Below are 57,671 nucleotides of genomic sequence, written 5' to 3'. Positions count from 1 at the left end.
GCCATTGAACACAATTCTACCTACCTTCTCTTCCAGAATACTTACCAGTTCCGCATACTCTCGTAAATCTTCTTCCGTACCATGTATAGTGGCCGTCAGGTGGCCTTCCAGACCTCTGGCAAACTGAAGTATTTCTTCTTTGGCCGATGCATTGACCAACAAAGTAGCCGGCCCGAATACTTCTTCTTGCAGGGCTTTGTTTTGTAGCACCGTGGTTATGTGCGCTTCAAATATTTGGTTAACAGCTTTATTGCCTTCAGCCACGCCTGTTGAATGACTAAGTTCTGTTACACCCGGGCTACTTTTAAGTTGTTCTACGCCCAGATTAAAGGCACTTTTAATTCCTTGCGAGAGCATGATGCCTTCGGCCGAAGTTTCATTGCAGGCCGCCAATGTTTTCTTAAACTGGTCTGTATGCTCGCTTGAAGGGAGTACCACCAGACCGGGGTTGGTACAGAACTGACCCACTCCGAGAGTAAACGAGCCTGCTAGTCCCTTGGCAAGGGCTTCCGCTTTACTTGCCAAGGCTCCCGGAAGCATAAATACCGGGTTGGTGCTGCCCATTTCTGCATAAACAGGAATAGGCTCGGGACGTTGATTGGCCGCATCGAAAAGTGCTTTTCCGCCCCTATAAGAGCCTGTAAAACCAACCGCTTTAATGTTTGGGTCATTTACCAGGGCCATACCTACTGCTATGGTTTTACCCTGAACAAGAGAGAATACTCCTTCCGGTAGGTTACACGCCTTGGCTGCTTTGAGAATAGCTTGAGCCACCAATTCGGAGGTACCCGGATGCAAAGGGTGGCCTTTTACAATAACCGGGCAACCGGCTGCAAAGGCCGAAGCCGTATCGCCACCGGCTACTGAAAAAGCAAGTGGGAAATTACTGGCTCCAAAAATAGCCACAGGGCCAAGTGGCCGTTGCATTTGCCGCACGTCAGGCTTTGGAAGTGGCACCCGGTCGGGGTCAGCGCGGTCAATTCGGGCATCAACCCACGAACCTTCACGTACTACTGAGGCAAACAGCTTGAGCTGGTTCATAGTACGGCCTCGCTCGCCTTCCAGTCTGGGGCGTGGTAGAGCCGTTTCTTCCATGCATCGTTCAATTAGGGCGTCACCCAGAGCCAAAAGTTCATTGGCAATAGTCTCCAGAAAAAGGGCTTTTTGCTCATTATCTATTTGCTTAAAAGATGAATAGGCTTTTTTGGCAAGGGCGGTTGCCTGTTGAATTTCTTCTTCCGTAGCCTCAAAAAAGTCTGTGGGCAGATTTTCAGAGTTGGCAGGATTAATTGCCTTGAAAGTGTCTTTTCCCTTAGCAGAGGTAGAAAATCCGATGAATTGATGTCCGGTAAGCGAAGCCATAGGTTTGTTTTGGGTTTGAAATCAATGTCAGGCCAAAATTATGGGCTTTCTTTTCAGGCGCAACCTTCATCACCAATATCTGCTGATTAAATAATTAAGGTTAGCAATATGAAAGGCTTCTGCTATTTTCAACCAAACCTTAAAATACATGATGAAGAATATACAACTGCTGATTTGTGCTTTGTTGATGGCCCTGCCGGGTATCATGGAGGCACAAATACCACACCCCAGAGAGACATTTGGCCATGAAGTTGGAGCCGATTATAAGTTGGCCGATTATGACCAGATGCTTGAATACTACGACAAGCTTGCCGCTTCTACCGAGCGTGTACAGATGGTAGAAATTGGTAAATCGGTTATGGGACGTCCCATAAAGCTCTTTTTTATTTCCAGCGAGAAAAATATGGCTCAGTTGGAGCGATGGAGAGAGATTAGTGAAAAACTATCTAGGGCAGAGATTTCTGAGGCCGAGGCCCGGCAGCTGGCCAAAGAAGGTAAGGCCATTGTGTGGTTCGATGGCGGAATGCATGCCACGGAGCGGGCTCACGCACAAATGACTTCTGAGCTGGCCTGGAGAGTTGCCGCAGAGGAATCGGAGGAAATGCAAAAGATCAGGGAAAACGTAATTACTCTTATTGTTCCCGTAATGAATCCCGATGGACTTGATATTGTAGTTGATTGGTATCGTAAAAACCTAGGAACACCTTTCGAAAATACCTCTCCACCAATTCTGTATCAGAAATACGTGGGGCACGATAACAACAGGGATTGGTTTATGAACAATATGCCCGAGACAAAGGCAGTTACCCAGGTGCTATACCACGAGTGGTATCCTCAAATTGTACACAACCATCACCAGACCGCACCGCGTTGGGCCATGATATTTATTCCGCCTTTCAGAAGCCCGGTAAACCAAAAAATCCATCCCGGTGTTACCACCGGAGTTAATCTAGTGGGAACGGCCATGGCCAATCGCTTTGCCATGAAGAAAATGCCAGGGGCCATAGCCACCACGGGCTATTCTATGTTCTGGAATGGAGGTATGAGAACGGCTCCTTACTATCATAACCAGATAGGAATACTCACAGAAACGGCTCAACCCAGCCCAACACCTACTGAGTATGACCCTGAGCGATTCCCCGAAACAGTGGGGGGTAAGGCCTCAAACGGAACAGAGATTTTCTATCCATTTCCATGGAAAGGCGGAATGCTTCATTTTAGAAGTGCTGTGGATTACATGCTGGAGGCATCGATGGCTGTTCTTGATTTGGCAGCCGACAAGAAAGACGAGTTTCTTTACAACATCTATAGCATGGGACGCGATGCTATAGAAGATCGGTCTGGCGCCTTTGCCTATGTTATTCCCAAAGACCAGTGGAATCCAAGTGAAGCCATAAACTTAACCAATATACTAATGCAGGGTGGCATAGAGGCTCATAGAGCAACGGCTCCTTTTACAGTAAATGGGAAGACCTATGAGGCCGGATCTATCATATTCTACGGAAGTCAGGCTTTTAGACCCTTCCTTGCCGATTTAATGGAGAAGCAGGTGTATCCTGATCAGTTTCGTTATCCGGGAGGGCCTCCAATGCCGCCATACGATCTGGCAGGATGGACGCTGCCATTGCAAATGGGAGTAACTGTAGACCGCATAACCGATACCTTCAACGCTTCGGCAGAAGAGATCACTGAAAAACTTGTGCCTGAAGCAGGGCAAGTTGCTGGCTCGGGTCGCTATGGATACGTATTTTCCAACAAAGACAACCTGAGTGCCAAGGCCATTAACCGATTGCAAAAAGCCGGTTATACGGTGAGTTTATTGAAAGCGGACGATGACAATGCCAAAGCCGGTTCTGTAGTAGTAAGAAGCAAGAGAGGGCTGGATGATGAAGTGCAGAAGCTAAGTGCAGAGCTTGGCCTGGACTTTACGCGTCTGGCTAAGGCTCCGGCAGCACCCATGGAAGAACTAAACCGCGTGAAGGTTGGAATTTATAAATCGTGGCAGGCCAATATGGACGAAGGGTGGACACGCTGGATGCTGGAGCAGTTTGAGTTTGATTTGGATACCCTGCACAATGAGCAAATTCAGTCGGGCAATCTCTCTCAATACAGTGCACTTATTTTCCCCTCTCAGAGTGGGAGAGGCATCATGCAGGGGCATAGCCAGGGAAGAATGCCTGAAAAATTTGTGGGAGGAATTGGTGAAGAAGGTGTAAAAGCTCTCGATACTTACGCCAAAAGCGGAGGAACCATCATTTTCTTCGATGCTTCCAGCGACTTTGCTATCGAACAGTTCAAACTACCGGTCAAAAATGTACTCAGTGGTTTGAAGGATACAGAGTTCTTTATACCCGGGTCACTCATCAGGACAGATATTGATACTTCCAATCCGTTGGCGTTTGGTATGATGAACCAAGTTGCCGCTTCATTCGATAATAGCGGAGCCTTTGCTGTAGAAAGTGGAGCTCAAGGTATCGAAGAAGTAGCAAGATATGCTTCAGACGATCTACTAATGAGTGGTTGGGCCATGGGAGAAGAAAAGTACCTGGCCAATACTTCGGCCATGCTCAATGTGAACTATGGAGGAGGTAACCTTGTGTTATTTGGCTTCAAACCACAGTTTAGAGGTCAGCCCAGAGGTACTTACAAGCTTATCTTTAACTCCATTTATCAGGGAGCAAAAAAGAATAAGATAAACACGAAGAGATAAAACCGGCCTCAGAGTCTCCTAAAAGGGCCTCGGAGATTAATGGTTCTTCAGAGTTCTCTGTGAGAGCCTCTTATGGATAGAAATAGTTGTCATTCCCGCGAAGGCGGGAATCTCCAAATCAGTACAACCAATAATTAGCCCACGGTTTAAACCGCGGGCTAATTTATTTATGTTCCTGCCAAATTTGATTCTCTAAAATCTGACTTCAGGAATCTAAAAACTATCTTTGCAGCCATGACGAAAACGGATTTCAAAAGACATACTGTTACAGCTGCTTTGCCCTATGCCAATGGTCCTGTTCATATTGGCCACCTGGCAGGGGTATATATTCCGGCAGATATTTATGTGCGCTATTTGCGTTCCAAGGGAGAAGATGTGGCCTTTATTTGTGGTTCCGATGAACACGGAATGGCCATTACCATGCGTGCCCGAAAAGAAGGTATAGACCCTCAGCAAATCGTAGATAAATACCACGGCATGATCAAAAAAAGCTTTGATCAACTAGGTGTTTCTTTTGATATCTATTCACGCACTTCCAACTCGGTGCATCATGAGACAGCGCAAGAATTCTTCAAAAAGCTTTACAAGGAAGGGAAGTTTGAGGAGCGCGTAAGTGAGCAATACTTTGATGAGGAGGCCAAGCAATTTTTGGCAGACCGCTATATTACAGGTACCTGCCCTAAGTGCAACCATCCATCAGCCTATGGCGATCAGTGTGAGAATTGTGGTACTTCACTCAACCCAACCGATCTGATCAACCCTAAATCTACACTCACAGGAAATCCACCCGTACTTAAAGAAACTAAACATTGGTATCTGCCCCTGCAGAACTATGAAAAGTGGCTCAATCAATGGATAGTAGAAGGACATAAGAATGATTGGAAGCCCAACGTGTGGGGCCAATGTAAGTCCTGGATTGACGGAGGTTTGCAGCCTCGAGCCATGACACGGGATTTAGATTGGGGGATTCAAGTGCCAGTTCAGGGAGCCGATGGTAAAGTACTCTACGTTTGGTTTGATGCCCCAATCGGTTATATCTCGGCTACCCGCGAGTGGGCTGCAGAGAAGGGAATAGATTGGGAGCCTTACTGGAAAGACAAAGACACCAAGCTGGTGCACTTTATTGGTAAAGACAACATTGTGTTTCATTGCATTATTTTTCCTGCCATTCTCAAGGCGCATGGCGATTATATTTTACCGGAAAATGTTCCGGCCAATGAATTTTTAAACCTGGAAAACGATAAGATATCGACCTCAAGAAACTGGGCCGTTTGGTTGCACGAATACCTTCAGGAGCTTCCCGGTAAGCAAGATGTGCTACGATATGCCCTTTGTGCCAATGCTCCCGAAACCAAAGACAACGATTTTACCTGGAAAGACTTTCAGGCTAGAAACAATAGCGAACTTGTAGCCATATTGGGCAACTTTGTTAACCGGGCAGTGGTTCTTACCCACAAGTATTTTGAAGGAAAAGTGCCTGAGCGGGGAGAGCTATTCGATATCGATAGAGAAGTACTTCATGCCCTGGGTCAGGTACCCAAGAAAGTAGGCGATTCCATAGAACGTTATAGGTTTAGAGAGGCTCTTGCGGAGATGATGGACCTGGCAAGAATAGGCAATAAATACCTTGCTGACACCGAGCCATGGAAACTGATAAAAACCGATGAAGAACGAGTAAAGTCCATTCTAAACATTGCTTTGCAATTGGTAGCTAATCTGGCTATCGTAGCTGAGCCGTTTATACCCTTCAGTACGGCAAAACTAAGCGATTTCCTTAACCTCGGACAATTAGATTGGTCAGTTGCCGGCTCTGACGATCTGCTCAAGGCAGGCCATGAATTGAAGCAACCGCAATTGCTTTTCGAGAAAATAGAAGATAAAACCATAGAAGAACAAATTCAGAAACTGGAGAATACTAAGAAACAAAACCAAATGGAGAACAAAGAAGTAGAAGTAGCCCCACTCAAAGAAACCATTGTATTTGACGATTTTATGAAATTGGACCTTAGGGTAGGAACCATTTTGGAAGCCAAACGAGTAGAGAAGTCCAATAAGCTACTTCAGTTTTTGGTAGATACTGGTGTGGATAAACGCACCATTTTGAGTGGAATTGCCAAGCATTATTCTCCTGAAGAAATGGTTGGTAAACAAGTAACCATTGTGGCCAATTTAGCTCCAAGGCCAATGATGGGCACGGTTTCAGAAGGCATGATTCTGATGGCTGAAGACGCAGAAGGTAACCTAAGGCTTATTCAACCCAATGAAAACGTAAGCCCGGGTTCTACCGTAAGTTAGTTTAAGGTTAATGGTTTAAAGGGGGTAAACCGGTGCTAAAACCTGCCTGCTGAGAGCTATGGTAAAGGTAGGGCGTTTATGGTGAAGCTATTCCCTCCCAGAGGATTTAAGGCTGTCCATAACCATGTACTCCAAACTATAAACTCTGAACAATGAACCAGAAACCCTGAACCTTGAACATAAAACAGTTTCATGAAAATAAATGCGCAACGCTTGTTGGAAAACCTCGATCGCTATGCTCAAATAGGGAAGAAGGGCAGAATTGGTGTGGAGCGCATAGCCCTGTCTAAAGAAGACAAAGAGGCGAGAGATTTACTCAAAACCCAAATGACTGATGCCGGACTGGAAGTTCATATCGATCAGTTGGGTAATATGATTGGGCTTAGAAAAGGCAAGTCTGAAGGTAAGCCGGTGGCTTTTGGGTCACACCTCGATACTGTCTATTCGGGAGGCCGATACGATGGCGCACTGGGAGTACTTGCGGGTTTAGAATTGATTCATACGCTCAATGACAATCATATCGAAACAGACAAACCTTTGGCGCTCGTCAACTTTACCAATGAAGAAGGCGTGAGGTTTGCACCTGATATGATGGGCAGCCACGTCTATGCGGGAATGGCCGATCTTTCTGAAATTCTCAACTCACCAGCCTATGATAATCCCAATGAAACGGTTGGAAGCTGTCTTAAGTCCATTGGCTATGCCGGCAAAATGAAACCAGGCACTATTGAGTTCGATTCATTTTATGAGCTACACATTGAGCAAGGCCCGGTATTGGAACTGGAGCAAATAAATATTGGGGTTGTGGAATTGGTGCAGGGTATTTATTGGACGCGTTATGTGATAAAAGGCGAAGCAAACCATGCAGGAACCACTCCATTGTATTACCGCAAAGATGCCGGTTTTGCCTCTGCCAAAGTTCAACAGTTTGTGGGAGAATATGCTCGAAAGCGAGATAGTCGGGTATTGACTACCGTGGGGTCGGTAAAGTTTAGTCCGGGGGCAATCAATATAGTCCCTGAAAGTGCAGCCTTTACCCTGGATGTTCGTAGCACTGACGAAACGCTTCTCAAAGAGGCACAGAAAGATATCGATGCTTATATAAATGAAGTGGTAGCGAGCGATAAGCTGTTATTGGAAAGAGAGGAAATGGTACGATTTGGCCCGGTTCGTTTCCCATTAGCCATGACTGACAGTGTGCAGCATGCCACTAAATCTTTGGGATTGACCTATAAAAGAATGCCTAGTGGAGCCGGACATGATGCTCAAATGATGGCCTCTTTTTGTCCTTCGACCATGATTTTTATTCCTAGCGTAAAAGGCATCAGCCACAATGTAGAAGAGTATTCTCACGATCATGATGTGGAGAATGGAGCGAATGTGCTGCTGGCAGCGGTGCTTGGAAAATCGGGAATTGGGTAATTAGTGAATTGGTCATTTGCCGGATTCAGATAGTTCCTTGAGTTTATTCAATGCCCTAGGCCAGGTCTCATCAAAATAATTAAGGTATTCTTCAGCGAGTTCGATTTCTGCAGTTACGGTGGTTATACCATTGTGCTCATGGAATGAATAGTTCTCCAGACTACCTGCCCAACTTTCAACATCAGGGCCTTCGGTAATTTCGTTTTCTCCGTCTAAAATTCCGTAATGACGAATAGAGACAAACTCAAATGGAATGTTCTCTGCAATTTCAGATACCATGCCGCCCTTCTTACCATTTTCATCCGTTCCGACAAAATATATCTTGGTGCCTTTCTCCCAGCTTCCTTCATAAGTTGAGGTTGGATTGAATTCGGCTGTCCATTGATTGTAGGTCTCAATATTGTCAAGCCCCAACATGGTATTGTAAACCTTCTCAGCAGATGCCTTAATGTCCTTTGTGTATTGTATCTTTTTCATGCTTGAATCCATTTCCTTACTCAAGATTATGAGCTTTTTTGTCTTTTCAGAATTTTGATAATTCTATTATTTATGATTTCCGATAAGTTCCAGTTATAAAGTTTGGGATCAGTTGTGCTGTAAAAGGCTATGACAACAGCATCAAGGTCCTTATCATAATTTGCAAAACTTTGGTACCCCGGAACCCAACCTCCGTGCTCAAACTCATAAATGGAAGCGTAGATTTCCTTTTCTCCCGGCTCGAATAACGACCCATCATTCAATGCCCTTAAGAAGATGCCCACATCCTCTGCGGTGGCATGCATGCCGTGATCGTTTTCTTTTAAGTCAAACTCGTAACCCTCATGGTAGCCACTCATTACGTTGTCTATGTTCACTTCATTGAGCGAAGCGTAAGTGTTGTTAAGACCTAATGGGCTTAATATTTCTTCTTGAATAAATTGAAAGTTGGGATAACCTAATTCATCATCCATTATCTTATTGATCAACAGGTAATTCGTATTGCAATATTCATAGTCTTCACCTGGCTCAAAGTTGGCTGGTTGATCCAGAATCAATGCCAAACTTTCTTCGAAGGTTTCTGTTGGAGCCGCCCAAAAACCTGGCGCATCTGTAAAATTGGGAATACCACTTCTATGCTGAATCATCAATCTCAAAGTGATTTTATCAGCGTTTTCAATGCTACCTACTAACTCGGGTAAATAATCGGCTAATGTTTTATCGAGAGACAGTCTCCCATCATTAACCAATTTGGCAACAGCTACAGCATCATATAGCTTGCTGATGCTGGCAATCTTAAATAATGCCTGTGGGTAAGCCGGAATTTTTGTGTCTCTGTTATGCCAGCCGGATGCAAAATACCGGGGTGGTTGGCCAGCTTGATCTACATAAACAATCATTCCATCAAACCCATGGCCAATGGCTTCATCCAATTGCTCCTGAACTGTATCAGGCAGTGGAAGTATCCATGCTTTAACCAATAGCCAAGGCACAAAGTAGAGTGAGCCAATAGATGCGGCAATAAAAATGACTTTAAGTATGCGTTTGGTTTTTTTCTTGGTCATGATTCAGGGCTGTGTATTAGTGGGCTTTTGAGTGCCCAATCGATTGTTATCAAATGTTAGCGATATATCTTAAATAGCATTGTGGACAGTAATCGTGTGTTATATGATGCTCAATTTCGAAAACTCATAAAGAGAATGGAGGTCTATCTAACGTATTTCAAATACCGCTCGTTGGTCCAGTGAAATACTTCCAGTATACAGTCTTTCGTAAAAAGCGTACTAAGTGATAATATGGTCAGGCAAGCAGTTAGTAATGAAGTTGAACTGAAGTCCATCCCAATAAACTCATGGGCATAGTAGATAGTGTAATAAATCATATAACTACCAAGGCCGATTTTGCCCAGCTGGTGGCTAATGACCATCGATTTCTTTCTCCATTTCCTGAATACTCTCCTAAAGTAGAAGTAGAGTGATAACCATGAAATGGAACTAAGTGCGAGAAGTAAGACGAGGTTAAATGACGCAGGCAGATTTTTCAATATCGTACTCAAGGCGAAAGATGCCATAATGACCAGCAGTGTAACCCAAGCCCTTTCTGACCATAGATATTTCTTCAAAAGACCTTTACGGATGGATTGATAATGCTTTCCGAAACCCTTCCTAAACTCATCTTCCATCACGCTAAAACCCAGTGGCCCAAAACCTGCATGCACTTCATGAATGGCTTTCGTGATTGATTTGTTAGGGTCTGATTCCAGTTTAACTTCAACGGCAGAAGCCACATGATCCAGAATCTCCATTTCTACTTCAATATGAGTGAAACCTCTGGAGTGGATGAATTTCTTGATTTCAGCTAATTGATCTTGTGTGAGTTTCAATTGAAAGAGGTTTTGATGATGAATTCTTCCTTATAAAGCTTGCTCAGCGTAAAGAATGAGATAAGCATAATGATGCTTAATGGAATGCATATTTCAGGGTGAATAAACAGGCTGCCATAAATGTCTTTGTCAGCGAACATGTTCCAACTTTGAATGGTCATGTTGGGTACTTGCAGAGCCAGAGCCATAAAAGGGGTGAAGATCTGGTAGACCTCTGAGGTTCGGTAAACCTTGCCGGCCTTTTTACATTTCCTCCAAAACTGGATCCATTTGCCAAAGAAGAAAGTCAATGGAATGAAAATAAAGCAGATGGAGCTTATCGTAATGAGGGTTTTAATACCAAAAAGCTGCGATAGCGTCCAACTTCCAAGAATTACACCAAAAGTGATTAATACATTGGGCCAACCCAGGAAGTAGCTTATAAAAATCTGACCAAATCGTTTTCTTACTAGTCTAATTCTGGCCTTAGTTCTCTGATCTCTTATCTTGATGATGCCATTTACTCCTCCAAAACTTGGCTGCACTACATCTCTGATGTGGGTTTTGATGTCCTGAGTCTTGTCTGTTCTGTTCTCATAGGAAGTGCAAATATGATCATACATTTCCTCAAAGAACTCCATAGTATTGATGCCTATGGTTTTGAGATACTGTTCAATTGTGTGTTGTTCATCTTTCGTAATCATCCCAATCCAAGTTTAGGGTTTAACACTTTTTGGAGGTTTGCTAAAAATTCTTCCAGCTCAGAGACTTTGGCTTTGGCTTCGGCATTGCCTTCCTTGGTTAGGGAGTAGTATTTGCGGACTCTGCCGTCTACCAATTGAGTTTCTGTGGTCAGGTAACCTTCGGCTTCCAGTTTATGTAGGGTAGGATAGAGAGCTCCTTCGGTGATCTTAAATTCACCTTCGGTGAGTTGCTTTACTTTCTGGGTAATCTCATAACCATACATCTTTTCTTGCTCTTCCAAGAGCCGAAGAACAATAGTGGCCAGGCTTCCCTTGAGTAGTTTACTTGAAGACATATCCAAGTATACATAATTTTCTTATGTATAAGAAACTTGGGTATTGATTTAATTTAGTGTTTATAGTTCATTGAAGGGCACACTATGAACTATAAACCATGAACCATAAACCAACTAGTCATTGTACTCTGTCATGGTTCGGCTAATGCCGATGGTGCAAAAGCCATAAATCATATCAATGGCCTTGTCCATTATAAATGGTAGTTCATCAAACTCTTGTGGGGTAAATTTGCTAAGTACATAATCTACCTGTCTACCTTTCGGAAAATCATCACCAATCCCAAACTTCAGCCTGGGGTAGTTCTGCCCTCCCGTAAGGTCTTCGATGTTTTTGAGTCCGTTGTGTCCGGCACTGGAGCCTTTGGCGCGCATTCTAAGTTTGCCAAAGGGAATGGCAAGGTCATCTACAATCACCAGGCAGTTTTCTTTAGGAATGTTCAGTTCATTCATCCAATGGCGCATGGCCTTGCCGCTCAGGTTCATGTAGGTAGTGGGCTTAATGAGGTGGATAGTACGGCCTTTGTGTTTTACTTCGGCATGATAGGCCAGACGAGACATTTCGAAAGTGGCTCCTTTCTGATCTGCCAGCCTATCTAATGTCAAAAAGCCAATATTATGACGGGTAAGTTCATATTCCGGGCCAATGTTGCCAAGTCCGATGATCAAAAACTTCATGAAGTCCGAGTTTCAAGTTTGGTGTTCAAAGTAAGTAGTCAAACTCAAGATTTTAAACTTAAAGCATTAAACTTTGAGCACATAAAATAAAAAATCCTGCACATTGCTGAGCAGGATTTCCATAAGCTTATAATTCTATTATTCTGCTGATGCTTCTTCCTCAGCCTCGTTTTCAGCGGCCTCAAGTTCTTCGGCAGACTTACCTCTAAGGGCTCTTGGAATAGCAATGTTCACTACTGTTACCAATGAGCTGGTAAGGAATTCGAAATTGTCGGTAGGCAGTTGACCTACTTTTATAGACTTACCAATTCTTAGGTTAGTTACATCAATTTCAATTACCTCTGGCATGTTTTTCGGCAAGGCTTTCACTTTCAATCTTGGGTTTTTCAAGATAAGTGTACCACCATTTTTTACACCAATGGCATTACCCGTAGCTCTTACCGGAATATCCATCTTAATTGGCTTGCCGGCAAATAGCTGAAGAAGGTCTACGTGCAACAAGGCTTCGCTTACAGGATGCCACTGAGACTCTTGTACAATTGCTCTATACTCAGTGCCTTCAATGTTTAGCTTAATAAAGCATGCTTCAGGCGTGTACAATACAGGACGAAACTGAATGGCCGGTGCATAGAAGTGCACTTGCTCATCGCCACCATACAAAACACCTGGTACGTTGCCTTCAGCTCTAAGTCTGTTTGCTTCGGCTCTTCCGAGATTTGCTCTTTTAAACCCTATAATCTCTACTTCTCTCATTTTAATATAATTGTTAAATAAATAATTGACTGATTGAACCGTCTGTGGTAATGTTTTTAATGGCCTTGGCAAAAAGCTCGGCAACAGTTAACACACGGATTTTAGATGACTGCTGGGCGAGTGGAATGGTATCGGTTACCACGAGTTCGTCCAACACAGAATTTTCAATATTTTCGTAGGCTTTGCCGGAAAGTACCGGGTGAGTACACACGGCTCTCACCGACTTGGCTCCTTCTTCCATAATTATTTTGGCAGCTTTGCACAAGGTTCCTCCGGTGTCTACCAAGTCATCAACCAGCACCACATTTTTGCCTTCTACGCTACCAATAATTCGCATTTCGGCTACTTCGTTGGGGCGCTTTCGGTGCTTATCAATAACCACCATTTCAGCATTGAAATGTTGTGCATATTCTCGGGTTCTTTTCACACCTCCTACATCGGGAGAAGCGAAGAGAAGCTCGTCCATATTCAGACTTCTGAGGTACGGCACAAAAATAGCCGACCCATCCAGGTGATCTACTGGGATATCGAAAAAGCCCTGAATCTGCCCGGCATGCAAGTCGCAGGTCATTATCCTGTCGGCTCCTGCGGCTGTCAGAATATTGGCAACCATTTTAGCTCCAATGGCAATTCTGGGCTTGTCTTTTCGATCCTGACGAGCATAGCCAAAATAGGGAAGAACAGCAATTACTTTGTATGCACTAGCTCTTTTGGCCGCATCAATCATCAGGCAAAGTTCCACCAGGTTTTCGGCTGGTGCCATGGTCGATTGCACTAAAAAAACATTGGCTCCGCGAATGGACTCGGTAAAATAGGGAGCCATTTCGCCATCAGAGAATTTTTGCAATTGTATACCTCCCAGTCCCTGACCGAAGAATTCTCCGATTTTTTTTCCAAGGTCTGCCGATCCGTTTCCTGCAAAAATTTTATGTTCTCTGGTTGAATTACTCACGGTGCCAAATTTTGAGCTGCAAAGGTAGGAATTTAATAAATAAAATTAAGAGTGAAGTTTGAATATTTGTTGGGGTGGCCATTTGTGCCTCTCCGGCTCTTATTGGGCAGTAAATCAGTCTTTTATAAAATAGTCTATAGTGGTTACTACGCGCACATTTTTTACAAATGGCGTGTTCTGATCGCGATCGGTTATGCTAAAAACACCCTGCTTGGCCGATTTTATTTTACCCACCCGTGAGTCTGAGTCTTTGGCGAACTTTTCGGCTACCTCTCTGGCATTCTTTGTCGCCTCTTCAATCATATCCGGTTTAATCGTGTTCAGGCTGGTAAAAATATATTCTATGGGTTGCCAGGTGTTCTTTGAGCCTATGAGAATACCCTGTGCTACCAACTCAAGAGAGGCGGTAAGGCTGTTTTGCAGTTTCTGCAAATTGTTGGTGCGTACGGTAAATTCCATTTGGGCTATGTATCGATAGGGTAGGTTAGCATTGTTTCCATACGGGTTGGCCTGAGTGTCTTGTATATTCACAGGGCCGGTAGAGAACTCCTCTGGCGAAAACCCTTGCTGCCTGAAAAACTCAATGACTGTTGCTTTTTGCTGTTCCAAATCGGCTTTGAGCTTGTTGAGGTTGTTGGAGGTGAGTGTAACCTGTACCGGCCACACACCAAGATCGGCCGCTACTTCCCGTTCGGCCAATCCTTTTACCTCAACCGACCGATCGAATGCTCTTGATTTGACTTGTATGTTGCTAATGAATAGGCCGGATACCACAATGGCCACACCTAGTATGGCCATGCCTATGTTTGTGCTGCTTTTCATGTGTTTTGAGTTTATTGCTGAACAGGAGTTGAGGCGTTCCTATTGTGAGCAAAGAGGAAATTATTTTAGAGCATAGTTTGCCTGGAGTGACAGGGGCTGGCCTTTACGCTGTTCAAAGCTGTTTAAGAGGGGCTGCTTATATTTATAAGTGCAGTTGTGGTGCTAAAACTAAGGTTCAAATACCGAGATAAACCGTGTTTTTGTAGTAAGTGTGTAACATAGTGCAATAAAAAAAGCCCTTTCAATTAAATGAGAGGGCTTTTTGTTGGTCCACTAGGGCTCGAACCTAGACTCTTCTGAACCAAAATCAGACGTGTTGCCAGTTACACCATGGACCACCGTTGAAATCGGAGTACAAAAGTAGTCGTTGAGTTTAGATTTGAAAATGTTTTGAGCAAAAAATGTTAACTTTTTTTTCAGTCTTCAACCTTCCAAAAAGCAATGCCTCCGGCTTGTTTTCCAAGATATGCGGTGTCTACAACTTTAAGCGTTTGTAAATCAATTACATCCACCATTCCGGGATCATCGGCAATACCTTCCACGCTTACAAAGGCATATCGCGAGTCGGGAGAAACGGCTACACCATGAGTGACCTTCTGGCTGTTGTTTAGCCTGGCCAGTTCTTCTCCGGTCTCCAAATTCCAGATCCCGGTTTTCGCGGCCGATTTATAAGATACTACCATGTACTTGCCATCGGGCGACAGATCGATGTTATATGGCCCTTTATCGGTTTTGAATTTGCGAGTGGCTTTCCAGGTTTTGGTATCAATCTCCAGTACCTCATCGGCTCCATTGCCGGCTACATACACCAGATCTTTAGATGGGTGAGGGCTCACCCAGGTGGGTTTAAATGCTGAGTGCTTCATGGCTCCATGGCCCATTGCCGAATGATCCATTTTGGAGTGATCCATAGCCTTTTCTTTTTGACCCTTGTCTGTCATGTTGTGTCCCATGGCTGAGTGGTCCATCTTCGAATGATCCATGTCCAGCATTTTACTGGCTTCGTCCAGATCGAATTTTTTGGTAACAACCAGATCCAGTGCATCAATTTCGAATAGTTCGCCCGACATCATGGCCACCGAATAATGCTTCATTCCATCGCGGCTTAGTCGGCTGCCATGGGGCATGGCACCGGTAGTGATCTGGTCGAGCTCGGTCATAGACTCCACATCGACCACCGATACCGTGCTGGGTACCATATCGCCATGGAGATTGAAATTAACACAGTAGAGCAGGCCTGTTACAGGCGAAACCTGCATAGAGGCAGGAAAGAGGCCCAGCTGAACGGTGCCTACCAGCTCATCGGTTCCGGTTTTAAACTTGTAGAGCATACCGTATGGGTTGCCATGAGCCAGGCTCAAGTACCAATATTCACCATTGGGACCAACGGTAATACCATGCGGCCCTTCAATCTCGGCAGGCCAAACCCCTACAGGAATTGTTTTGATGGTTTCGGCTTTTTTACCGTCAAACTTCACAACCGACACTTCGTCTTCAGACTCGGCAGTCACATACACGTAATAGCTCTGAGCTTGTACCGACAGGGCTATGGCGAGGCCAAAAAGGGTAAATAGCTTCTTCATTTCTTTTGGTGGTTATCAGTGATCTATTGATCAGCACATCAGTAAATTTCTACCTATTTACTGACATACTGATCACAGAATGCTCTAAATTACTTCGACTGAATTTTTGTTTCTTTTGGTTTTTCTGGCTCCAATTTGGCCGACCACAGTCCACTATTCCAGTCAGAGAAGAAGATGTGTCCTTTGTGCAACTGAGCTCCCCAGGTAAACGGTGCGTTGGGGGTATAGCCATTGCCATCGTTTGGAATAAACCAGGCAATTTCGCGGCCTTGTTTTCTCAGGTCACCCATTAGCTCTCCACTCAAATCGAAAACTCTTACCCCGGCATTGTAGAAAGCTACATAGAGTATATCATCTTCAATCCAGTAGTTGTGAGAGCCGGCATAAGGAATTTCAACTCTGGCTATTTCTTCGGGGTTTTCCAGATCGGTAAAGTCAATAATGTGCAGATAACCTCCGGCCATATTTACTCCACCCTTGGCTGTGTTGAGTCCGTAGGGGAAGATTTCATCACCACCAATTACATAGAATTTTCCGGTTTTGCTTCGGTACGGGAAGGCGGCATGGTTGGCTCCGTTCGGATAGGCATAGCTTGCAAATTGCACCGGGTTTTTGGGCGATCCTCCGGCTATGCCATTGCCTACGTCTACTAGCTGTATACCGTCTGACCAGTTAGAAGAATAGGCGATTCCGTCTTCTACCCATACATCGTGTATGGCGTGGCCTGGCGTGTCTAGTTCAAATTTAGAAACCGCATAGGGCTTTTTGGGATCTTCTATGTTAATGATGTAGTACTTTTGACCGGCACTAAGGGCGTATATGTGTTTTTTGTAGATGAAAACATTGTGAACACCACCGGTTAGGTTTTCATCGAAAGTGGAGATGATTTCTACGTTTCGAGGGTCTTTTACATCGATAATGACCAGTCCGTTTTTACGGTTAGAGGCTCCTTCCCGGCTAATAACACAAATGGTACCGTCTTCTGAAATTTTTACATCGTTAACCGTTCGGGCGTCTACCTGCACAGAGTCTATTTTAAAAATGTTGGCAGGATTGGTAACGTCCCAGAAGTAGGCCTTACCATCGGCTCCCCAGGTGCCGGTAACCGCATAGTCTCGGCCATCTACACCTTCCCAAATCCACAGGTCTGACGTATGCTTATCGTTAACAGAACCCTGACCTACCATTTCAATTTTTCGTGTAACATCCCGAGGTACAATGCGGAGGGTTTTTGAAGCAGAAGCTACTCCAGCGGCAGCGGTTATGGTGTATGTTCCCGCTTCATCGGCTACGAACCGGCCATCTTGCTTAATCAGGCCCGATGCGCTTTGGCTTACATCGTCAGAAACGCCATAAAAGGAATACTGAATGGGTGCATCGGCAATTACATTGCCTTTGGCATCGAGTGCTTTGGCATTGAAATGGAACACATCACCGGTTCTTCCCTGGTCTCCATCAGCGCTAAGCTCAATACGAGTAATGGGATTTTTAACCACATTTAGGCTTATGGTATTTTCAATGTTTTCTGCTTTGGCAGTGATATTTACTTTTCCTTCTTTGAATGTATTGATAACCCCAAAACCGGAAACACTGGCCACCGAAGAGTTGGCTGAGCTAAAAGTAACCTGAACATCTGCTCTTTCCAGACCGGCCTTATCAATTACTTTGTATTTGAGGGATACCGGAGTACCGGCATAAATAGTATTGGGTATGCCTTCTATTTTAATTTCTGAAATGGGAGGGTAGTTGACCCTTACCTTGATGCTTTTGCGATTTCCTTCAGGATAATCGGCCACTGAACCACCACCAATTACAAGCACTTCAAACTCACCGGGTTTAAATGCCTCAATAGTTTGGGTAGAATCTACATATACACTGCGTCTGGCGCGTGAGAAAGCCCTTACATCTTCTTTAGACTTTTTGCCGTTTTCCTGAACGTAGATGTCTAATTTTTTCTTTTCTCCCACATTGAGAACAATTTCATCCGGAGCTACAATTTTCTTTTGAGCCATAAGACCTGCCGGCAGCAGGAGCAGGGCTAAAAAGGTGAGTTTTAACAAGTGCTTCATTATTAGTGGTTTAAGTTTAAAAATGAAAAGTACCTAATCTGCTCAAATCATACAACCTATGATTGACAGGTGGTATACCAAATTTTTCGGCACACAGAGGCATATTCGATGCCCATAGATTCAGTGCTTAAAAAGTGGGTTTTTCTTTTTATGGCCTTCCATTGGAGCTATTAGAGCATTTCAGTTTCCAACTGCTCTAGTGTTTTGCCTTTGGTTTCGGGCATAACCTTCCAAACAAAAATTAGCTGAAGGGCCATGAGTATGGCAAAAGCAGCAAATACCCAACCGGCACCAATGGTGGTGAACAATACGGGAACCATGGCTGGTATAATGGCTGCTAACCACCAGTGTACTGATGAGCCAAAGGACTGACCTTTTGAGCGCATGTGGTTGGGAAAAATTTCAGAGATAAATACCCATATAACAGCGCCCTGGCCTATGGCATGAGCTCCAATGAATAGAAATAAAGCAGGTGGTACAATAGAAGCCCAGCCAAAGAAGAAGGCTAGTGAGGTGGTGGTGAGAGTAATAATATAGCCAAAGGAACCTATATACATTAGGCGTTTACGGCCTACTTTGTCGATAATAATTACGCCAATAATGGTGAAAATAAAATTGGCAATACCTACACCTACTGTACTTAAAAATACGGCATCCTCACCCAGGCCGGCTTCTGAGAATATTCTTTTGGCGTAGTATAGCAGGGCATTGATACCACTGAACTGATTGAAGAACGCAATGGCAAAGGCGAGCAGGAGGGGACGTTTATACTTAGCCGAAAAAAGCTTTTCGCTAGAGCCACGTGTTTGTGGCGAGGAGGTTCGAACTTGTTCTAACTGGGCTTGAACCTGGGTGGAATGGTAAATTTTTTCGAAAATTTTACGCGCTTTTTCCACATTACCCTGCTTTAGTAAAAGCCAACGAGGGCTTTCCGGTACGGTCAGCACTATGAGTGTATAGAGCAAGGCAGGCAGGGCTTCAATGCCTATCATCCATCGCCAGGATTCTATTTCTATACTTTTAGCAATCAGGTAGTTGGATATGAAGGCGACAAGGATACCGAATACAATATTTAGCTGATAGAGGGCCACAAGGCGCCCTCTTTGGTTGGCTGGGGCAATTTCTGAAACAAAGGTTGGTGCGGCTATGGTCGATGCTCCAACACCCAAGCCACCAATAAAACGGAAGGCTGCAAAAAGCCATGGATCGCTTACAAGTGCAGAGCCCAAGGCAGAAACAGTATATAGAACTCCTATGAGAAACAAAGTCTTTTTACGACCGATCTTATCGTTGGGAAAACCACCAAACATGGCTCCAATAACAGTTCCCCACAAGGCTGAACCGACTACCACTATACCATGGAAAAGATCGTTTCGACCATTGAGCGTATACCCGGACCAGAGTTTCTGTAGCTCTTGTTCGGCACCATTGATTACTATGGTATCGAATCCAAATAGAAATCCGGCCAATGCTCCGGCAATCGACCAGTAAAAGACTTTGTTATTGTTCATTATCCGTGTTTAAGTCAGCAGAGTGAAAAATATTCAATCCGGTTAAGCTTCCGTGCCGACTGCCCGGTTTTGTTTCAGTGGTTGGCTTGCGAGCAGCCTTTCGGTAAGTGTACCAGATGGAGCCAAGGCTGCTTGGTAGTGCCCGGGTTAGTTCTAAAAGAGAAGCAACTGTTGCGTTGCTTACTGGCCTTAAGAAAACCCATGACTTTTGAAGCAGCCTTGCTCTTAGGGATTGATTAGAATACGAGTTTCTTTAAGTGTTTAATACTTGTTTCCAGGCTGCTTACTGAATCTTCGGCAAAATTACCATCCTGTTCTACAAAGAAATATTCCATTCCGGCATCATTCTTATGACCAAAAATCTGTCTCCAGTCTATAATTCCATTGCCAACTTCGGTCATAGGTTGCCCATCGTCTAAGGAGAGGTCTTTTACATGCCATAGTGGTACGCGACCCATGTTTTGTCTGAAGAAGGTTAGCGGGTTTTTTTCGGCTTTGCGAGCCCAGTATATGTCGAGCTCAATTTTCACGTACTGAGGGTCAGTTTCTTTTAAGATAACCTCCATAGGAACTTCGCCATCCAGCTCCATAAACTCAAAGTCATGGTTGTGGTAGCACAACTGGATATTGGATTTTTTAGCGGCTTCACCCACTTTGTTTAGTTGCTCACAAAGTGCTTTATACAGGTCTATAGACTCCCGTTCAAAAGGCATTAGCCAAGGGCAAACTATAAATTCGGCACCAAGGGTGGCGGCATCGTCTATTGCGCGCTGTGGCTCATGCCAAAGGGTGCCCGGAATTTTGCGTTCTCCGGCACCTGTTGGTGTGTGAATGCTTTTTACCTGAAGCTTGGATTTTTCGAAAATGGCTTTGGCTTCTGCTATGGGCTTTCCCAGTATTTTTCCATCAGAAAAGTCGAATAGCTCCATATAGTCGTATCCGGCCTTTCTTAGTCTCTTCAGAGTACCGGGCATGTCTTTATAGATCACATCGCGAACGGTAAAGGCCTGAAAGCCGAATGATTTAATGGTCTCGCTTCTCCGTGTTGCCCCCAAAAGCTGAGGGGCCACCAGTGCGGAAGCTGCCGCAAGACCGGCTGTTTGAATAAAGTTTCTGCGTTTCATTTGATCGATATTTCCTTTGAAACTAAGAAAAAGGAAGAAAATTTTCTAGCAGAAACTCACGAGGGGTATAAACGAAAAGACACCCAAACCTACTTTCGGTGTTGGGTGTCTTTTGATGAAGTCCAGACAGTACTGGACTTACATTTTCTCGTACATTGCTCTCAATTTCTTTCGGGTAATGGTGTCGCGCCAGTTTTTACCCAAGGCATTTTCCCAAAGGGGTTCTAAAAACAGGGCCACATCAATCATTTTTTCAAATTGCTCATCGGTGAGGTTGGCACAGATGCCTTTCGGTATATCGATATCATGCTTTTTCACCATGGCTTTGAATTTGGCCACTCCTTCAGGATAAAACTCTTCGAGCTGATCGAACACTATGCAGTTACCAATACCATGTTTGGTGCCCAACAAAAAGCTCAGGCCATAGGAGAGGGCATGGGCTACACCAACCTGAGAGTAGGCAATGGACATGCCTCCGTGGAAAGAAGCCATCATTAGTTTGTCGTCAGAATCATCGTCCCAAACGTCCTTTTCCAAAAACACCTCTTCGCAAAGCTCCAGTGCCTTTTCTCCATACGATTGGGAGAAGGTGTTGAGGTAGGTGCCTGTAAGCGATTCAATACAGTGTATGTAACAGTCCATTCCTGTATAAAACCGCTGGTTTTTTGGAGCATTCTTGATCAATTCGGGGTCGAGAATAATCTGATCGAAAGGTGTATAGTCTGAGTTCATGCCCAGTTTGCGCTGTGGCCCTGTAAGTACCGTAGTTCTAGATACTTCGGCACCTGTGCCCGATAGGGTGGGAATACCTACATGATAGGCTCCGGGAACTTTTACCAGATCCCAACCCTGATAGTCGGCCGAAGAACCAGGGTTGGTCATCATTAGGGCAACAGCCTTGGCAAGGTCTAACATACTACCACCACCAATGCCAATAATACCGGAAACTTCTCCATAAGCCTCTTTTAGCGAGTTGGCTATGGCGTCTACTTGCTTGGTTTTGGGCTCATCGGCTGCACTGGCATAAACTATTTTGTCTGTGCCGCTAAGCGGTATTCTGTTGATCAGGGCATTGTTCCCCTTAAAAATATCGTCTACAATAAAGATAAATGGAAAATCTGCTTTTCTGTGAGGGGTGAGTATGTCTTGGGTTTGGTCGAAACAGCCTCTGCCGTATACGACCATTTTAACCATTGGGAAGTTTTTGAATTTCATCTTAATCTTCAATAAATGTTTTTGCGTTTTCGAGATCTTGGGGCGTATCGATTTCTATGCCCATGTATTCGGTCTCTACCATTTTAATTTTTTTGCCGGTTTCCAGGTATCTCAGGCACTCAATTTTTTCAGTGTCTTCCAGCAGGGTCATTGGGGTGTTGTAAAAATCGAGCAAGGCCTGTTTTCTAAAAGCATATACTCCTATGTGCTCGTAGTATTTAGTGTTGGCTTCTTTATTTCTCGGGTAGGGTATGGGCGACCTTGAAAAGAACAAGGCAAAGTTGTTTTGGTCAACGACCACTTTCACGTAGTTGGGGTCTTCAATTTGGTTTACTTTGGTGAGCACTTGCATGAGAGAGGCCAGATCAATATCGGCTGCATCGGGGCCTTCGAAAACGTTGAGCAATTTCACCAAAGGTTCTTTTTTGGTAAAGGGTTCATCGCCCTGAACGTTGACAATAATGTCGGCCTCTATTTGTTCAGCTGCTTCAGCTATTCGGTCGCTACCACATTCGTGATTTTTTATACTCTTTATGGCTTTTCCACCATTGCCAACTATTTCGTTGTAAATAACTTCTGAGTCTGTCACCACAAATACATCGGAGAAAAGACCAGTGTTTAGTGTGGCTTCATAGGTTCTCAGAATCACCGACTTGGAGCCCAATTTGGCCATTAGTTTACCGGGAAACCGGGTGGCATCGTATCGGGCTGGTATAAGGGCAACAACTTTCATTATAAAACTGAGGCTATGGTTTGGGCCATCTTCTCTGCTCGTTCATGAGCTTGCTCTTCTGTCCAGTTTAGGTTGATAAGAGAAGAAATGGTTCGGCCAATAATCTTATCTGATTGTTGGAAGGCATTAAAATCGGTGTTCTTAATGGCGTCTACCAATGCAGGGTTCAACGGGAACAACGAGGTGGCGTTTTTAAGGTGGTCCCACTTTTTAATATAGTGCCAGTTGTTATCGTACCAATAGAAGTTTCCTCCCAGCCCATTACTAAGCAATGCTTTGTGTGCTGCTCGGGCTAAATCTTCGGTAGGGAGGAAGAAAGAAAGGAACGAGGCATTGTCACCTTGTGGATCTGGTATGCGCCTAAAACTAATGCCCTCTACTTTTTGTAAAGCGGCTTTTATAATAGCATTGTGCTTTCTTTGCGTAGCCAATATGCTATCGAGTTTTCTTATTTGGGCAAGCCCAACAGCAGCATGAAGCTCAGATATTCTGAAGTTATAGCCCAGAAAGGGGTGGCTTTCAGCACCCCGGTCAGTACCAATGTGGTCATGCCCATGGTCTGTATAATGATCGGCATGTGTATAAAACTCTTTGTTATTGGTAAGGAATGCTCCTCCTTCACCGCAGGTTATAGTTTTCACAAAGTCGAAAGAGAAAGTTCCTCCATGGCCTATGGTACCCAGTTTTTGTCCGTTGAACGAACCGCCAATGGCCTGGCAGGCATCTTCTAACAGCAGAAGGTCATGCTTTTCGCAAATGGCCATTAACTCATCCATTTGTGCCATAGAACCACACATATGAACAGGCATTACCATTTTGGTTTTGGGTGTAATTGCTGCTTCTACAGCTTTGGGGTCCAGGCAGAGGGTTTCATCGACATCGACCAACACAGGTATTGCTCCGGCCGCAATAATGGCCTCAAAGCTGGCCACAAAGGTAAAAGTGGGCATTATAACCTCATCTCCATAACCTACTCCCATTACAGCCATGGCTGTACTCAAAGCGGTGGTTCCGCTTGAGGTAAGCTGCGCATGTTGTACCTGAAAAGTGTCTTGAATGGCTTTTTCCAGTTCTTTGGCTTTCCACTGGTTGTTGCGCATGGCATCGAAGCCATAACGCATCAGAATGCCTGTTTCTAACACATCGTTTACTTCCTTTCGCTCTTCTGCTCCGAAGAATTCAAATCCTGGCATGTATCTAAATTTTGGGTCAAAAATAGATAGAAATAATCAGGTCTCACAAATAGGCCCGATGGATTTAAAGCAATCAGGCTGTCGATAGCTGTTAACCAATCCCAGAATGGGAAATTTTTCTTTCTGTGGTCTGATTTATCATGCCAATGTCGACCTATTTATATTATAAAATACTGATAATCAATAGTTTAATTGTTTTGTAAGCCTTTGGCAGAATGCTTGTCTTAAGTATGATGAAGTTGCTAAGCAGCTTCTTGTTGGTATGTGAAGTTGATGGTTAATAATCTATTTGGTTGAGGTGAACCCTGAAGAATACGTCTTCGGGGTTCTTTTTTTGCCCTTTTCTCAAGGCATAAAAAAACTGTCTTAAAAGATTGCTCTCCATTCTCATTGGTTGTGAATAGGAGAAAGCAAGGACTTTTAAGACAGTCTTTACGTTTCTTTTAGCTATGACCTATAAATCGGTGGCCACAATACCTCTCAGGGCTATCACATTTACATGAGGTATGTTAGCGCCTCGGGTCGTGTTTAGTGCATCGATAATTAGGTTGGCAATTATGGCATTACCTCTTGGGTTCGGGTGTACACCATCAGTAGAGAATACTCCATTGGGTGCAAAGTCAGGTCTTAGGTTATGACCATCCACCTCTAGTCCCAGCTGGCCATCGGCTTGGGCTGCTGCTGCCTCACCCATAGCCTCTAAAGCCTGATTGGTTCCCTGGCTTGGGTCTATTAGGAAGCGAGCTGCGGCCGGGCTAAGACCGAATAAATCGGCAAAAGCCGGCTGCACATCTACAAGCGTAATTGAGCCGTTAGACTGAGCGTTGATACCGGCAACCACGCCTGCTATAATGGCATTGAATTGCGCTCTGGTACCCACTACTGTTTGTACTTCTGAGGCCGAAAGAATCAGATTGTCTGCCGCAGGAACAGTAATACCTACAAGTGCTTGCGCATTGCCTCCCACTGCAGTTCCCAACACACTGGCTGAAGCCAATGTCGGAAGATCGTTAGCCGTGGCCGGGCGAGATTGTCCATAAGGAGCCAGTGCCTGTCTTTCGGCAGGGGTAATAAGTTGTAAGGCCAAAAGGATATCGAATTCACCGCCCGGACGATCGAAGTCTACCAGGGCATCATCTTTAATCAGTATAGGGTTTGCTCCCAGTGCGTAGCTTACCTTTCTTCGGTCGGCTTCCTGCTGTGAAACATTCACAAGAGGAGATTGCTGCGACACTTGTACAAGGCCATCCAAGGCTCTGTTAAGTCCAGAAAAAGCCGCATTGAGCTGAGCCACTACATTCGCATCAGTCATTGGAATGGCGTTGTAAGGAACGGCTCTAAAGTAGGGGAGAAGCACGTATGGAGGTAGGGTAAGCACTACACCTTCGGCACCAGACTGAACCAAAGCACCCAATGACTGTGAGAGTGCATCTTGAAAATCCTGTGCGCTGGTAATGAGCGATTCGTTGCTACCACCACCAATGGCATACTGTAGTATATCGTTGCTACCGAGCCAGTAAGTAAAGAAAGTTGGTGAAGTAGCCAGAGCATCGCCCAATACTGTGCTGGTACCCGGGGCAGAGGCAAACCGGGCATAGTAAGGGTTATTGGCCAGGCTTGGGCTCAATACCTCGGTAATTCTCATGCCCGGCACTCCAAAGTTGTTCAATTCTGCTTTGTTGCCACCGTATGCAGTAGGCAGTTCTCCGGGAGTGGGAACCGGTTTTGCCAGTGCCAGACTCAGCAGGAATCTTCCTTGATCATCACTAGTTCCCGGCTGACCGTCAGGTCCCGGGCCGCTATATCCATTTACAGAGTTAATATCCGGTTGGTTAAAGCTTCCTCCACCAACTCCGGAAATTTGAAACTGTGCGGCCAGGAGGGCAGGGATCGAATGGTTTTGCCCATCGGTATAGAGGGCACCATCCATTACTCCTGCAGCCAGCGAATTACCAATGGCCACATATTGAGAGAAGTCTAAAACTCCGGGATCACCGCTAGGGGCTTCAGGTAGCGGGTTGTCTTTAAGTTGTTGCTCGAGTATGGCATCTTCTTCATCACATGAGAAGGTGACAAAGGCCAGTGGCAACATGGCTAATAAATATATTTTTAGTCGTTTCATTTTCATCATGATTATTTGAAGAATTCGTCAAAAGTAAACTGGATGTAGTAGATACTACCAATTGTGGGGTTACCAAACGAAGTGGTGTATCGTTCGTTCAGAATGTTGCTGGCCCCCAGCTTAAAGGTAGATTTCCATTCCGGAATTTTGTAAGACACCTGGGCATCTAGAGTGCCAAAATCAGGAATTATACCCACACCAAACGAAGACTCCCATAAGAAGGCTTGCTGCCATCTGTAGTTTATTTGGAAACCAAGCTTGTCGGTCACTTTTCGATTACCCACTTTCAGGTTGTATCTGTATTTGGGTGTATTATAGGCTGCTCTAAAGCCCTGAGCCAACAGGTCGGCTTGCGAAATAAGTTCGTTGAAAGCCACGTTACCACCAATGAAGTAACCACCGTTGAGGGTATAGTCTACCTGCAATGCCCAGCCCTGAGACTCTACATTACCATCGGCATTTATGTCGAAACCGAAACGTTGAGTACGTACACTTCCGTCTATAATCTGCTGTCTCACGGCATCGCTATCGTTTACTTTGGCTCCGGTTAAGCCATTTGGAATAGCTTGTGTAAAGTCGATTTCAGCTATGAAATCAGAATAACGACTGTAATAGTAATAAGCATCTATGAGCAGGCGCCCGTCCATGAAAAGGCCTTTATAGCCTACTTCGAACGTGTTTACTTTTTCTGTTTTAAATTCATCGTCTACTCTCGACTCGAGTTCGAAGTCGGCTGTATTGCCGGTTGCTCTGGCTCTTTGTACACTTTCTGTAGTGTAGGTATTCTGAGGAGAGAAGTTATAGCGGTTTACAAGCAGGCTGTTGCTACCTACAAGTCTTCTGGTTACCACATCCAGATCAATGAATTGATCTTGAGTGGTAGGAATTCGGAAACCTCTTTGGAAAGAACCTCTAAAGTTGTGGTTACCAGACACTGTACCTACAGCGGAAATTCTTGGAGAAAGCTGGCCTTCAAAGTTTTCGTTCTTATCGTATCTCAAAGAACCCTGAAGTTTCAGGTTGTCATCCATAAAGCTTTTAGATACCTGGGTATATGCTCCCCATTCGTTATAGCTTATTTCTTCTCCGTTGTTGTCCAAAGCAAAGAGAGTACCTTCTGAGTTAAGGCTGTATCTTCTCCAGTTGGCTCCAACCACTACATCGGCCCAGTCGATACGCTCACCTAAATCCCAGCTTCCTTCCACATGCCATAAGCCTGACTTATCGAGGAACTTGGCACCGCCATCGGCTATTGAGCGAGCTCTTAGGGCCGTGGCCAGATTGTCGAACTGAGCCGAACCGGGTTGCGGCTGGGCAGCATCGGCTGCCTGACGACCAGCGGCATGAGCGGTTTCTATATCGGCTCCCTGCAAACGAGCTCCACCAAAAGCAGTAAGGTATGGCTCAAGGTAAGTCGCCTGGTTGATTAGAGAAGCAAGCGTGTTGGCTGCGTAGCTGTCTCCTGAGTTTTCTTGTGTGGTATAAGCCCTGGCGTAGAATTCAGAGCCTTTCAGTTCTACTTTGGCTGTAGAAATAGTGAAGTCGTCTAAAACGAAACGGTCGTTGGCAGTGTAAACTGTGCTTCCTGCACCGTAGTTGAATTGTCCGAATAGTTCAAGTTTATCGTTGAGGCGATAGTGTAGGGCACCACCTAGTTTAATGCTTTCGGTGGTGTTGTCTACAAACGAGTTTTCGGTAAAACCGGTAGGCGTAAAATATCCATCAATATTATCAGGGAACAGGGTTCTGATGCCTGGTAGGGTAGTGTTTCCTCCGGCAATGGCAATGTCGGCAATTTGGCCTACGGTAATTCCGAAGTCTCCGTATACGTTCACACCATCATAAAAACGGTTATTTCCTCTCTGCTCGGCTCCTCGCTCTACTACTCCGGCAGTGGCAAGTCCCTGGTCTCTGGTGTCGTGTCCTACAAAGTCTCTGGCGGTGAGATAAGAACCGGTTACTTTAAAAGCCAGGCGGTTGTTGAAGGCTTTTGCCCAACGGAAGCCATAATCCTGATAAAGTTCTTGTTGCTGATTGGTGTCGCTGTATTCTACATTGTTTAACCCGGTTTTTACATAGGCACTAAAACCCTGATAATCAAAAGGGTTTTTAGAATTGAGCAACAATATACCATTGATGGCATTGGGGCCATATAGCGCAGATGCAGCACCGGGTATCAATTCGGCAGACTCAAGGTCTAAATCGTTGATTCCTACAATGTTACCTACGGCAAAGTTTAGACCAGGAGCCTGGTTGTCAATTCCATCTATCAGTTGAACGAAGCGGGTGTTGCCGTTGGCTCCGAATCCTCTGGCGTTGATGGATTTGAAGGTTAAACTTTGCGTACTGAAATCAATACCTTTCAAGTTGGCCAGACCCTCGTAAAAAGATGGGGCGGCCGTTGTCTGAATATCCAGAATGTCGAGTTTTTCGATGGATACGGGAGAGGTAAGTATATTTTCTTCTATCCTGGAGGCCGAAACTACTACTTCCTGCCCGAAGATTACCTGCTCTACCATGCGTATCTCCAAACCTGTGACGTTGGATTGTGTGATTTCTAATTCCTGAGGTGTGTAGCCTACATAGGAAAAGATAAGTGTTATTGGTGCTGCCTGATTGACAGTAAGGTTAAAATCACCTTGTGCATTGGTAATTGTACCAACCACCCGGTCTTTGACCCGTATGTTCACCCCGGGAAGCGTTTGCCCGTTGGCATCGTCTATTACCCGGCCGGAAATTCTGACTTGATCCTGCGCTACTGCCGTAATCGTTTGCATGATAAGCAGGACCAGTATCAGGCCTTTAAAAATTTTCTTCAAATTCTTCATATTCAGGTTTTTGAAACAAATAAAGTTTGGCAAGACCTATGGAGTTGAGATATAAACCATAGGCATCAATCCAAAAATACAATGTTTTTGATCTTTAAAAAGCCAATGCATCAAATTTATTCGTCATGCATAACAATATGAGTATTGGCTGTTTCTGCGAATTTTTGACTTCTAAGAGATTATTGTTGTCCGTTTTGACCCAATTCTTCCTCCAGATGTTTTACCAGTTTGTCGCAGAGCCTGTTCATGGCGGTAGACATGAATTCATCGCCCGTAGAGTTGAGTATGCTTTGCGCCAATCCGCCCAAGCAGTCTACGTAAAACCTTTTCATTTCATCTACCGGCATTTCTTTGTTCCACAGGTCTATGCGCAGGGTGCTCATGGTATTGTGGTCCCAAATGGCGAGATTAAATGCTTTGGTTTCTTCCTCACCGGGTATGTCTTTGTCGGTGGCGTCCCAGGTAATGGTTTCAGGAATTGAGTCTTTGTCTAGTTTTATTCTGAGTTTGATTTCTGATTCTTTCATAGTAGCGTTTCTGTATTAGTTTAGTTTCATTTCAGGAATTTCTCCTTCTATTATTAATCGGCCACTGGTGGCTTCTTTAATTTCTTCTACACTCACACCGGGGGCTCTTTCCAGGAGTTTAAATCCACCTTCAGGAAGTACATCCAGTACCGCTAAATCGGTGACTATCTTTTTTACACAGCGAATACCGGTAATGGGTAGTGTGCATTCTTTCAGAAGCTTGGATTCGCCCGATCGGCTGCGGTGTTGCATAGCCACAATAATGTTTTCGGCAGAAGCCACCAGATCCATGGCTCCCCCCATACCTTTCACCATTTTACCCGGGATTTTCCAGTTGGCTATGTCTCCGTTTTCAGATACTTCCATGGCACCCAGTATGGTAAGATCTACGTGCCCGCCACGAATCATGGCGAAGCTTTCGGCTGAGCTGAACAGGGAGGAGCCGGGTAGGGTGGTAACGGTCTGCTTGCCGGCATTAATAAGGTCGGCATCAACTTCCTCTTCTTCCGGAAAAGGGCCAATGCCTAGTAAACCGTTTTCTGATTGAAGCACTACATTGATGTGTTCGGGAATAAAATTGGCCACTAAGGTGGGAATGCCTATTCCTAAATTAATGTAGGTTCCGTCTTGAACTTCTTGCGCTATGCGTTTTGCTATTCCTATTTTGTCTAGAGGCATGTTTTGAAAATTTGAAGATGTGTCAATTTGATGATTTGCTGAGTATGATGACAGTTGAAAGCACTTCTGAAAAGTGTACTGAACCTTGGTGCCTGTTCCGAAAATTGTAACCACTAACACCGTTGCTTTTTGGGCTTCCAGTTAAGAAAATCTGCCTGCTTTTATTATTGAGAGGTTCTGCTGACCTCCTGATTTTATAAAGCGTAAGGGCTGCTTTTAGGTTTTCTGTAGCTGTTTCCATCTGTGCTTGTTTAGTGCATCGTATGATTCTCGGGGTATTCAATCATCAAATCATTTGATTTTTGTGGTTCTCTGTTCAATTCGTTTCTCATAATTAACTCCCTGAAAGATTCGCTGAACGAAAATACCCGGGGTATGGATGTGGTTGGGGTCTAGTTCTCCAACCTCAACGAGCTCTTCTACTTCGGCAATGGTAATTTTGCCGGCCGTGGCCATCATGGGGTTAAAGTTTCTGGCTGTTCCTTTAAAGATCAGATTGCCAGCCTTGTCGCCTTTCCATGCTTTCACAATTGCGAAATCGGCTTGCAGCCACGATTCGAGCAGGTACATCTTTCCGTTGAATTCTCTTACCTCTTTGCCTTCGGCCACCTCGGTGCCAAAGCCTGCCGGAGTATAAAAGGCAGGTATGCCCGCTCCACCGGCTCGTATTCGTTCGGCCAATGTACCCTGAGGAATAAGGTCTACCTCCAGCTCACCGGAGAGTAACTGTCGCTCAAACTCTGCGTTTTCTCCCACATAGGAGGAGATCATTTTTTTAACCTGTCGGGTCTTGAGCATGAGCCCGATACCGAAATCATCGACCCCGGCATTGTTAGATATACAGGTGAGTCCTTTTACTCCCTTTTTTACCAATGCAGCAATGCAGTTTTCCGGAATACCACACAGGCCAAAGCCTCCGAGCATGAGTGTGGCATTGTCTGGAATGTCGGCAATGGCTTCATCGGCATTGTTGACAACCTTGTTGATCATAGTGATGAGTTTATAGTTTACTTAGGCGCTGGCTCACTGCCTCTTTATCGGTTTTTAGCTGTGCTTTGAGTGCATCGAGCGAGCTGAACTTAATTTCCTTCCGAATCAAATCTACAAATTCAATGGCAATCTCGCTTTCATAGATATCCTCATCGAAGTCAAAAATGTTTACTTCAATGGTTTTATGGTCTCCGCCAATGGTGGGGCGTTGCCCGATGTTGAGCATGCCATTGTATTTTTGGTATTCGATGCATACGCGCACGGCATATATTCCATCGGCCGGAACTAGCTTATAGTTTTCTTTTACCTGAATGTTGGCAGTAGGATACCCCAACGAGCGGCCTATTTTGTTGCCGTGCACCACCCGACCAGATAGCGTATAGGTTCGGCCCAAAAGGTTGGTGGCCAGGTGTACATCGCCTACTTCCAGAGCCCTGCGTATTTTGGTGGAGCTTATTCCAATTTCGTCTATGTCTTGTCGGGGTATTTCTTCTACCTCAAAGTCATACTTAGGGGCGAACCGGTGTAGCTCTTCCATGCCTCCACTGCGGTCTTTCCCAAAGCGATGGTCATAGCCGATTATTATTTTTTTTGTGCCTATTCGTTCATGGAGTATCACCCGAACGTATTCTTCCGGACTCATTTGAGAGAACTCCTGAGTGAAAGGTATTTTTATCAGGTGGTCTACCCCGTGCTGTTCGAGCAGATTGGCTTTTTCTGGAAAAGTAGAAAGCAATTGCAATGAATGATCCCAAGGTTTTAAGACTAACCTTGGGTGTGGCCAATAGGTAATGAGCACGGTTTCTCCGTTGAGCCGGTTGGCCTCCTCTCTTAATCGTGCGAGTATTTTTTGATGACCCAGGTGTACACCATCGAATGTGCCTGCTGTTACTACAGCATTCTTGATTTCCTCAATGGCTTCTGTACCCAGATGAATTTTCATGTGAGTTGTTTTAAATAATCAACCAGTTGGTCGAGTTGATGAGCATTTTCTACGCTAAACTGACCTATTCGCGTTCTTCTTAGGCTACTAAGGTGAGCGCCTACACCCAGGGCCTCTCCAAAGTCGTTGGCAAGGCTTCTTATATAGGTGCCTTTGGAGCATACTACTCTAAACTCTACCGTTGGCAAATCTACTTTGGTGAGCTCAAATTCGGAAATGACAACCTGCCTGGATTTGAGTTGAATATCTTCTCCTTTGCGAGCCAACTCATACACTCTTTTACCATCTACCTTAATGGCCGAATGAATAGGGGGTACCTGATTGATGGTGCCAAGAAACCGGTCTCTTGCACTCTCCAGATCCGTAATAGTGAGGTGTGAGGTTTGAACGGCCGCAGATGGTTCACTTTCCAGATCGTAAGTAGGAGTGGTTTGTCCGAGCGTAAATGTGCCGGTGTATTCTTTTTCCTGCCCCATGAACTGCTCAATTTGCTTGGTCTTTTTGCCGGTGCAAATAATGAGAAGTCCGGTGGCCAGTGGGTCTAATGTGCCGGCATGCCCCACTTTTTTAATTCGGATGTTGTTTCTCACTTTTTTCACCACATCGAACGAAGTCCATTCCAGTGGTTTATCGATAAGCAGGACCTGTCCGGCCAGAAAGTTTTCCTGTTTGGAGAGTTCCGGATCTAAATTGAGCATTAAATAAGGGAATAAACAATGGCAACTAGCCCTACCAAAACACAGTAGTAGCTGAAATACTTAAGTTGGCTGCGCTTAACCAGGGCAATCATCCACTGGCAGGCAACAAGACCTGACACAAAAGCGGCCACAAAACCTATCATTAGAAGCGAGGTATTTGTTTCGCTGGCACCCAAATCGCCACTTATAATGTCTTTGGCCATTTTGCCTAAAATAAGCGGCACTACCATGAGAAAGGAGAACCGAGCGGCTTTTTGCCTGTCTACTCCCAGAATAACGGAGGTAGAAATGGTGGCTCCGGAACGCGAAATGCCCGGTAATATGGCAATGGCTTGAGCTATACCAATGATAAATGCATTTTTATACGATACCGGATTGAGCGTATTTCTGGCTTTATCGGCCAAAAAGAGCAGGGCTGCTGTAATCAATAGCATGCAGCCTACGAGAAGAATTTGCCCACCAAAGAATTGCTCAATATGGTCTTCGAACAGCACGCCCACCAAGGCAGCCGGAACCATTGAGAGTACAATCTTTACTGAGAACCGAAATTCTTCATTGTTGCGAAAGCGAAGCAAACCGGTTACTATTTCGGCTATGTCTTTTCTGAAAATAACCATGGTACTAAGGGCAGTGGCGGCATGTAGGACCACGGTCATCATCAGGCTTTCTTCAGGTAGGCTATTGTCTCCAAAAAGGGCTTTTGTAAGCTCCAGATGACCACTACTACTTACCGGCAAAAATTCTGTAAGCCCCTGAACGATGCCCAGAATAACGGCTTCGAACCAAGACATTATTTCGATTTTTTGAAAATGGCGAAGAATTCAATGATGAAACCGGCTACTATAATAATGGGCCCCAGAGTTAGACCAAGGAAGCCCTGACCATGCGGTTCTTTATCGAGCGACATAATGATGAAGCCCAGTAACAGTGTGCCCAGACCTATGAGCATCCATTTATAATTTTCTTTGCTAAATGCGAATTGACTTTTTTTCTTATCAGACATATCAATATAGTTCGTCTAAAGACATTCTTAAATATTTGTTCATGGCCCTTAGTGTGCTGAAATAGGCTATTAGAGCGCCTAAAATAATCAGAATGCCATAAAGAGCTAAAATAAGTTCTTGCTGTTGCAGTTGTTCAAGCCCTTCAATTCTGGCATTGGCGAATTGCTTAAGACCAAATAGTAGTCCGGAAGCAATGAGTCCGGCAATGGCTCCATGCATAAGAGCTCTGCTTAGGAATGGCCGCTTAATAAACCCTCCTTTTGCGCCCACCAGCTGCATGCTTCTAATAAGAAAGCGTTGAGAAAACAGGGCTAACTTAATGGAGTTGTTAATTAGTAATACCACAATAATAATTAGCAGAGCGGCTAGCCCGGCCAGTATGAGACTAAGCTTGGCCAGGTTGCTGTTTATAGAGTCTACCAGGTTTTTAACATATGTGACTTCATATACGCCACTTATACCTTCAATTTGCTGAGCAATACTGTCTAACTGTGCATTGGTTTGGTACTCTTGCGCAACCTTTAGTGTGTAGGCATCGCGTAGCGGGTTTTCGCCCAGAAATTCGGAGAAGTCTTCTCCAGTTTCTTCAATGAATTTAGCGGCTGCTTCTTCTTTAGAAATAAAAGTTATGGGGGTAACACCATCTTCTTTCAGAATGTAGCTACTAGAGGTTAATTCGCTCTGAATCCGGTTTCTCTGGCTGTTAGACAGGTCTTTGTTTAAATATACCTGCAGCTCAATGTTTTGCTTTATAATGGAGGTGAGACGGTTGGCTTGTAGCACCATAATGCCAAACAAACCAATCACAAAAAGGGCAAGACTTGCGCTAAATACCACGCTTACGTAGTGATAAGTTCCTAATTTTTTCTTGCGTTTGTGTTTTTTAGGTTCTCTAGCCAAGGACAGTGATTTTCGATCAAAAATAGTAATTAATTCATAAGGGTAACTGAGGGAAGATGTTAATATTGTTGAATAGGGCAAGGGGTGAACTGCTCATTGGTAAATCAGTCATTGATCTATAGTGAGGATTAATCAAGAGCCTTCTTTTTCAATCCTGTATGGAACCGTAGTGGTTTTAATGGCTAATTGCTGCCAATTAGAGGTAGGGGGGGTAGACCATATTTAGCAATTAGCCATGCTCTGTAATTAGTGAATGCCACTTGCCCGCAAAGGCGGCTCCCTGTATTCCAGATATACCTTGAATGCCGGGAAGTTAATGACTTCAGAACTTTCTTTGCCAAGTATAGCCTTTATTTGATAACAAGGGCCCGCGTGTAAGAGGAAGTCAACTTCATTGGCTCCTTCCAGGTTGGTATTAATCAGATTTGTTCGGAGAAACTCCGCACCATCCCAATACAGTACGTCACAATGATTGTAGAAAAGGCCATAACTATCAAACAGTAATCCACAGATATACGGAGCTTCTTCCATGTCTTCTGTTACCTCGGGAAGTTCAAAATGAATATTGAGTTCTTTGAATTTGAAATGCTCATATACGGGTTCCTCATGGTTTTTAAACAGAGGCTGAAAACCGACAACGGTACGGTTGGCCTCTTCTTTGGCCAGGTTGAGTCCGATCATTTCATCAACCACCATATCTTTTTCCCTAACCACATACATGGCTTCATCTCTCGTAGTGGGATCCGGGTGGACAGTGCTTTTGTCAACAACGCCTATCCATAAGTGGTCATAGCCCTCAATGATTTCTGACTTAGGATTGATGCTGTAGACTGGTGCGTTTTTAATTTTCCCATTGTAGCCCAGTTCGTCAAGAGACAGGTCAATGTCGAAACGGTCGGGGTCGGGTAAATATCTGTTAAGTGAAAAGGTCAAAGCCAGATAGCTGGCTATTTCTGCCTGGCTTGATCTGTATACCCGATGGTATGTGGACCGGCACAAAGACTCCATGTCTACTTGCTTTGGATTCTTTTCTAACTTATAGTCATAAGTTCTTTTTAAAAAGCTGTCCGTTACTTTGCCATTACGGGAGTCCTTCACTTCTACGCTAAGAGTAGATTTCCTCCAGTCTGACCATTCCTTTTCAACCGTAGTAAAATATTCCTTATAGCGCTTGTAACATGCGGTCAGATCGTTGTACCATTCTACGACCGAGCTTTTTTGCTTATTGGCTTCTGGTTCATACAGATCTAATCCGTGGGTGAGCCTTTCTCTTAGTATGGCCAGGTGTATATGGGAGAGTATAGAGATTATAGGGACTAAATGAATTCTGTTTTTGCTGTCTGTTAGTTTAGATTCGAGGCTTACGGCCTGCCCTAAGGCCACCGTTAACACCTGAGAATTTTCTCTTAACCCTTTGTTTGGAGAGTATTGAGCTACTTGTCTCATGAGAGCATTCAATTCATTTTTGCGTTCAAAGAGCTCTTGGTCAAGTATGGCTTTGTCGATAGCTTCATACACCTGTTCTTTAATCAGGTCCCAGATGTTTATTTTGTTAGGGTCTTTTGGCCATAGAAGGGAGGTTATAGACGCAGCTATTCCGCCAACTTTAGGTATTGCTTTTTCAATACCTATGACAATTCTTCTTGCTCTGTTATTTGGAGTGTCGGTTATAAACGGAGTACCCTGGGTTAATAAATCACCGGCTTCAAGGGAACTGGAACTTTGATTCATTGTGCGTATTTTATGTTTTTTGAACGAGAGGCATAAATAAAATGTCTTACCTCTTTATCCTATCAAATTCTGATGTTTGGTCTTTTCTTTAATGAGGAACGGTATAAGGAAGTGGACCACATAGCTGAAGGATGAGTTGTGGTGGGGTAGTTATTCGAAGACTATGTCGTTGGTAGGTAGTTTCATTTTAGAAAAGAGCTCTTTTGGGGAGTAGCTGGTCATTTTTCGGCACTCTTTAATGAAGTGTGATTGATCATAATAACCGAATTCAAGCGCATCAATAAACTTCATGTTAGGTCGGTTTTTTAGCTTGCGAGAGGCGTTTTGGAACCGAATGACTTGCCACAGCTCTTTGGGGGCAAGATTAAATTCCTTCCGAATCCATCTTTCCATCGACTTTTCGGACATATGCATGCTATCCGCAAGTTCGGCCACTTTAAATTTGCCTGTTATGCTGCTTTCTATAAGACTTATAACCCGGTCTATTTTTTCGTCAACCGAAAATTTATCCAGCGAATGGCCGATGGTGCCATCAAGTGCATCAACCTGAATGGCAGTATTGCTTTCCGATAGTTCGGAGAGAATATTTTCCCGGGCGGTTGGTGGAATCAGCTTAGAAGTATCAAAACTCTGCCAATTGGTAAGCAGGCCACTGAACAATGAAAGCCCGAGAATGTTCAGATTCAGTTTAATATTCAAACAAACAAGACAGGAGGGTATGTGGTAGAATGAAGCCTGATTGGTAGCTGGCAGAATACCGGAGCTTCCCGCCCAAATAAATGATTCGGAGTCGACATCCCACTGGTGAAACCCTCCCTTTTTGACAAAATAGCATTCGATCTTCGCATTGGGTATGGTTTTAAGAAATGCCGGCTCACTAATGATAAAGAACTGATACCTGTCAACGTATTTGGAGACAGCGGGGAGTTTCGGTCGTTCTTCAATGAGTATCATTTTGTCTGATTCTTACAATTTTTTAGCTGAGCTCTCTTGTACGTTTGTATAAACTTAAAATTCGCGTATGAAAAAACAAGGACTAATATGGCTTATGTTCTCTCTGATGTTCGCAGCACAGGCTCAAACGAAAATCGAATTAGCAGGAGGTGTAACCGGAAAGCGATTTTCATTAAAAATGGATTGGGGTAATCTCAATTATGAAGTATTCGGAGAGGGCGATCCATTGTTAATCCTTCATGGCAATGGAGGTTCGGTAGAAGGGAAATACGCAATGATTCCATCGTTGCTGGAGCACTACCAGGTAATTGCTATTGATAGCAGATGCCATGGTCGTAGTGGCTGTCCGGATGGAGATTTAGACTACTTCCAAATGGCTGAAGATGTACACGCAGTAATGAAAGTTTTGGGACACAAGAAATACAGCATCTGGGGGCATAGTGATGGTGGTATTCTAGGTTTAATTATTGGTTACAGATATACCTCTGAAGTGGATAGAATGTTGATTTCAGGAGCCAACACCCGGTTGTCCGGGCTAAAACCGGAGCTTGTGGCTATGATGAGCAATTACCAACAAATACCTGATGCCACTACTAAAAAGCATCTGGCACTTATGGTAAACCAAAAGGAAATACCGATGGATAGTCTTCGGAAAATCAATGTTCCTGTAATGCTTATGGTAGGCGACCGGGATGCTGTGCGCATGCAGCATACCATGGAGATATTTGAGGCATTGCCAATGTCTAATTTATGTGTTTTGCCTGCAACAACGCACTTTATAGGCAATGATAGGCTCCATCATATTATATACTGGCTCAAAGAATTTAAAAAGCCGTTTTCAGCACCATCAACTATAGAAGTAGCCAATGCAATGGCCGAATCACTAATGGGTAACTAAGGTGCTTCCGGTCCATAAGCTGCAATCTCTTCAATTTTGCAAACGGGCAATTTAAATCGGTACGAAAGGCTTGTATATACGGAGTCTTTTGTGCCGATTGTTGCCTATTCTACGCGTTTTAATTGACCCGAACCACCTGCTTGTCGGCAATGGCATAAACCGCATCGTCTTTTTTAATATTTATTTTGGCCGTACCAGTAAAGTGGCCAAAGGCAGGCAGCAGGCCGTTGCGTTTGCCAAAGTAAAAGCAGGGGAGACGCAGTGACTGACGCCCTTTGCCGTAGAGCTTTACTGCCGGATGAATGTGTCCGGCCAGATTATAGAGTTCAGTTTCTTCAGGAATATGGCTCAGATGAAAAGGCGGAATGCAAAGTGTTTCACTCACCTGAAGGTTAGGGATTTGGTAGTTACGAGCATCGAGTACATCATGATTGCCCAGTACCAAGCTGAACTGCAAAGGAGCCTTGCTCTTCATCCAATGCCTAAAAACCTCCCAGCCCTGGTTGTGGTCTGAATGAAAGAGGTCGCCCAGAAAAATGACCTGCTCCGGAGCAAAGCGCGCAATAAGCTGGTCTAGCAGATGAATATCTCTGGTATGAATAAGGTCAGAGACAGGAATACCCGATTTGCGAAAATGCCCCGCTTTGCCCAGGTGCAGATCGGCTAGAATCAGATACTTTTTATCTGCCCAGAATATTCCTTTTTCGGGAATCAATACCAATCTTTGTCCTAATAACTCATGCACCATTGGTCAACAATTCGCAAGGCTCTGCGTTTTGTGTGAAAAACAAGTCTTAAAGATATGAACACCATTATGAAATACTCCATTCTATTGCTCACACTTTTGACTGTTATGTCCAACTCCGTTCAGGCTCAGTCGGCTGACGATGTTTTGGGCTTTTGGCTTACCGATGACGGAATGGCCAAAATAGAGATCTATAAAAAAGAAGGTAAGTACCATGGCAAAATTGTTTGGCTCAAAGAGCCCAATAACCCGGATGGTACACCAAAGCTCGATACTGAAAACCCGAAAGAAGAACTTCGCAAACGCCCTGTTTTGGGCTTGGACCTGGTAAAAGGTTTTGTGTTCGAGGATGGTGTGTGGGAAGATGGCGAAATTTATGACCCCAACAATGGCAAGACCTACGATTGCCGTATGAAACTGAAAGGCAACAAGCTGGAAGTGCGAGGCTATATTGGCCTTTCTATGTTTGGCCGCACTGTGGTGTGGACAAAAGTGAAGTCTTAACTAACTCAAAAATCGATTACGATTCCCAACGAGGGTAGAATACTCGAATTGTCTATGCCTTCAATAAGCACCAGTTGCCGGGGTGTGGTTATATTTCCCTGAGCATCTCTGTTCAGACCATACTCCGGTTCATTGGGAATATCTTGGCCAAATGCGTTTTGCAGTTCAAGAAATACATTGAAGGTCCACCGGCTGAAGTTCCATTTTTTGTCAATACGAATATCGGTTTGATTGAAGGCATTGAGTCTTACTGAGCCCAGTTGGTCATAGTCTTTGATTATGGCCGGATAGTTTTCCAGAGTAGCATTCCTGTCTACGGGAGCGTAAGGAGTGCTACCCAGGTAGCGCATTCTGGCGCTTAATTCCCAGTTGTTGCCAAACTTGTAGCCTCCCGTAAAAGTGAGCAGGTGGTTACTGTCCCAGGTGCTTGGCCGGTAAACACCATCGAGCCCCGTAAACTCGCTCTTGTACCAGGTATAGGCCAGTATGGCATAATAGTTATTGGTAAACTTTTTCTGAAAAAGAAATTCCATTCCATAGGTTCTTCCTTCACCAGTACTGCTCACATTTTCATTTCCTAACACCGAAAAATCGCCACCTAAATTGGCGAGCGACACCCCTTGTTCAAGGGACACGGGGTAGTTGTTGTATTTTTTATAAAAGCCTTCCAGAGTAAATCGTGAAGATGGGTTTAGTAAATACTCGAGCCCCAATACCGCATGGTCGCTTCGGATATACTCCGTATTTTTATTGACGAGTGAACCTGCCTGACTATAACCCAAAATAGTATAAGGTGGAATTTTATAGTATCTGCCCAGCGAGGCATTTACCGACCATTTCTTTAGTGCATCGAAAGTGTAGCTGGCAGATGCCCTGGGGCTTAGGGTTTGCCAAAAGTCATTGCCGGACTCAGTAAAACTGTTGCCATCTACTCTAATTCCGAGCGAGTATTTTAAACGATCGTCAGGTGAAGTGGAAGAAGCTTGAAAGGAGACTCCGTACTTAGTGAAGGATATTTGGTTGTCGAAATTGTTATTGTTCACTAAGTCTAAGCTATTATTTTCGTAGCTCACAAATTGCAAGCCGGCAGAGCTTACCAAGGTCCAATTTCCTTTAAAACGGGTGCTGTTATACCTAAATTTAGTTTCGGATTCGGTCGATAAATTTTGCAGGTAAAGTCCCGTTTGGTTCTCATTGTTTTCGAACCTTCTAAAGTCATTATTCAATCTACTGTTACTCAATGAAAACGTGCTAAACCCTTTGCCGTATTTGTTTCTTCGTTTCCAGCTTACACCAATGGTATTGGTTTGTTGTTTAATCACCGGTACCTGGTCTAGCGTGGCCTGTTGTTCTTCATCATATTCATCGGGCACGTTAATACTGAAATCATCAACTGACCCCACTCCGGTAATGATGATTTCATTGTACTCATCTACGGCATGAGTCAATTTATACTGGTAGTCCCAATAGTCGGGTAAAAAAGGAAGGTCCAGAGCCTGGAAAAGAAATTGCAGGTAAGACCTTCTGGCAGAAGCTATGAAGGAAGTTTTAGAAGTCTCGTTTTCGCCTTTAAATAATGGCCCCTCAAAGGTTAAGGCACTTTCGCTGCTGCTAAGCCTAAAGTTTGTTCTGAACTCCCTGTTGTTTCCGTTTCTCTGATCGAACTGAAGAACACCGGACAGAGCATTGTCATATTGCGCAGCAAAGGCCGAAGTAGAAAGTGTCACTCCCTCAAAGAAGCTTACATTGAGCAAACCAACCGGGCCACCGGCACTGCCTTGGGTTGCAAAGTGATTGATGTTCGGAATTTCAATTCCATCTAAATAATAAACGTTTTCATTGGGTGCTCCACCGCGAATAATGATGTCGTTTCTAAAACCACCAACCGAACCCGATACTCCGGGCAGAGATTGTACAACCTTTGCTATGTCATTATTTCCGCCCGGATAAGTAGCAATTTCTTCCCGCGAGAGCTTTTGGATAGAAAGGGGAGTCTCTTCAATTTTCTGAAACGGGTTGGCCATTACTACTACCTGGCCCAATTCTGAGATGGTTTCTTTTAGTTCAAAATTCACGTCCGGATTTCCTCCCGAGCGAATTACTATGTTGAATTTGGTTTGCGTTTCGTACCCTACGAAAGAAACTTGCAGTGTAAAAGTTTTTGTAGGTAAGTTTTCCAGGGTGTAAAAACCCTCCGCATTGGTAATGGCTCCGGTTTGTAATTCGAGCACCTGCACCGTGGCTCCGGGTATAGATTCTCCGGTTTTGGCATCGGTCACATATCCGGAGAGGTTGCCTTTGTTTTGATAGGCCGACAGAGGCAGGCCCACCCATAGCATCAACAGAAAAAATAGATGTCGCATAGAATAGTTTACATGAGACAAACTAAGGGAGCATAAAAGGGTTTGAGACTTTCTAATTTATTTGCTCTCAGTCTGAGGTGTAAAGAGCTTTTTATCGGCCACAAAGGTTCCAAAAGGTAAAAGCGAGGCAATAAGCGCCAGAAAAGTCTTCCACATGGTCCACGCTTCTTTGCGCCCCACAAACATTACAAAAGAGCAATAAAGCACGAAAAGCACTCCATGAGCCAGGCCAACCGGGTAGGTGGGTTCAGGTATGTTGAACCAGTATTTAAGGGGCATACAAATTCCTAAGAGCAGAAGGTAGGAGACACCTTCCAGTATAGCGAGTAATTTCAGTGTTTTGAGCATCAGTTCTTTTGTGTCCGGCCGTAAATCTCAAACCTCAAATGCCAAATTGCAAGCTCCGGCCTACAAATCATAAATCCCGGGTCTCAAATTGTAGAACTTATGGCCGCTCCTAGATTTCAACTGTTTTTTTAAGGTTGAATGTGTTAGTATTGAAGAAGATTAAAAACGAAAACTATCTATATGAAAAAGGTCTTATTCCTATCGGGTTTGTTAACGCTGATTTTCGCCCACAACGGGCAGGCGCAAGACAAGCTCAAAAATATGCCAGGATACGAGCAGTATCAGAAAATGGCACCACAGCTGCGCGGTTCGGTAGACTACGGAACCATTTCTGCCAATTGGAGTGATGATGGCTCCAGCTTTCAGTTTGTGAAGGATGGTAAGCTTTGGAAGTACGATGTAAAGAAGAAAACTACCGAAGATTTAGGGACTCCTCCAAGACCGGAAAGAAGAGCCTGGAACCGTCCGGCCAGAGGTCGTCAGTACGCATCGGCCGATTCGCCCAATGGGCAATTAAAAGCATTCCATAAAAATAGAAACATGTACATCAGTAATGCCGATGGCAGCAATGTGCAGGCCATTACTACCGATGGCAACATGGAAAATAAATTAAAGTACGGTATTGCCACCTGGGTGTATGGTGAAGAACTAGGGCAAAATACCGCTATGTGGTGGTCGCCCGATAGTAAAAAAGTGGCCTTCTACCGATTCAATGAGCAAGGCGCGAAGCAGTATTACGTTTTGCTGGATCAGCTCAAATTGTACGATTCACTGGAAGTAATGTCATACCCTAAAGTAGGTGAGCCCAATCTTCCGGTAGACCTAATGGTATACGACCTTGAAACCAAGAAAACTACTCTTCTGGATACCCGAGGCGGAAAGTCTTTTGAAGACGGGCCTTTAGGAACTTATCTCTATGGTGTGGAGTGGACTCCCGATGGCAAGGAGTTGCTTTTTCACAGCACCAACAGAAAGCAAGATATTATGGAGCTTAGAGCGGCCGATCCGGTAACCGGTAAAAGCCGCACTGTGGTAAGAGAAGAGTGGTTGCCTAGCTTTACCAAGAATACACCCGAAATGCGGTGGTTAAAAGATGGCAAGCGTTTTATCTGGGCTTCGGAAAGAACCGGCTTCAATAACTATTACCTCTATAATATTGATGGTACTTTGGAGGCAACTCTGACCCAACACCCCTTTGAAGTAGCCGGAATAGAAATGGTTGACGAGAAGAAGGGAGAGCTCTACTACATGGCAAGAAGTGGTGAAAACCATATGAAAATGCAACTGCACAGAGTGAGACTGGATGGTACCAAAGATACCCGCCTTACCGATCCGGCATACAATCATTCCGTGACCATTTCGCCTGACGGTAAGTACTTTATCGATATTGCCCAAACACACAATATTCCTCCCTTTACCAATTTGGTAGACAGTAAAGGCAAAGTGGTGGCCGAATTGGCTAAGAGCGATATTAGCAAGTTTGAGCAACTTGGATTCAAAAAAGTAGAGGCATTTACCTTTACCGCAGCCGATGGGAAAACTGAATTGCACGGTTTACTTCATTTTCCGTCAAACTTCGATCCCAATAAGAAGTACCCACTAATCTTGGCCAACTACGGAGGGCCGGCTACCAACGAGTTTAGAGAAACCTTTACCTTGCCAAACCCACTTACTGAATATGGATTTTTGGTGGTAGATGTTGATGGCAGAAACGTGAGAGGGCGTGGTAAGCGAATGCTCGATGAAATATATGGCAAGCTTGGTCAGGTAGAAATGGACGATTTTGCAGAAGGTATAAAATCGCTTTATAACCGACCTTATTTCGATAAAAACAGAGTGGGTGTATATGGCACTTCCTATGGTGGAACAACTGCAGCTACCTGTTTGCTGAGACATCCTGATGTGTTCCACGCAGCAGTGGCCAACTCGGCCGTAACCGACTGGAGATATTACGACAATATTTACACCGAGCGTTACATGAACTTGCTGGAAAATAACCTGGAAGGCTATGAAAAATTCAGTTTGATGAATCAGGCCGATAAGCTGCAGGGAGAAATTATGATTTTCTTTGGTACCAGCGATAACAATGTACACCCGCAAAATTCTCTTGCTTTTATTGATGCTTTGCAGAAAGCCAGAAAAAGCTTTGAGGTGCAAATTGGCCCGGATCAGGGACACACAGCCATGGACTCGGAGCGAATGATGGAGTTCTTTATTGAACATCTGGTCATGAAAAACGGAATGGCACTCGAGTTAAAGAGGTAAGCTGTATAAACACTTGTTGATCAAAGGGATGTTGTTAATCCGTGAACGGATTGGCGGCATCCCTTTTACTTTTTAACTTAAAGTCTCTGGAAGACCAAATGCATGGCCTTTGTTTCCGAAAGTAGTATACCGATTGTCATGACCGGGCAGTGTAGTGAGCGTGAAACAGAGGTTTGCTGGCTTCTTTTATGCCCTAAAGCAGAACCATGAGCAAAGCAATAAACAACACCATACTACAAGACACCAGTGAGTTGATCAGAGGCCTGGAGGCATTGGCATATCCTTCTCATGAGTGGTCTCGCGACAATGGAACCAATCGTTACTCAGCCCTTCGTCTCTGTTATCATCTAATGACCCGCGATGGAGTGAGTTACGATGGTAAAGTAAGGGCGAAAAACGCCATACTTATGGAAAGTGCCTTTGAAGGTATTGCCAAAAACCTGGATAAGTCACTGAGCGATAGGTTGCGTGAAAGACTGAATCCCATTACACTGGAAACAGAGCAGGAGTCAAAGCTCACTCATAAGAGCATAAATGATGCAGCCAACTACTTTCAAGACTGTGTCGATGGTTTGCTAAGTGATTTCAGGAAAGGTGGCCCATTTGGGGGTGGTCTCAGCAATATTGAGAAATACCTTTTTAAACCGGTGCAAATTCAACTTCCTCCTCAAGATGCTCTGGCCGATCTTTTAGAAGATAAGCAGGTAACCGGCAGGCGATTCTATGCGGCCATATATCAACATGAAAAGGTGTTGAGCAAAGTGAAACACTGGGTTGAAAACGGAAAGTTCAGTGCCGATGAGTATGGGCTTTTCTTTACGCTTTTTCGCATAAAGTTGAGTGAATACAAGAGCATTTACCTTACCCAGGAAAATATGCTGGAAGACTGTCATTACGAGCCTGATAGTCTTCGCGGTGAGATTTTAAGCCGTATACCTCAAGAGCATGGCCAGGAACCCAATTACCATCGGTTATTGGAAGAAGGTATGTATACCGTGTGGTTAGGTAAGCAAAACCAACACATTTTACAGATGAGTGGTTTTGAGATTCCTTCCATACTCAATGTGGCTTTGCAGCAAAATGATAAAGCCAAGTTTCTGGAAAAGGTGTTGGACTTTAGTCAGTCTGACTTCAAGGAACAATACAATAAGGCTATTGAAATTATTTCAAAAGTGAAAGTGCGTAACATGGATGAGTTCCGAAAGAATCTTCATGCCGGACTTTACAGCGCAAGGGGAAGAGAAATGTTCCTGTCAGATAATGACAACTGGGTGTTTATTTCCGATGGTCAGGAATTGGCCGATTTTTGCATGAATAATGTGAAGATCATGGCTGAAGATATGGTTACTGAAGGGTCTATTACGGGAATTATTGGTGCGCTGGCCAGAATTGGAGTAAAAGCCTTTGGGAAAGGAGTGAGAGGGGCTACTTCGGTATATAAGTCTTTTGGCAATGAGATACTGACTATGACCAAAGACAATAGAAATATAAAAATTGACCAGATTTTTGAATAAGCCTAACCGGTAAAATCCAGTTGCATCCTTGCAATTCGTTCGGAGAGCATTTCTGTCGTGAATTTTTCGCGCAGGCGGTCTACCATAATTGGAAAGCAGAATGGAGTGGGCTTTCGCAGCTTTCTTACAATTATTTTTTGCTGGTTAATAAGGCGTAATGATTCGGTAAGTCTGGAGCGCTCGAACTGCAGGCTCAGCACTTCTTCATTGGCCTGTTTGAGCAACAGGTTGTTGGGGTCGTAGTCTTCAAACACTTTGTAAATCATGGTAGAAGAGGCCTGCAAATGTTTAAATGACATGCCTTTGCCTGGAAAACCCTGAAAAATCAGTCCTGCTATAGTGGCAATGTCCCTGAATTTGCGCTTGGCCATTTCTGTGTTGTTAATACTGGCCTTAATGTCTTCCAGCAAATACTCCATAGAAAACAGGTCTAGCTCCAGAAAGTCTTCTATTTCGATATCTTGATCGGTAAGCAATTCGAAACCATAGTCATTAGAAGCAATTGAAAAAGAAATGGGTTGACTTACTGAAATGCGGTATGCCGTAAGGGCAGCCAATACCTCGTGGACATACTTCCCCTCAAACGGATAGATATAGATGTGAGTACCTTCATCAGACTTTATTTGCTCAATGAGTAGCTCATTCTGCCTTGGAATGGCCGAAAGCTTGCCTTGTTTCTCCAACAATGGCTTTATGCAGTTCATCTCGGGGCCTTCGAATTTTCCCACGGAAGCATCATGGATTTTCTTTCGGAGTTGATTGGAGAGTAGCGATGTGAATGAGGCTTTTCCACCTCCCCAACGTGGAATGGGGCCGGTTTTCTTCTTCGATTTACGCACATGGGCAGTGAGGTCTTTGAATCTGACCAACTCCAGATTAATGCCCGCAAACCAAAACGTGTCACCTATTTTGAGTGAGGAAATAAAGCTTTCTTCCACCGTTCCGATATAAGCTCCCGATAGGTATTTAACTTTTACTACCGGGTCTCCCACAATGGTACCCATAGAAAGCCGGTGCCGCATGGCTGTTCTCCTGTCGTTTACCTTATAAAGTCCGTCAGGCATTATTTCCACCTTGGCGAACTCATCGTAGGCACTGAGCGAATGCCCTCCCGTGGTTATAAATTCCAGGCACCATGCCCATTCTTTATCTGTGAGCCCCTTGTAGGCGCGGGTGCTTTTGATCTGACGGTGTATTTCTTCGGGGTAAAAACCCGGCCCCACGGCTAGTGTTACCAGGTATTGAACCAACACATCATAGCAGTTGAGCAATGGCGTGCGGCTTTCAAACTGCTCTTGCTCAATGGCTTCTTTGAGCACTGCGGCTTCTATTAGTTCAAGCGAATGTGTAGGTAGAAAATAGATTTTACTGGTAGCTCCCGGGCGGTGGCCGCTACGGCCGGCCCGCTGGAAAAAACGTGCCACACCTTTGGGGCCTCCAACCTGAATAACCATGTCTACCGGCCGGAAATCTACCCCAAGATCGAGCGAGGAGGTACAAACCACACACTTTAACTTTCCGGCATGCAGTGCCTCTTCTACCCACTGTCTCACAGCCAGATCGAGCGACCCATGATGCATGGCCACCAGTCCGGCTAGCTCCGGTGCCTGATCCATCATTTTCTGGTACCAAATCTCTGTTTGCGACCGTACATTGGTGAAGAGAAGCGTAGAAGTATTGGCCTCCAATATGGGTAGTATTCTTGGGAGCATGTTCAACCCCAGGTGTCCCGTCCACGGAAGGGTGTCTACATGGTCGGGTAGCAACGTTTCTATCTCAATTTTTTTGTCTATATCAGCTTTAATAATGGCGCAATCTCCGAACTGATCGCCCAAAAGCACCTGTGTGGCTTCTTCAAGATTGCCAATGGTTGCAGAAACTGCCCAGGTTTGAATGGGTTTAGGGTTCAGGTGTCTGAAATAGGCTAGGGCAAGCTCCATTTGTACCCCGCGTTTGCTTCCTACCAATTCGTGCCATTCGTCTATCACAATGGTTTTTAAATTTTTGAAGAGTTTGGGAGCATCTTTTTGAGCCAACAGTACATGAATGCTCTCCGGAGTGGTAACCAAAGCCTGAGGCATAGTTTTTATTTGATTTTGCCGCTCTTTGGTAGAAGTGTCTCCCGTACGCAAACCAACCTGCCAGTGCAGTCCCATTTCATTACTGGCCATTTGCATGGCATTGCGAATATCCTTGGCCAACGCGCGCAAGGGAGTGATCCAAAGTACTTGCAAACCGGTGGTTTTGGAAGAGTTTTGCAAGGCAGCCAATACACAGCCCAGCCAAATGGCATAGGTCTTCCCACTTCCGGTTGGCGCATTTAAGAGACCACTTTTGCCCTGTAGCAAAGCTTGCCAGCAGTCTTGCTGAAAGGTATAGGGTTGCCAACCTTTGGCATTGAACCAGCGCTGAGCGGCTGTAAAATCAAATGTAGTTTTTGAAGTCATTCAGGGAATAAGCTTTTGAAAATACTTAATTCCTGAACCAATGAATATGTTTTGTGGCTGAAGATGTGTTGAGCACCACGAAGAACCGGAAAGCCGTTTAGAAGGTGGCTTTGTAGTCAATCCGCATGTTCATGAGCCTGAGCGTGCCGTTTGTGGCATTTAGTTTTAAGGCACCACCATTATAATAGCCTAACTTCTTGTTTACTTTTATTATTACCAGATACTCTTTGTTGTTAGTGTCAATCTGGTAAAAGCCTGATTTGTTAGGGATTATGATAAACTTTGGTTTTACTTCTTTCTTCTCCAGCAATTTTAGATCATAAAATTTGGTGCCGTCTTTTTCTATCATAGCGGCCTGCAACTGGTCCAGTTTAGAAGTTTCGAAAAAGTAGAGTTCGTTTCTTACCGTATCAGGTGCATTTGTTTTGCCATCAGTAGAGGGCATAAAATCTCCTTCAAACTTTAGTACATGGCCATGATAACCGTTTATAATGGTTGGAGAGGTGATTTTGTTGCTCATTTTTACTTTATAGGAGAAGTAGAAATTGTCTTGTTGAGGCACGCTGTCCTTCTTACAAGAAACTGCAAAAACGGCAAGTATGAGTCCGATAAGGGCAACTCTTATTTTCATGTAGTTTTCCTTTTAAGGCCACGAAATAAATAAATTCTGTGGCTAATACAGCAGATATAACAGTTAAAGATTACTAAAAGCCGTTTTCACACAATGTCTGTTGGCTAGACTCGGGTGATGATTTATGTATAGATTTTTAAAAGTGGGTAAAATATTGACTGATTTAACAAACGATTCCGTAGAAAATGATTAATCAGGTTTATAAATAATGCTATATGTGATAAGTTAATGGTCAAAAATGGTGAATTGGGTTTGTTTCCGATTTGCTAATGATTTCAGAAGCTTAAGAAGTTGCCCCAATGAAGAAGATAGTTTTTACAGACCTTGATGGTACCTTGTTAGACCTTAAAAGTTACTCGTATGCCCGGTCCAGAGAGGCCGTAGAGTTTCTTCAAAACCGTGAGATTCCTTTAGTTTTTTGCAGCTCAAAGGCCAGGGCTGAGCAGTTGGCCTATCAGGAAGCTCTGGGTGTTCATCATCCGTTTATTGTGGAAAACGGATCGGCCATATACATTCCTAAAGGGTATTTTAAGCAGCCTATCCCATTCAATACTTATCACATCAATCAGTTTGAGGTGATTGTGGTTGGTGAACCTGTAGAAACAATTCGAGAAGCAATTGCGAATCTTAGAGAAAACTTACGACTTTCTTTTCTCTGCTATTGCGATTTACCGGCCGAAGAAGTTTCTATGTACTTGGGTATGGATCTTAATTCGGCCAGAAGGGCCATGCAACGCGAGTTTTCAGAGAGCATACTTCAGGGCACACTCTCCCAGCGCTTTTTCACGGAGCTAGATAAGGTAGGCTTCAGAAGTATTCCCGGTAGCCGCTTTCAAACCATAGTTTCCAAACAGGCCCATAAGGGCAGAGCCATTGAGCTGCTATTAAAACTGTACGAGCAGGAGTGGGGTGAGGTATGGAGTTATGGAATTGGCGACCATGTGAATGACTACGAAATGTTTAAGGCGGTAAATGAGCCTGCGCTTGTACAACGCCCAAACGGAGAATGGGCTGTGTTGGAAGAACCTTGTGCACGCTTGATTAACGCAATAGGGCCGGAGGGATTCTCGCAGGCGGTGTATGCCATGGTTGGGCCACAGCACAAGCAGGCTGTTTAGTGGAATAAGTTAAAAGTAAAAACCCCATTGCCTGCCGGCCTACCATTAGCCGGAAAACAATGGGGTTAGTCGGTTAAAACCGACTTTTACTGATTTATTCGTGGTCTATTGTTGAGACCAATGGTCTTTCATTACAATGGCCTCTTTGGTTACGGTTTGACCGTTCATTTCAATTACCACTTTGTATGTACCTGGACCTACTCCTTTGGTTTCATACCTCATGCTTTCCATTCGGTTTTTGATGTCTTCTTCAGACATGCCAAAGTTTCTGAATCGGTTAGCCATTTGCTCAAGATCTCTCTGTGAGCGCTCTCCGGTAATTTCTACAAACCTCCAGATAAAGGTGTTTAGGCCTGCGGAAGCATCGATGGCAGACTTATAAATTTCCTTAGCTCCTCTGTAAATCTTAAGGTTGGCTGTTCCTGCATTTTTCACATGGAAGTGTATGTGGCTTCCGGGAGCTCTGCTTTCTCCATCAAAGTTGGTGTAAGCTGTTACATTGCTAAGTCCGCTAATGTATTGCACGGCAGGCTGAATGTCGAACAGAGTAAGCCCGGCATTGAGGGTCTGAGCATTCATTCCCTGCAATGGAGAAATATCGGCAATAAAAATACCGCGTCCGTGAGTGGCCACAACCAACTCATTTTCTCTTGGGTGAATGACCATGTCGTAGGCCGGATTGGTCGGCATACCGGTCATAAACTTGGTCCAGTTTGCGCCACCATCAATGCTGGCAAAAGTGCCCAGCTCAGTTCCAACAAACAAGAGGTTAGGATTTTTGTGGTCTTCACGAATAACATTTACACCACCATCAGGTATGCCAGCAGCTATAGAGGTCCACGTTTTACCCCAGTCGGTAGTTTTATAGAGGTAAGCTTTAAAGTCGTCTCTTCTCATGCCATTAAAAGAAACATAGGCCGTGCCCGGATAGTGAGCAGAAGCTTCCACTCGTGTTACCCAGTACTCCGGATTATTTGGAATATTGGCATTTAACTTAGTCCATGTTTTACCTCCATCTCTGGTTACGTGTACATTTCCATCGTCAGTTCCGGCCCATAGTTCATTGGCATCTAGCGGAGATTCTTCCAGCGTGGTAATGGTTCCGTACTGTATGTTGCCTGTACCGTTAGCTTTTACCTCGTCATTATTAGAAAGGTCGGGGCTAATTTCTTCCCAGCTTTCACCTCTGAAAGGTGATCTTACCACCTTATTTCCTGCATGGTAAATGACATCAGAATTATGCTGAGATACTACAATAGGAGCATTCCAGTTCCAGCGCATGTTTCTGTCGCCTCTGTAGCGAATGCCATACGTTTCTCCGGTCACCATGTCCACGCGTTGTAGTGGGCCAAATTGAGACTCGTTGTACAGATATCGGTTGTTGGTACGGTCTACCACGTTGTACATACCATCTCCACCACCGGTTCTTTGCCATGCTTCAAAAGGAATTGGTCGGCCGTCTTTTGAAGTGCTTGGACCACGTACAGAGCCATTGTCTTGCAAACCGCCATATACGTTGTAAGGGTAGGCCATGTCTACATCTACTGCATAGAACTGTGCCAAAGGAATTTCGTCAGGATGATACCACGTGGCACCCGCATCGTAAGTAATGCCCATACCATGATCGTAACCTAAAAGCATGTGTTGCGAATCGGCAGGGTCTATCCACATGGCGTGGTTGTCTCCTCCAAAGCGGAAGGGCTGGCCCCAGGTTTTACCACCATCTTTCGTTTCCCAAACACGAATACCCAGTACGTACACATGGTCTTCATCGTTGGGATCTACTCTTACCTGCTGGTAGTAATAAGAAGGATAACCACCTACATCTTCGCCATCAGGGCTTATTTTTCTCCAGGTTTCTCCACCATCATCTGATCGATACATTTCTGTACCTTTTACAGATTGCCCTCTTTGCAGTGGAATACCAATTTCAAGCATTCTTCTTCTCTCTTCCGTAGAAATGCCGTCAACGTTTACGTTTTCGATATTGGCATAAACCACTTTAGAGTTTCCGGGGGCATAAGCCACTCCAATTCTACCTATGAAACCACCCGGTAGCCCGTTAGTAAGCTTTTTCCAGGTTTTGCCGCCATTGGTCGACTTGTAAATAGCACTGCCTTCTCCACCTTCATTGAAAGTCCAGGGTCTTCTGATTTTATCGTAAGCAGCAGCAATGAGTGTATTGGGGTCTGAAGGACTCATAGCCACATCGACCACACCCACATATTTGCCATCGGCTTTTTTAACTTCCAAAACCTTTTCCCAACTCTTACCGCCATTAGTGGTTTTGTAGAGGCCTCTTTCGGGGTTATCGGAATATAGATGTCCAAGCGCGGCCACATACACTACGTTGGAGTTCTTAGGGTCTATGATAATACGGCCAATATGGTGAGACTCCGGTAAACCCATGTTTTTCCAGGTTTTACCTCCGTCTGTAGATTTATAAACACCATCGCCCCAATAAGAACTTCGTGAGTTGTTGGCTTCTCCTGAACCTACCCATACCACGCTTGTATCGCGTTGGTCTACGGCCACGGCTCCAATAGAAATGATACTTTCGTTATCGAAAATTGGTTTCCAGGATTGACCGTTGTTAGTGGTTTTCCATAGGCCGCCAGAAGCTGTTGCGGCATAAATTACTTTAGGAGCTTTATCTACAACCGCAAAGTCTACGTAGCGGCCGCCCTGACGGGTAGGTCCTATTTCCCTGAATTCGATGGATTTAACCACCTGATCAGGTATTTTCTGTGCAATTGTCTCCGGTAAGGCCAAAAGACCAACTAAAAATGCCAGAGACAACCTTCTGAATGTTTTAGCAGTAAGGTTTATCATATTTCTTATGGTTATGGCTTTGAAATTAAGGCAAAAAGCAACCAGTACAAAGGTGTGTTTGGGCTATTACATAAATGGTAAAAAACCTGTTGGTTGTAATTGAAAGAGCCTTTAATAAGGGAGCATACCCGGAAAGATGTTAAATTCATGAATTCATCCAAGAAGCCTGTTGGGTAAAAACTCCCGGGTTCAAAAGAACTATGAAACGTCTGTTCTACTTTTTTCTGATTAGTTGTTTAACGGCCCTGCCAGCTTTAGCTCAAGAGAGTCTTCAGGAGGTATACAATGCCGCTGTTGCTGCCTTTGAGGCTAAAGACTACCATACATACCTGGAAAAGATAAGAGAGGCCAACGAAATGAGGCCGAACCATCCGACCATAGTGGCTAAACTTGCGGGAGCCTGGGCACTCACCGGGCGCAAGAGTCGTGCGGTGCAAACGCTACAGCAGATGCTTCTAATGGATGCTACTTTTGATTTTACTTCAGCGCCTGAGTTTGAGAGCCTGAAGAACTACAGGGGCTATGATGATTTGCTGGAACTGCAGGCCAGATTGAGCAAAGTAGAGGTACACGATGAGGTGTTTCGGGTCATTAATGCAGGAATGCTCCACCCGGAGAGCTTTGTTTTGCTCGATAGTGGAGAGCTGTTGCTTGGTAGCATTCGCGAAAAACGCATAGTAAAAGTAGACACGAATGGTTTGGTTTCAGATTGGATCGATTTGCCTTACAGCGTGTTGGGCATGAAATACGATGCTTTGCGAGACCATTTATGGGTGGCCACTGCAGCTTTTCCGGAGATGGTGGACTTTAACCCGAAAGACCAAGGCAAAAGCATGATTGTGCAGGTTGATGTTTCGGAAGGTAGAATTCTTCATGGAGTGGAATTCAATGATGGTTCGGTCATTGGCGATGTGCTGCTGGATGACAGGCAACGCATTTGGCATAGTAACAGTGCTAAACCCTTTCTGGTGAGGAATGTAACCGACACGGCTGAGTATTATGGAGCTTTTTCAAGGAAATACATCGACCTGCAAGACTCTCACTTCAATCTACAAGGACTCACTCTTAATGACTCTCAGCGTTATTTATACTTTGCTGATTATATATCGGGTATTCACCGGGTCGATCTGCAAACGGATAAAATAGAAAAGGTTTTTGCCAGTGAGAATATCTTGTTGAAGGGAATTGACGGTTTATATTTCTATAACAATACGTTGCTGGCCATTCACAATGGGGTTAAGCCTTACAAGGTCGTACAGTATTTTCTGGACGAGTCGGGCCTTTTTATTGATATGGAGCGCATCATTAACCGTGGTGGTGAAAGCTTGGGCGAACCCACCCTGGGGCAGGTAAAAGATGGCTATTTTTATTACCTGGCCAATAGCCCATGGGCTGCATATGATGCCAATAAGAACCTGTTGCCAGAGAAGGTAAGCCCTATTGAAATAAGAAGAATTAAACTGGACTAAGCAACTAAATACCCCAACCTGTCAATGAGTAAACCCAGAAAAGATGCGCCCCTTAAAATGCCCAGATACCGTGGCGGAGATGACGCCATGCTTGCTTTTCTGCAGGACAATCTTAACTATCCTAAACAGGCACTTGAACAGAAAATAGAGGGCGTTGTTGAGGTGGCTTTCGATGTGGACGGTAGAGGTAGGGTGTTCAACGCACGTGTTATACAAAGCCTGGGTTTTGGCTGCGATGAGGAGGTGCTCCGTTTGGTTGAGCTTCTTAAGTTTGAAAAAGCCTACAACAAAGGCAGAAATGTGTGCCTGCATAAAAAGGTGAAGGTACGGTTTAAACTGCCACAGGCTAAGCCTGATCCTTTGGTACGTTATAGCCTGGTTCCGAACAAAACCGAGAGCAAAGAAGAAAAGCCTCAAAAAATGAGTTACACGATTCGGTTTTAATGATTTCTCCAGAAAATTTGGATAACAAAACTAAGTGACGATCGTTAATTGTGCCTTGTGATTGTCTTCCTTCGAAATAGTAAGATCGTGCGGTGGGTTTGGGCCTTTATGGCCCTGTACTTGTTCAATATTAGTGTTGATACCAATCATTCCTATCCTGACGGGTTTCTTCAAGAAGTAGGGCTCAATGAGCAGGATAGTTTTATCGAGCTTATTCTGGAAGAAGTTTTGGGTATAGAAAATGCCCTGGCTGAATATGATAATGAAGACAGTGAGGAGCACCGCAAAAAGGAAAGCAGAATTAAAGAGTTGCTCTTACACAATGAAGGACTTCCCGAAAACCACCCCACCATTTTTAAAGCCAAAAAAGAACGATTGTCAGCGTACCGAAATTCTTTTTACAGTGTTTTTTTAGATTTGGATACCCCGCCACCCAAGGGTTAATACCCCTTACAAGGCTTGTATACGCTACCCTGATAGGTTTTTTCTGCTAACAGGCAGTACTGCCTACTCATTGGGGTTGCAACAATTGTGGCCTGAGCTGCTGAAGAAACACACCGCTTCCTCAGCAGCCCCTCTATTTATTGAACCACATTTTAAAACCTGAATAACAAACATGAACATCATAAAATATTGGGTGCCGGTCTTGCTATGCCTTTTGAGCATCCGAACAGCGATAGGACAGACCAATGACGCTCAAAAAGACAGCATCTATATTGCTGAAGTGCAGGATTCCAGAAAGCCCTACAAAGTATTGCATGCCGAACCTTTATACATAGACCTGATTCGCGACCTTGGAGCCCGAAAGGGAGAAAAGGAATGGAACATTGGCCTTGGGCTTACCGATAATTTGAACTTCGATTCATACGAAGCTCTTGTGGAATATGAGTGGGCTCCTGTAGACAGGCTGGGGTTGGAGGTAGAATTGCCTTTTACTTTTTATACACCCCTAAATGGAACCTCACGAGAACTGTTGCCCTCTAACCGGCTCAATAGTCTGAAACTGGCCGCTCAATGGACCTTTCTGGTAAGTGAGAAGAGGGCCACTTCTATGGCATTGGGCTATATCAATGAGTTTGAATTGTCTGACTTTAGAAACTTTGGAGAACCCCTGGTAAAAGGAAATATTTACAACCCGTTTTTAGTAGTGGCAAAGCGCTGGGGAAATAACTTTCATTCCCTTATATATACCGGGCCAATGATTGAACAAATGTATGAGAGCAAGGCTGTAACTACTCACTACGATATTAATACCAGCTTTCATTACATGATATCAGGCACAAGAAATTTTATTGGTATAGAGTTTAACAAAACCTTAGGGCATGCCGATTTTGATATGACCATAAGGCCTCAGATGCGGCTGGGATTGGCGGAAGACCTTCTGGTAGGAATTGTGGCTGGTATTCCTGTGCAGCGAGAAAACCAACGGTTTAGCAGCTTTGTAAGGCTCATTTGGGAACCCGGACATCGTACTAAAAATAAAAAGAGACATCATTAACCCAATGCATTAATTGACCGGAAGGAGCTATGTAGGCAGGGTTTCTTCCGGTTTTTTATGTCCCAATTACTTTAATACCTTATCCTGCGTTCTTCCACCTTAAGCACCACACCATTACTGTAGGTGGTTTTCTTTATCCAATTGCCCAGGTGATCGTATTCGTAAAAGGTAGCGTACCTGTCTACAAAGGTGCCCTTTAAGGTTCTGCTTTCGTACTCCACCAAATCGTTGTATACATAAATTTCTCTAAACCGGGCCCTGTAACTAGTCGTGTCTTCCGTGTTGTAGTAGCCTTTAATAACCACTCTGGCTGAGTCGTGCTGTATTTCTACTAGCTTTTCTGATGGCCAGCCGCTGGCTTGGTAAAAAACAGTTTCGTTGACCAAAGAATCAGGAAAATGCCGGGTATGGCTTACGGAATGGAGCAGTTCATTTTTTAAGGTTTTGGCAGTGGTTCTAAGCCCCCGGGTATCGTAGGTATAGAGAATCTCGGTGCGTAAGTTGGGTTTTGGTTCTTCCGGCTTAGTGTTGGCCGAAACACCGGTGTTGCTCACGATGTCGTAGTATTCATCGCTCACCAGATCGTTCTGGCTGTTGTAGGCATAGAGCCAGTATCGGTTGAGCTGTTGGGTGCCACGATACTCTTCTTTGGAAATCAACTGCAATCGATCGTTGAAACGGAGTATGGTTTTGGAGTGAACTGTACCAGTGACACGATACACCACCTCTTCAGATGTTAGATCTTCATCATTGTAAGTGTAGGTAATGCGGGGAATACTCTCGAAAGAGTCTGTGCGAAGTTGCTCAATTATTCGACCGTGGGTATCGTATAGGTATGTTTTGATAGGGCTGCCCGTCTTTTTGAAAACCACCTTGCGGAGCCGGCCCAATTCATAAAAGTATTGTCTGGATATGGGCGATTTATACAGACGTGCAGAGTCTCTGTTGTAGTTATACTCTTCGATGCTAAACTCCTGAGGCTGCCCCTTCAACTGGGTGTCTATCCATATTTCTTGTAAGTGAGAAGACTCAAACGAAGGCAAAAGACGGGGAGACTGAGCCCATACGCAGTGTGCTGTGAGAAGTAGAAAAGTAATAAGGCGCATTAGCTAAATATACTGTGAATTAGCCTTATAGGTAAAGTACACGAGATGAAAATAATGTGCGTTAGCCTTTTGAGCCCGGCAGTACGCTAGGGTTAGTGGGAAGTAAGTGCCTGCACATTGATGGAATGGTGGGAATAAAAAGCTGTCTCAAAGGTCGGCTAAGTTGGTTATTCTTAGTTTGACCGGGAATCTCGATTGGGTATTCATCCTCTAGCTTTACTTACTTAACCTGAGTTCGATGTACGAAAAGAACGTCATGCCGGAAAAACAGGCCTTAAACTCTCAAAAAGGCCTGTTTTATCCGGTATCTCAACAGAG

48 protein-coding genes and 1 tRNA gene (1 of these 49 running past the window's edge) are annotated in these 57,671 nt (G+C 44.4%); 12 read left to right on the top strand and 37 right to left on the bottom strand.

The window, feature by feature from the left end; genetic code table 11:
- Positions 1-1,362, bottom strand: partial view of an aldehyde dehydrogenase (NADP(+)) gene (locus B3O12_RS10205; protein WP_286756222.1) — the 5' portion only. The gene continues 228 nt to the left of window position 1, outside the view; the window shows 1,362 of its 1,590 coding nt (coding positions 1-1,362); it begins with the start codon at positions 1,360-1,362; its stop codon lies beyond the left edge, outside the window.
- A 148-nt stretch (positions 1,363-1,510) separates the two neighbouring features.
- On the opposite strand from B3O12_RS10205, the gene B3O12_RS10200 reads away from it, so the two are divergent.
- The 3 genes from B3O12_RS10200 to B3O12_RS10190 all read left to right on the top strand — a co-directional run bounded on the left by B3O12_RS10200 (position 1,511) and on the right by B3O12_RS10190 (position 7,789).
- On the top strand, positions 1,511-4,072 hold the full coding sequence (locus tag B3O12_RS10200) for a M14 family metallopeptidase (RefSeq protein ID WP_286756221.1): 2,562 nt from the start codon (positions 1,511-1,513) through the stop codon (positions 4,070-4,072).
- Positions 4,073-4,306: 234 nt separating this feature from the next.
- A complete protein-coding gene (metG, locus tag B3O12_RS10195) occupies positions 4,307-6,367 on the top strand; it encodes a methionine--tRNA ligase (protein WP_286756220.1) in 2,061 nt (686 codons plus the stop codon).
- A gap of 192 nt (positions 6,368-6,559) precedes the next feature.
- A complete protein-coding gene (locus tag B3O12_RS10190; protein ID WP_286756219.1) occupies positions 6,560-7,789 on the top strand; it encodes a M20 family metallo-hydrolase in 1,230 nt (409 codons plus the stop codon).
- A gap of 12 nt (positions 7,790-7,801) precedes the next feature.
- Here the strand turns inward: B3O12_RS10190 and B3O12_RS10185 are convergent, their stop codons facing one another.
- The 29 genes from B3O12_RS10185 to B3O12_RS10045 all read right to left on the bottom strand — a co-directional run bounded on the left by B3O12_RS10185 (position 7,802) and on the right by B3O12_RS10045 (position 37,171).
- Positions 7,802-8,266 carry an SRPBCC family protein gene (locus B3O12_RS10185; RefSeq protein WP_286756217.1) on the bottom strand — a complete coding sequence of 155 codons (465 nt, stop codon included), beginning with the start codon at positions 8,264-8,266 and terminating at the stop codon, positions 7,802-7,804.
- A 26-nt stretch (positions 8,267-8,292) separates the two neighbouring features.
- Positions 8,293-9,330, bottom strand: a complete 1,038-nt coding sequence (locus B3O12_RS10180) for a serine hydrolase domain-containing protein (RefSeq protein ID WP_286756216.1) — start codon at positions 9,328-9,330, stop codon at positions 8,293-8,295.
- A gap of 143 nt (positions 9,331-9,473) precedes the next feature.
- Entirely contained in the window at positions 9,474-10,148 is a 675-nt protein-coding gene (locus B3O12_RS10175) for a hypothetical protein (protein WP_189630932.1), read from the bottom strand.
- Positions 10,145-10,831 carry a hypothetical protein gene (locus B3O12_RS10170; protein ID WP_286756215.1) on the bottom strand — a complete coding sequence of 229 codons (687 nt, stop codon included), beginning with the start codon at positions 10,829-10,831 and terminating at the stop codon, positions 10,145-10,147. The genes B3O12_RS10175 and B3O12_RS10170 overlap by 4 nt, the downstream gene beginning before the upstream one ends.
- Complete coding sequence (locus B3O12_RS10165) at positions 10,828-11,166, bottom strand: PadR family transcriptional regulator (protein WP_189630934.1); 339 nt, start codon at positions 11,164-11,166, stop codon at positions 10,828-10,830. Before B3O12_RS10165 ends, B3O12_RS10170 begins: the two co-directional genes overlap by 4 nt.
- A gap of 114 nt (positions 11,167-11,280) precedes the next feature.
- The gene (pth, locus tag B3O12_RS10160) at positions 11,281-11,841 is read right to left on the bottom strand and encodes an aminoacyl-tRNA hydrolase (protein ID WP_286756214.1); all 561 of its coding nucleotides are present in this window, start codon (positions 11,839-11,841) and stop codon (positions 11,281-11,283) included.
- Positions 11,842-11,979: 138 nt separating this feature from the next.
- Positions 11,980-12,594, bottom strand: coding sequence for a 50S ribosomal protein L25/general stress protein Ctc (locus tag B3O12_RS10155; protein ID WP_189630936.1), 615 nt, complete (start codon positions 12,592-12,594; stop codon positions 11,980-11,982).
- Between the two features lie 13 nt (positions 12,595-12,607).
- Entirely contained in the window at positions 12,608-13,546 is a 939-nt protein-coding gene (locus B3O12_RS10150) for a ribose-phosphate pyrophosphokinase (protein ID WP_189630937.1), read from the bottom strand.
- Between the two features lie 114 nt (positions 13,547-13,660).
- The gene (locus tag B3O12_RS10145) at positions 13,661-14,368 is read right to left on the bottom strand and encodes an SIMPL domain-containing protein (protein WP_189630938.1); all 708 of its coding nucleotides are present in this window, start codon (positions 14,366-14,368) and stop codon (positions 13,661-13,663) included.
- 265 nt (positions 14,369-14,633) lie between these two features.
- Positions 14,634-14,706 (bottom strand) — tRNA-Gln (locus B3O12_RS10140).
- Positions 14,707-14,784: 78 nt separating this feature from the next.
- The gene (locus B3O12_RS10135) at positions 14,785-15,951 is read right to left on the bottom strand and encodes a YncE family protein (protein ID WP_286744503.1); all 1,167 of its coding nucleotides are present in this window, start codon (positions 15,949-15,951) and stop codon (positions 14,785-14,787) included.
- Between the two features lie 89 nt (positions 15,952-16,040).
- Positions 16,041-18,020, bottom strand: coding sequence for an LVIVD repeat-containing protein (locus B3O12_RS10130; RefSeq protein ID WP_286756213.1), 1,980 nt, complete (start codon positions 18,018-18,020; stop codon positions 16,041-16,043).
- A 170-nt stretch (positions 18,021-18,190) separates the two neighbouring features.
- Positions 18,191-19,531, bottom strand: coding sequence for a sugar porter family MFS transporter (locus B3O12_RS10125; protein ID WP_286756212.1), 1,341 nt, complete (start codon positions 19,529-19,531; stop codon positions 18,191-18,193).
- Positions 19,532-19,767: 236 nt separating this feature from the next.
- The gene (locus B3O12_RS10120) at positions 19,768-20,655 is read right to left on the bottom strand and encodes a sugar phosphate isomerase/epimerase family protein (protein ID WP_286756211.1); all 888 of its coding nucleotides are present in this window, start codon (positions 20,653-20,655) and stop codon (positions 19,768-19,770) included.
- Positions 20,656-20,793: 138 nt separating this feature from the next.
- Positions 20,794-21,849: an iron-containing alcohol dehydrogenase family protein gene (locus B3O12_RS10115; protein ID WP_229838700.1), complete on the bottom strand. Its 1,056-nt coding sequence runs from the start codon at positions 21,847-21,849 to the stop codon at positions 20,794-20,796.
- Between the two features lie 22 nt (positions 21,850-21,871).
- Entirely contained in the window at positions 21,872-22,603 is a 732-nt protein-coding gene (gene kdsB / locus B3O12_RS10110) for a 3-deoxy-manno-octulosonate cytidylyltransferase (RefSeq protein ID WP_286756210.1), read from the bottom strand.
- Complete coding sequence (locus tag B3O12_RS10105; protein WP_286756209.1) at positions 22,603-23,796, bottom strand: DegT/DnrJ/EryC1/StrS family aminotransferase; 1,194 nt, start codon at positions 23,794-23,796, stop codon at positions 22,603-22,605. The genes kdsB and B3O12_RS10105 overlap by 1 nt, the downstream gene beginning before the upstream one ends.
- Positions 23,797-24,250: 454 nt before the next feature.
- The gene (locus B3O12_RS10100; protein ID WP_189630946.1) at positions 24,251-25,918 is read right to left on the bottom strand and encodes an SGNH/GDSL hydrolase family protein; all 1,668 of its coding nucleotides are present in this window, start codon (positions 25,916-25,918) and stop codon (positions 24,251-24,253) included.
- 11 nt (positions 25,919-25,929) lie between these two features.
- Entirely contained in the window at positions 25,930-28,746 is a 2,817-nt protein-coding gene (locus B3O12_RS10095; RefSeq protein WP_286756208.1) for a TonB-dependent receptor, read from the bottom strand.
- A 179-nt stretch (positions 28,747-28,925) separates the two neighbouring features.
- The gene (gene gldC / locus B3O12_RS10090) at positions 28,926-29,273 is read right to left on the bottom strand and encodes a gliding motility protein GldC (RefSeq protein WP_189630948.1); all 348 of its coding nucleotides are present in this window, start codon (positions 29,271-29,273) and stop codon (positions 28,926-28,928) included.
- Between the two features lie 15 nt (positions 29,274-29,288).
- Complete coding sequence (locus B3O12_RS10085; RefSeq protein ID WP_189630949.1) at positions 29,289-29,951, bottom strand: 3-oxoacid CoA-transferase subunit B; 663 nt, start codon at positions 29,949-29,951, stop codon at positions 29,289-29,291.
- A gap of 291 nt (positions 29,952-30,242) precedes the next feature.
- Positions 30,243-30,941 (bottom strand): CoA transferase subunit A, encoded by a 699-nt coding sequence (locus B3O12_RS10080; RefSeq protein WP_189630950.1) that lies wholly within the window; start codon positions 30,939-30,941, stop codon positions 30,243-30,245.
- Between the two features lie 10 nt (positions 30,942-30,951).
- A complete protein-coding gene (locus B3O12_RS10075) occupies positions 30,952-31,884 on the bottom strand; it encodes a bifunctional riboflavin kinase/FAD synthetase (protein ID WP_286756207.1) in 933 nt (310 codons plus the stop codon).
- Entirely contained in the window at positions 31,881-32,582 is a 702-nt protein-coding gene (gene truB, locus B3O12_RS10070) for a tRNA pseudouridine(55) synthase TruB (protein WP_286756206.1), read from the bottom strand. Before truB ends, B3O12_RS10075 begins: the two co-directional genes overlap by 4 nt.
- Positions 32,582-33,373, bottom strand: a complete 792-nt coding sequence (locus tag B3O12_RS10065; RefSeq protein WP_286747261.1) for an undecaprenyl-diphosphate phosphatase — start codon at positions 33,371-33,373, stop codon at positions 32,582-32,584. Before B3O12_RS10065 ends, truB begins: the two co-directional genes overlap by 1 nt.
- Positions 33,373-33,585 carry a DUF3098 domain-containing protein gene (locus B3O12_RS10060; protein WP_189630954.1) on the bottom strand — a complete coding sequence of 71 codons (213 nt, stop codon included), beginning with the start codon at positions 33,583-33,585 and terminating at the stop codon, positions 33,373-33,375. The genes B3O12_RS10065 and B3O12_RS10060 overlap by 1 nt, the downstream gene beginning before the upstream one ends.
- A gap of 1 nt (position 33,586) precedes the next feature.
- On the bottom strand, positions 33,587-34,486 hold the full coding sequence (locus tag B3O12_RS10055) for a cell division protein FtsX (RefSeq protein ID WP_286756204.1): 900 nt from the start codon (positions 34,484-34,486) through the stop codon (positions 33,587-33,589).
- A 246-nt stretch (positions 34,487-34,732) separates the two neighbouring features.
- A complete protein-coding gene (locus tag B3O12_RS10050) occupies positions 34,733-36,217 on the bottom strand; it encodes a hypothetical protein (protein WP_286756202.1) in 1,485 nt (494 codons plus the stop codon).
- Positions 36,218-36,367: 150 nt separating this feature from the next.
- A complete protein-coding gene (locus tag B3O12_RS10045) occupies positions 36,368-37,171 on the bottom strand; it encodes a helix-turn-helix domain-containing protein (protein WP_286756201.1) in 804 nt (267 codons plus the stop codon).
- Positions 37,172-37,238: 67 nt separating this feature from the next.
- On the opposite strand from B3O12_RS10045, the gene B3O12_RS10040 reads away from it, so the two are divergent.
- On the top strand, positions 37,239-38,069 hold the full coding sequence (locus B3O12_RS10040) for an alpha/beta fold hydrolase (protein WP_286756200.1): 831 nt from the start codon (positions 37,239-37,241) through the stop codon (positions 38,067-38,069).
- A 118-nt stretch (positions 38,070-38,187) separates the two neighbouring features.
- On the opposite strand, the gene pdeM is transcribed toward B3O12_RS10040, so the two are convergent.
- Complete coding sequence (gene pdeM, locus B3O12_RS10035) at positions 38,188-38,817, bottom strand: ligase-associated DNA damage response endonuclease PdeM (RefSeq protein WP_286756197.1); 630 nt, start codon at positions 38,815-38,817, stop codon at positions 38,188-38,190.
- Positions 38,818-38,871: 54 nt separating this feature from the next.
- Between pdeM and B3O12_RS10030 the strand changes: the two genes are divergently transcribed.
- Positions 38,872-39,318 carry a DUF2147 domain-containing protein gene (locus B3O12_RS10030; protein ID WP_229838702.1) on the top strand — a complete coding sequence of 149 codons (447 nt, stop codon included), beginning with the start codon at positions 38,872-38,874 and terminating at the stop codon, positions 39,316-39,318.
- Between the two features lie 5 nt (positions 39,319-39,323).
- On the opposite strand, the gene B3O12_RS10025 is transcribed toward B3O12_RS10030, so the two are convergent.
- Entirely contained in the window at positions 39,324-41,681 is a 2,358-nt protein-coding gene (locus B3O12_RS10025; RefSeq protein ID WP_286756195.1) for a TonB-dependent receptor, read from the bottom strand.
- 57 nt (positions 41,682-41,738) lie between these two features.
- On the bottom strand, positions 41,739-42,029 hold the full coding sequence (locus tag B3O12_RS10020; RefSeq protein WP_286756194.1) for a DUF3817 domain-containing protein: 291 nt from the start codon (positions 42,027-42,029) through the stop codon (positions 41,739-41,741).
- Positions 42,030-42,209: 180 nt separating this feature from the next.
- Between B3O12_RS10020 and B3O12_RS10015 the strand changes: the two genes are divergently transcribed.
- Both B3O12_RS10015 and B3O12_RS10010 read left to right on the top strand, forming a co-directional pair.
- Complete coding sequence (locus B3O12_RS10015; RefSeq protein WP_286756193.1) at positions 42,210-44,294, top strand: S9 family peptidase; 2,085 nt, start codon at positions 42,210-42,212, stop codon at positions 44,292-44,294.
- A gap of 206 nt (positions 44,295-44,500) precedes the next feature.
- Positions 44,501-45,808 (top strand): hypothetical protein, encoded by a 1,308-nt coding sequence (locus B3O12_RS10010; RefSeq protein WP_286756192.1) that lies wholly within the window; start codon positions 44,501-44,503, stop codon positions 45,806-45,808.
- 2 nt (positions 45,809-45,810) lie between these two features.
- Here the strand turns inward: B3O12_RS10010 and B3O12_RS10005 are convergent, their stop codons facing one another.
- Both B3O12_RS10005 and B3O12_RS10000 read right to left on the bottom strand, forming a co-directional pair.
- On the bottom strand, positions 45,811-48,255 hold the full coding sequence (locus tag B3O12_RS10005) for a ligase-associated DNA damage response DEXH box helicase (protein ID WP_286756191.1): 2,445 nt from the start codon (positions 48,253-48,255) through the stop codon (positions 45,811-45,813).
- 97 nt (positions 48,256-48,352) lie between these two features.
- On the bottom strand, positions 48,353-48,886 hold the full coding sequence (locus B3O12_RS10000; protein ID WP_189630965.1) for a hypothetical protein: 534 nt from the start codon (positions 48,884-48,886) through the stop codon (positions 48,353-48,355).
- Between the two features lie 299 nt (positions 48,887-49,185).
- Here B3O12_RS10000 and B3O12_RS09995 point away from each other — a divergent pair, with 299 nt between their 5' ends.
- A complete protein-coding gene (locus B3O12_RS09995; RefSeq protein WP_286756190.1) occupies positions 49,186-50,004 on the top strand; it encodes an HAD-IIB family hydrolase in 819 nt (272 codons plus the stop codon).
- Positions 50,005-50,109: 105 nt separating this feature from the next.
- Here B3O12_RS09995 and B3O12_RS09990 read toward each other — a convergent pair whose 3' ends face one another.
- Positions 50,110-52,836: a VPS10 domain-containing protein gene (locus tag B3O12_RS09990; RefSeq protein ID WP_189630967.1), complete on the bottom strand. Its 2,727-nt coding sequence runs from the start codon at positions 52,834-52,836 to the stop codon at positions 50,110-50,112.
- A gap of 200 nt (positions 52,837-53,036) precedes the next feature.
- Between B3O12_RS09990 and B3O12_RS09985 the strand changes: the two genes are divergently transcribed.
- The 4 genes from B3O12_RS09985 (at position 53,037) to B3O12_RS09970 (ending at position 56,247) form a co-directional block, all read left to right on the top strand.
- The gene (locus B3O12_RS09985; protein ID WP_286756188.1) at positions 53,037-54,305 is read left to right on the top strand and encodes a hypothetical protein; all 1,269 of its coding nucleotides are present in this window, start codon (positions 53,037-53,039) and stop codon (positions 54,303-54,305) included.
- A gap of 24 nt (positions 54,306-54,329) precedes the next feature.
- Entirely contained in the window at positions 54,330-54,749 is a 420-nt protein-coding gene (locus B3O12_RS09980) for an energy transducer TonB (RefSeq protein ID WP_286744856.1), read from the top strand.
- Between the two features lie 87 nt (positions 54,750-54,836).
- Positions 54,837-55,193 carry a hypothetical protein gene (locus B3O12_RS09975; protein WP_286756187.1) on the top strand — a complete coding sequence of 119 codons (357 nt, stop codon included), beginning with the start codon at positions 54,837-54,839 and terminating at the stop codon, positions 55,191-55,193.
- Positions 55,194-55,365: 172 nt separating this feature from the next.
- Complete coding sequence (locus tag B3O12_RS09970) at positions 55,366-56,247, top strand: HAEPLYID family protein (RefSeq protein ID WP_286756186.1); 882 nt, start codon at positions 55,366-55,368, stop codon at positions 56,245-56,247.
- Between the two features lie 71 nt (positions 56,248-56,318).
- Here B3O12_RS09970 and B3O12_RS09965 read toward each other — a convergent pair whose 3' ends face one another.
- A complete protein-coding gene (locus B3O12_RS09965) occupies positions 56,319-57,353 on the bottom strand; it encodes a hypothetical protein (RefSeq protein WP_189630972.1) in 1,035 nt (344 codons plus the stop codon).
- Positions 57,354-57,671: the final 318 nt, after the last annotated feature.

It is taken from the genome of Roseivirga sp. UBA838 (assembly GCF_002296035.1).
GTDB classification, from domain to species: Bacteria; Bacteroidota; Bacteroidia; order Cytophagales; family Cyclobacteriaceae; genus Roseivirga; species Roseivirga thermotolerans.
The sequence above is the reverse complement of the archived record's forward strand: the minus strand, read 5'-3'. Positions and strand labels throughout refer to the sequence as shown.

Excerpts from the sequence above, each read along its gene's own strand:
- B3O12_RS10185 (WP_286756217.1), bottom strand. The coding sequence starts at position 8,266 with ATGAAAAAGATACAATACACAAAGGACATTAAGGCATCTGCTGAGAAG.
- B3O12_RS10145 (WP_189630938.1), bottom strand. The coding sequence starts at position 14,368 with ATGAAAAGCAGCACAAACATAGGCATGGCCATACTAGGTGTGGCCATT.
- B3O12_RS10095 (WP_286756208.1), bottom strand. The coding sequence starts at position 28,746 with ATGAAGAATTTGAAGAAAATTTTTAAAGGCCTGATACTGGTCCTGCTT.
- B3O12_RS09990 (WP_189630967.1), bottom strand. The coding sequence starts at position 52,836 with ATGATAAACCTTACTGCTAAAACATTCAGAAGGTTGTCTCTGGCATTT.
- B3O12_RS10000 (WP_189630965.1), bottom strand. The coding sequence starts at position 48,886 with ATGAAAATAAGAGTTGCCCTTATCGGACTCATACTTGCCGTTTTTGCA.
- pth (WP_286756214.1), bottom strand. The coding sequence starts at position 11,841 with ATGAAGTTTTTGATCATCGGACTTGGCAACATTGGCCCGGAATATGAA.
- B3O12_RS10135 (WP_286744503.1), bottom strand. The coding sequence starts at position 15,951 with ATGAAGAAGCTATTTACCCTTTTTGGCCTCGCCATAGCCCTGTCGGTA.
- B3O12_RS10200 (WP_286756221.1), top strand. The coding sequence starts at position 1,511 with ATGATGAAGAATATACAACTGCTGATTTGTGCTTTGTTGATGGCCCTG.
- B3O12_RS10065 (WP_286747261.1), bottom strand. The coding sequence starts at position 33,373 with ATGTCTTGGTTCGAAGCCGTTATTCTGGGCATCGTTCAGGGGCTTACA.
- B3O12_RS10085 (WP_189630949.1), bottom strand. The coding sequence starts at position 29,951 with ATGCCTCTAGACAAAATAGGAATAGCAAAACGCATAGCGCAAGAAGTT.
- B3O12_RS09985 (WP_286756188.1), top strand. The coding sequence starts at position 53,037 with ATGAAACGTCTGTTCTACTTTTTTCTGATTAGTTGTTTAACGGCCCTG.
- B3O12_RS10100 (WP_189630946.1), bottom strand. The coding sequence starts at position 25,918 with ATGAAACGACTAAAAATATATTTATTAGCCATGTTGCCACTGGCCTTT.
- B3O12_RS09965 (WP_189630972.1), bottom strand. The coding sequence starts at position 57,353 with ATGCGCCTTATTACTTTTCTACTTCTCACAGCACACTGCGTATGGGCT.
- metG (WP_286756220.1), top strand. The coding sequence starts at position 4,307 with ATGACGAAAACGGATTTCAAAAGACATACTGTTACAGCTGCTTTGCCC.
- B3O12_RS10170 (WP_286756215.1), bottom strand. The coding sequence starts at position 10,831 with ATGATTACGAAAGATGAACAACACACAATTGAACAGTATCTCAAAACC.
- B3O12_RS10165 (WP_189630934.1), bottom strand. The coding sequence starts at position 11,166 with ATGTCTTCAAGTAAACTACTCAAGGGAAGCCTGGCCACTATTGTTCTT.
- B3O12_RS10080 (WP_189630950.1), bottom strand. The coding sequence starts at position 30,941 with ATGATCAACAAGGTTGTCAACAATGCCGATGAAGCCATTGCCGACATT.
- B3O12_RS10040 (WP_286756200.1), top strand. The coding sequence starts at position 37,239 with ATGAAAAAACAAGGACTAATATGGCTTATGTTCTCTCTGATGTTCGCA.
- B3O12_RS10180 (WP_286756216.1), bottom strand. The coding sequence starts at position 9,330 with ATGACCAAGAAAAAAACCAAACGCATACTTAAAGTCATTTTTATTGCC.
- B3O12_RS10130 (WP_286756213.1), bottom strand. The coding sequence starts at position 18,020 with ATGAAGCACTTGTTAAAACTCACCTTTTTAGCCCTGCTCCTGCTGCCG.
- B3O12_RS10060 (WP_189630954.1), bottom strand. The coding sequence starts at position 33,585 with ATGTCTGATAAGAAAAAAAGTCAATTCGCATTTAGCAAAGAAAATTAT.
- B3O12_RS10155 (WP_189630936.1), bottom strand. The coding sequence starts at position 12,594 with ATGAGAGAAGTAGAGATTATAGGGTTTAAAAGAGCAAATCTCGGAAGA.
- kdsB (WP_286756210.1), bottom strand. The coding sequence starts at position 22,603 with ATGAAAGTTGTTGCCCTTATACCAGCCCGATACGATGCCACCCGGTTT.
- B3O12_RS10120 (WP_286756211.1), bottom strand. The coding sequence starts at position 20,655 with ATGAAACGCAGAAACTTTATTCAAACAGCCGGTCTTGCGGCAGCTTCC.
- B3O12_RS10005 (WP_286756191.1), bottom strand. The coding sequence starts at position 48,255 with ATGACTTCAAAAACTACATTTGATTTTACAGCCGCTCAGCGCTGGTTC.
- B3O12_RS09980 (WP_286744856.1), top strand. The coding sequence starts at position 54,330 with ATGAGTAAACCCAGAAAAGATGCGCCCCTTAAAATGCCCAGATACCGT.
- B3O12_RS10190 (WP_286756219.1), top strand. The coding sequence starts at position 6,560 with ATGAAAATAAATGCGCAACGCTTGTTGGAAAACCTCGATCGCTATGCT.
- B3O12_RS10025 (WP_286756195.1), bottom strand. The coding sequence starts at position 41,681 with ATGCGACATCTATTTTTTCTGTTGATGCTATGGGTGGGCCTGCCTCTG.
- B3O12_RS09970 (WP_286756186.1), top strand. The coding sequence starts at position 55,366 with ATGAACATCATAAAATATTGGGTGCCGGTCTTGCTATGCCTTTTGAGC.
- B3O12_RS10105 (WP_286756209.1), bottom strand. The coding sequence starts at position 23,796 with ATGCCAGGATTTGAATTCTTCGGAGCAGAAGAGCGAAAGGAAGTAAAC.
- B3O12_RS10015 (WP_286756193.1), top strand. The coding sequence starts at position 42,210 with ATGAAAAAGGTCTTATTCCTATCGGGTTTGTTAACGCTGATTTTCGCC.
- B3O12_RS10045 (WP_286756201.1), bottom strand. The coding sequence starts at position 37,171 with ATGATACTCATTGAAGAACGACCGAAACTCCCCGCTGTCTCCAAATAC.
- B3O12_RS10115 (WP_229838700.1), bottom strand. The coding sequence starts at position 21,849 with ATGGTTAAAATGGTCGTATACGGCAGAGGCTGTTTCGACCAAACCCAA.
- B3O12_RS10050 (WP_286756202.1), bottom strand. The coding sequence starts at position 36,217 with ATGAATCAAAGTTCCAGTTCCCTTGAAGCCGGTGATTTATTAACCCAG.
- B3O12_RS10010 (WP_286756192.1), top strand. The coding sequence starts at position 44,501 with ATGAGCAAAGCAATAAACAACACCATACTACAAGACACCAGTGAGTTG.
- truB (WP_286756206.1), bottom strand. The coding sequence starts at position 32,582 with ATGCTCAATTTAGATCCGGAACTCTCCAAACAGGAAAACTTTCTGGCC.
- B3O12_RS10125 (WP_286756212.1), bottom strand. The coding sequence starts at position 19,531 with ATGAACAATAACAAAGTCTTTTACTGGTCGATTGCCGGAGCATTGGCC.
- B3O12_RS10075 (WP_286756207.1), bottom strand. The coding sequence starts at position 31,884 with ATGAAAATTCATCTGGGTACAGAAGCCATTGAGGAAATCAAGAATGCT.
- B3O12_RS10020 (WP_286756194.1), bottom strand. The coding sequence starts at position 42,029 with ATGCTCAAAACACTGAAATTACTCGCTATACTGGAAGGTGTCTCCTAC.
- pdeM (WP_286756197.1), bottom strand. The coding sequence starts at position 38,817 with ATGGTGCATGAGTTATTAGGACAAAGATTGGTATTGATTCCCGAAAAA.
- B3O12_RS10030 (WP_229838702.1), top strand. The coding sequence starts at position 38,872 with ATGAACACCATTATGAAATACTCCATTCTATTGCTCACACTTTTGACT.
- gldC (WP_189630948.1), bottom strand. The coding sequence starts at position 29,273 with ATGAAAGAATCAGAAATCAAACTCAGAATAAAACTAGACAAAGACTCA.
- B3O12_RS09995 (WP_286756190.1), top strand. The coding sequence starts at position 49,186 with ATGAAGAAGATAGTTTTTACAGACCTTGATGGTACCTTGTTAGACCTT.